Genomic DNA, 57,671 nt, shown 5'->3' on the forward strand with positions numbered 1-57,671 from the left:
GGAGCCTTTTTTACGCAACAGTTCGTTCCGGATTTCTTTAAAGTTGGAAGACTTAAAATTCGATCCGTCGCTTTGCAACTGCCCTTCGTAATAGTATACGTGGTTGCTCTTACTCAGCAACACCGTAAAGGCGCCTGAAGCTTTTGCCTGGGTCTGCTCTTCATCTTTCGCACTATCATCAGGAACATTCAGCTTAAATGCTTTAGGGCTATTGATGGTCGTAGTAAAGATAAAGAACGTGATCAACAGGAACCCGAGATCAACCATGGGCGTCATATCTACACGGGCATCTTTCCGAGCCTGCTTCTTGACCCCCGGGCCTTTCTTATGGCCACCTCCGCCGGAGTCTTGTGCTATCTCTGCCATTGTTCAGTTTTTAATGTTATAAATTATTTTGCTTCACCGCCACCTTGTTCCTTCTGACGCTTATACAAAGGAGTACCAGAAGGTACACCTTCCATAGCTGTGATGAGCTTGAACGAGAAGATTCCGTTTTTCTTAAACGCTGCAAGAATGTTTTTGAAATACGGATAGGTTGTTCCGTTATCACCATTCAGCATAATATTGGCTGGCTTACGGCCTCCTGTACCGGTTAACAATGCATTGATATAATCATTTAACTGATTATTTAATGTATCGGAAACAGGAATACCAGGTTGCTTAAACGCTTTGTATTCTGCATCGCTTAAAGCCAAAAAGCTTTTCAGCTGACTAACAGGAACACCAATACCGCCACTGGAGAACTTGATAAAGTTTGAAATTTCTGCAGGAGTTAAACCCAAACCTTTCTGGCGGCTTAAAACATCAGCAGTTAACTGGGCCTTTTCTCTACCTTCTTTATCAGAGCTAAAGCTGATGAAAACACGACCCTCTTTATCAAATGAAACTTTGAACACATCCTTATCTTCCACCTTGTCGGATGAAACCGACTTAGGATTGTCGATATTTACCACTTCTGGTGGTTTGAACTTCGTTGCCAACATGAAGAAGGTAAGGATCAGAAACGACACATCCACGAAGGCTGTCATATCTACCCATGTACTCTTCCGGGCTATTTTATTAAGTTTTGACACTAGATTAAAGTTTTGAATTATGAAGATTCAGTTTCAGTAAAAATCCATACACAACAGCCAAACTATTTTGGCAGGGTAAGCTTATTTGTACTGAGTTGCAAAACTTTGAGTTAATGTGAAACTTGTTTCATCAATTCCGTAAGTAATTGAATCGATCTTTGTAGTAAACACGTTGTACATGATCATCGCAAAAGATGAAGTACCGATACCCAACGCTGTGTTATAGAGGGCTTCAGAGATACCTACCGCCAACGCACCAGCGTCGCCACCACCACCTTCTTTACCGAGGGCAGAGAATGAACGGATCATACCCAATACAGTACCCAACAGGGCAATCAACGTACCGAGAGATGTAATTGTTGATAAGAATACCAGGTTTTTAGAAAGCATTGGCAGTTCCAAAGCAGTGGCTTCTTCTACTTCTTTCTGAATTGCACCTACTTTCTGATCGTGATCAACACCTTCTGCAGTAGTCATTTCACGGTATTTTTTCAAACCTGCTTTCATAACGTTTGCAACAGAACCTTTTTGCTTGTCGCACTCAGCTAAAGCTGCATCGATATTTTTGTTAGCGAGGTGATACTGAACCTTGCGGATAAAATCGGTTGCATTGCCAGCACCCATTGCTTTTGTGATAGTGAGGAAACGCTCAATAGAAAACACGATTACCATGAGGAATAAGCCGATCAGGAAAGGTACGATGATACCACCTTCATAAATCGCATTGAGGGCTCCTTTTGGTTTGTGATGCTTAGGCCAGAACCAACCTTCTGTTGCTGGTTCTTCAAAACCACTTGGGTTACCTAAAATAAAACGCCAGATAGTGTAACCGGCAAGGATACACACAATTGGTGCAATCCATGAAATAACGTTTGTGCTCTGCTTTGCTTGCCCTGAAGTAGCGGCTTTTGCTGCCGTTGGTTTTGTTTCAGCCATGACAATTGATTTTTTGGTTTTTTAATTAAGTAAGTTTTACGTCTTAAATAGTGGTACAATTCTATGAAATTTCTTTTTCAAAAAATCAAACCAATTTCCCCTTAACAGGGTGGCACAAGTTAGGGAAATATTTATTTTCTGCAACTTCCGTTCATTTTAATTTTTTGAGTAGTTACAACAATCGTTTGCAGCCGTTTATCATTTTTCGCCGCTTGTCATTAACAATTTCCATTCGTTTTTGTACTCAATCGGTTTCATTGTTTAACCACTATCTTCAATCGTTTTTTAAACCCAACAAAGTATGAAGAAAAATCTGATGCTATTTTCCCTGCTGATGGCAGGTAGTTTAGGCGCTGCTGTTGCGCAAAACCGGCCGGGCAATCCAACCACCGGCGGGGCGCCAACACAAATGCCAACCGGTATGCCCGGCGGTGGAGCCCCTGCGCAGCGTACCGCTCCAAAACCTTACAAAGATGTAATTACAGACAAGGCAAAAACAGACGAAGGCCTGTTTAAAGTGCATTTCCTCGACGATAAGTACTTCTTTGAACTGCCAGACTCTTTACTCAACAGAGACATCCTTGTAGTTACCCGTATTTCTAAATCTGCTGCAGGTTTAAGCAATGGCTTTTCCGGTTATGCAGGCGATATCGTTAACAATAACGTTATCCGCTTTGAAAGAGGCCCCAACAATAAAATCTTTTTAAAACGTGTATCCTTCGACCAGCGTGGTACCGACGAGAATGGTATGTACAAATCGGTTGTTAATTCCAATACACAGCCCATTATGCAGGCTTTTGACGTGAAAGCTTACAACAGAGATTCTGTAACCAATACCCGTTTTACGGTAATTGAAATGACCGATTTTATTGCGGGCGATAACGATGTGTTGTTTTTTAACACCGGCTCAAAAAGCAGCCTACAATTAGGTATGATTCAGGCCGACAAATCGTACACACAAACGATCAAATCATACCCCATTAATATTGAAATTAAAACGGTAAAAACATATGGCCGTGCTGTAACACCAGCAACTGCCCAAGCCGGAGGTTTTGGTGGCGGTAACCGTGCAAGCACATTTACATTAGAGTTAAACAGCTCGATGTTACTGCTTCCAAAAACGCCTGCAAAAGCAAGATACTTCGACCCCCGTGTTGGCTTCTTTACACGTCGTGTAACCGACTTTGATGCCAATCCGCAAGGTGTTAAGGAAATCCAGATGGCTGTACGCTGGAAACTGGAGCCTAAAGAGGAAGATGTAGAGAAATATCTCCGTGGCGAATTGGTAGAGCCTAAAAACCCCATCATCTATTACATCGATCCCGCAACGCCTAAAAAGTGGGTGCCTTACTTAATACAAGGTGTAAGCGATTGGCAGGCTGCTTTTGAAAAAGCCGGTTTCAAAAATGCGATTATCGGCAAAATGGCTCCTACAGCAAAAGAAGACAGTACATGGAGTTTGGAAGATGCCCGTTTCAGTGCAATTGTATACAAGCCTAGCGAAGTTGCAAACGCAAGTGGACCTAACGTACACGATCCACGCAGCGGACAAATTCTGGAAAGCCATATTAACTGGTACCACAATGTAATGAGCTTATTGCGTAACTGGTATTTTGTACAAACAGCTGCAGTTGATGCAGGTGCCCGTACAATGGTATTTGATGATGCATTAATGGGCGAACTGATTCGTTTTGTATCATCACACGAAGTTGGTCACACGCTTGGTCTGCGTCACAACTATGGTTCGTCATCAACAGTTCCTGTTGACAGTTTGCGCAACAAGGCATGGGTAGAAGCAAATGGCCACACCCCTTCTATTATGGATTATGCACGCTTCAACTATGTAGCACAACCGGAAGATAATATTTCACGTTCAGGATTATTCCCTCGCATTGGCGATTACGATAAATGGGCTATTGAATGGGGTTACCGCTGGATGCCCGAATACAAAACTGCAGAAGCTGAAGTTCCTGTACTGCAAAAACTCACTACAGAACGTTTAAAGAATAAGCGTTTGTGGTTTGGTACAGAAACAAACCCCGATGATCCCCGTTCGCAAAACGAAGACCTTGGTAACGATGCCATGAAAGCAAGCGCTTATGGTATCAAGAACCTGCAACGCATTGTACCCAACCTCATCAACTGGACCAAACAGCCAAACGAAAGCTATGATGGTTTAAATGAAATGTACAACCAGGTACAAACACAGTTTGGCCGTTATATGGGTCATGTTGCAAAGTGGGTTGGTGGTATTTACGAAACACCGAAAATGGTTGAACAGGAAGGACCGGTTTACGAATTTGTTGCAAAAGCAAAACAAAAAGAAGCTGTTGCCTTCTTAAATCAGCAGTTGTTTACCACACCAACATGGTTAATTAACAACGATATTTTCGGACGCACAGGTATTAATCCACAAGAGATCATCGGTAACAGACAGGAAGCTGTGATTAATCGTTTGATCTCTGTTTCTACCATGAGCAAATTATTTGCTGCAGAAGCAGAATTGGGCAACAATGCTTACAAAGCAACGGAGTTAATGGATGATCTGCGCCGTTCAATCTTCAGCGAAGTGTACACACGTAAAGCAACAGATATCTATCGCCGTAATTTGCAGAAGATGTTTGTAGAGCGTGTTATTTCATTGCTCCCGGGCGCACCGTCTTCAAACACTGGTGGACTTTCCATTACATTCCAGATTACACCATCTGTGAATGTAAAGAATACAGATGCTTATTCTATTCTTAAAGGAACATTACGCCAGCTGAGCAACGATATTAAAGCTGCATTGCCTTTAACAACAGATAACATTACAAAACTGCATCTGCAGGATTTAAACGACCGTATTACAGATATTCTCAACAAGAAATAATCCTACACGGTTACACATAAAAAGACCCCGAAAAAATCGGGGTCTTTTTATTTTACTGAAGAAAGTTTTAATTATCGTTTCCTTGCTCTTTCTTTTTATCAGCATCCATCATTTCCATCAGCTTCAAACCAAGTAATCCGCTGATTGGGCCGTCGGATCCATTGTTGCCACCAATTAATACATCTGGGATAATTTTGATCTGGCCTTTACTGATCTCTTCGGTAATCTTGTAACGGGTAAAGTTATCGCCACCCATTGCCTTCACCTGCAATTCGTATGCTTCTGCAGTTGATTTACCGATAGCCATAATTTTTTCCGCTTCAGCTAAACCGGTTTTCGAAATACGTTCTGCATCAGCAGCAGCATTCAACTTTGTTGATTCGGCTTGTGCGGCAGCTTTCATTTTTATTGCTTCCGATTCAGCATTTGCACGCATCTTGGTTGCTTCAGCTTCTGCATTTACATTCAGCTTTAAACTGGTAGCATCACCTTCTGCTTTCTTCACTGTTGCATCTGCAGTGCGTTGCGCAATTTCTACACTTTGCTGTGCTTTTACAATCTCCTTCTGCATATCGGCAATGGCTGTTTCTTTTTCTACACCCTGCCGTTTCTCTTGTGCCATACGTTGTGTTTCATACGTCTTCTCCTCTTCCTGTGCTATCTTACGATCGGTTAATGTTTTCATCAACGCTTCAGGAGGTACAATGTCACCAATCAATGTATCAACAGCATTTACGTTGTACTCTTCCAGCACATCTTTGATGTGTTCTTTCGCTGCGTTCTGCCGTTCTTTACGGGTGCTTAAGAAAGAAATTACATCACTGTCCTGCGCACTGTTACGGAAATAGTTACCAATAGTTGGTTCCAGTACCTGACTTACAAGATTGTTCATACTGCCGAAGCGTGCAATTACTTTTGGCGCTTCGGTAGCAGGTATGTGAATGATTTGTGCAACATCAAGGTTAAAAGGGAAACCGTCTTTCGAACGCACTGTAATTGTTGATAGATTCTTGTCTAACGAGTGTGCTTCGCTTCTTGCATTTGCCCAGTTTAAAACGAGATTGGTTGTTGGCACTAATTCCACTTTTGTCGTGTACTTATTAACGGGATATTTACCCGGACCAAGCGGTTCCATCCACACACCACGATAACCTTTTTCAACAATGTTACCATGTTTAAAAGTTTCACCGGTTAAGTCTTTACCTACTTCACCAATGTAAGAGATCACCACACCTACATGACCAATCGGAATATCCGTCATGGGTGTTTCTTCAATCTGCAATGCCCATGGGTTGATGTAGTATGAACCGGCAAGTATTACCTGCGGCTGCAAACCACGGTTACCGCCATTGGTAAGAAATGCATCAAAATTCTGGAAGTTGTTATGCCCTTCTACAAACTTACCGGCAATGGAACCAATCGGAATCGGTTCACCATCCAGGGCGGTTACAATACCCACCATGTTTTCGTTAATGGTTACCTGGTCTACCACACTCACATCAAACAAATGACGGTTGATACGATACGAACCTGCTGTGATATACGCTGTTTGACGACCACGTTGGCCACCTCTTTCCAGGAAAGCCTGCGCATCCTGAAAGTTATCACAATCAACCCTGCGTGCAAGAATGTGACCTGTTGGTATTTCAGCACCGTCTTTACTCAATACCAGTGCAATTTTACCTTCGGGTACAACTGTAAACGGAATCATATCTACTCCGTATTGCCAGGGCCACATAAACCAGTATAAGCCCGGTGCTAATGTTTTTGCCTGAAAACCGGCTTCGCCTTTGGTAGCAATAATGCGACCATCGGGTAACTCACGGTTGGCACCAATGAGTACGAACTTTTTAGTTACAAGACCAATTTTGTCTTCGGGTACGATGACCATACCAAAGAAAACACGTAGTACGAATTTGTAGAAGATGAGTGAAAAGAATAAAACTAACACCCACCAATAGGCGAAAAATAAGGATGCAATGTCCATAGTTGATAAAATGGTTTAAGAATGAAAAATAATTGTTGTTGCGCAGTATTTACAGCGTTACGCAGCTATGCAGGAGCATTGTTAGTAAGTAGGTGCACCTTTGTTTAAAACTTACGGGAGATGACTGAGGAAGCAGTTGGCGCTGGAAACAAAAAATGTACGTTCTACATTGGAGTAATTTCCTTTAAAAGGAAGAGCAAAGATATTTTACCGTTTACACATGTGGAATAAAATCCGGTGAGAACGGGAAGTACACTTTCACCATCGGTAAAGTATGTATGATGGATGGTAAGGAAAGAAAAGCTTGCTGTTAACAACTATTACTCGTAGCGTAAAGCAGTGATCGGATCGAGTTTAGCGGCTTTCCGTGCCGGGTATAGGCCTGCGATTAAACCGGTTGTAAAACAAATGGCAACACCGATAGCGGCCCACATCCAGGGAACGACAAAGCCTGTTTTGAAGAAGACGGCTGCAAGATTACCCACCAGTATACCCAGTACAATACCAAAGAAAGCACCGAGCAGACTGATCAAAATACTTTCCCATAAAAACTGTTTGCGTATGTTGGAGCTTTTAGCACCGATTGATTTCGCAAGTCCGATTTCACGTGTGCGTTCGCTTACTGCTACCAGCATAATATTGGTTAAGCCGATGGCTGCGCCTAACAATGTTATGGCACCAATAATAATGGCTGCTATTTGTACATAGCTGAGTGTTTTCTTTAACGATTCAACAATACTGTCGCTGCGGTCTACGTAAAAGTTATCAGCTTCTTTGGTTGATAATTTTCTTGCCTGGCGAAATACACCTGTTGCTTCACCAACAGCTGCATCCATTTGGGCAAAATCATTTGCCCGGATGGTAATGTTGTAACTTCCGCTGCCGTTAAACACCCTGCGAACGTTATTGTACGTAATTAAGCCAATATTATCGAGCGAAAGAAAAGAGCTGGCGCCCCTTGCCTTCAATACCCCAATTACCCGGTAGCGGTTTGAACCAATGCGGATGATTTTCCCAATAGCATAAGCCGATTTGCCCTTGAACAGTTTCTGTACCAAATCGCTGCCGAGGATAACCACATTGCGGCCACTCTCAACATCAAGCTTATTAAAATCACGCCCCTGCTCCAGCGTATAACCACTGTTCAGTAAATAATTTTCATCACCGCCAATTACACGCACATTGGGATTGGTTTTCTGCTCTTCAAAAAAAACGGTTGCGTTACCGCTTGCAAATTTTGAAATACTTACAGTTGCGGGAAAAGAAAACTGCTCTTTAAATCTTCTAGCTTCGTCAAAGGTGATAAAGCGATCGAGGTTGGAGCTCCGTTGCTTCGTACCGGCTTTTTTTGTCCGGGTTAAATCACTTCTTGGTCCTCCACCAAAACGGATATTCCGCTCTTTATAACGTAAGCTGAAAGAATTAGCGCCAAGTATGGAGAAGTTCTCGTACAAACTCTGGTTCATTGCCTCAATGGCGGTAATGATTCCGATTAATGCCATGATACCAAAAGCAATAATGGATACAGTAATACCCGTACGTAATTTGTTGGAACGAATGGTTCGCCAGGCTAATGATAAGATGTCGGAGAATGTCATATGCGCATTTGAATCAAAACCGGTTAACGGCTTCATTATTCATCCCGAAATTAAGAAAGCTGCACCGAATTGCAAGTTGTTTCTATAAACGGTAAAGCCTCCGTTTTGACGGAGGCTTTGCAAAATCGCTTTGTAAGCTTATTTAAAAGAAAAAGAGCATGTTTGTTAACAACGAAGGATAAACACCCAACACAACTACTACTGCCGCTACAACCACCAGCAACGCTTTAAAAGGAGCTGTAATTTCAAGTTCCTGAGCCTCTCCATCTTTAAAATACATAGCTTGAATAACACGGAAATAATAATACACACTCACTGCCGCCATTAACACCGCAAAGATGACCAACCACAGGTATGTTCCCGTTTTAACAGCCGCTGCCAGCACATAGTACTTTGCAAAGAAGCCTGCAGTTAAAGGGATACCAGCCAACGACAAAAAACAAACAGTTAATACAAACGCTACAAGCGGTTGTCTTTTTGCAAGACCGTTAAAGCCTTCAAATGTATAATCCTTCATTTTTACCAGCACAGCAAAGATGCCGATGGTGGCAAAGCAATAGGCAGCTGCATACAGCAACAAGCCCTGCTTCGATAAATCGTTTACAGCAAAAACAGCAAACAGCATAAAACCTGCCTGTGCAATACTTGAGTAAGCCAGCATCCGCTTTACGCTTTGCTGGTATACAGCAGTGATGTTACCAATGAACAATGTAAGTGCTGTGATAACCGCAACCGTTAACTTCCATGTATCGGCTTTGCCGGCAAATGCATTTGTAAAGAGGTTAAGGAAGCCGATGAAGATGGCGGCCTTCACAATGGTTGCCATGAACGAAGTAAAAACTGTTGGAGCACCGTCGTATACATCAGGAGTCCAGAAATGAAAAGGGGCAGCAGAAACCTTAAAGGCCAAAGCAACCATCACCATTACAATACCAACAGTGGTAAAGGCTGTAAAGTTATCAGATGTAATTGCCGCCAAACGTTCTACCTGGAACGAACCTGCAGCACCATACAGAAATGCAATACCCATTAACAGAATACCGGTTGAAAAAGATCCCATGAGGAAGTATTTCAACGCAGCCTCGTTTCCTTTAAGATTTCGCTTATCTGAACCCGTTAAGATGTAAAGAGGAATCGAAACAATTTCAATACCGATGAAAAGAATAAGCAGGTTGTTGAATAAAGCAACCAGTCCTGCACCACTCATGACAAAAAAGATCAACGCAAAATATTCGAACGAGTGCTTACCTACCGCTTCTACATCTTTTCCGCTGAGTAAAATGTAAATGAGTAAGGCAAGGATTAACACTGTAAGAAACAGCAAACCAAAACGCTCATAGTGCAACATACCTTTAAAGTCGCTGTTAATGATCATTTTTCCACTGAGATCAAATAGGTTTCCGATCAATAATGCAACCGCACCCACAAGGGCTACAGTTTTAGCCGCCGATTTGCTGTTCAGGAACAAACCGCTGAACATCATCACCACACCCCAAATCGCCGAAAGTAAAATCAGGTTCATCGTTCTTCGTTAAAGAGTTTATTTAAAGATTCCCAGTATAAAACTTGCAGTATCCTTGGTTAAATTAAACACAGGCGAAGGATACACACCCATTACAAAAATGGCCACCACAATTACAGCCAACGCTGCTTTTTCAATAAAGCTGATGTCTGTATTGTTGGCGGTTAATGCATTTTCATTACCATAAAATACTTTCTGGATCATGCGCAATGTGTAGATGGCACTGAGGATGATGCTTAACCCACCAACAGCGGCATACCATACATTGAATTTGAACAGACCATTGAACATGAGGAATTCACCAATGAATGCATTGGTCAATGGCAACGCTACGTTGGCCAAGGCAACAATCACCAGCAGAATAGTTAATGCAGGTGCCTTTTGTGCAAGACCACCCAGCTCACTCATTTTGCGTGTGCCGAATTTGCGTTCAATCAGTTCTACCACGATCCACATACCGAGTACGTTTACACCGTGACTGAAGAACTGAATGATTGCTCCCTGTAAACCACTTTCATTGTTTACAAACAAGGCCGCACTCATTAAACCAATATGCGCAATGGATGAATAAGCGATTAAACGTTTCAGATCGTCTTGCTGCATGGCAACAATACTTGCGTATACCATACCGATTACGCTTAACCCAATCACCACGTTATCGAACTGTACAGCTGCATCGGGGAACAAAGGCAATAACCAACGAACCACTGCAAACAAACCCATCTTCACCATCAATGCACTCAATACCATGGTTACTGCAGTTGGAGATTGTTCGTATGCATCGGGCTGCCAGGTATGGAAAGGAAACACCGGCATCTTGATGGCAAATGCAATAAAGAATAACCAGAATAACCAGGTTTGCTGATCGCCTGACAACTTCACAGCATACAACGAATCCATTGCAAAAGATCCGTCGGCTGTTTGGAAATACATATACAATAAACCAACCAGCATCAGCAACGAACCGATGAATGTATAAATGAAAAACTTAAATGTAACTGCAATGCGTTTTTCGCCACCCCATTTACTGCAGAGGAAATAAACAGGAATAAGCGCCAACTCCCAGAAGAAATAAAACAGCAAACCATCAGCTGCCAAAAACACACCCACAATACCGGCCTGTGCCAATAACATCAGTCCATAAAAGCTGTTGGGCGAAGCGTATGTCGACTTCCAGGTAGAAGCAAAAATAACCGGATAAGCAAGTGCGGACAGCAAACAGAGCAATGTACTGGCTCCATCCATTTTTAAAGCAAAGCTTGCGCCCAATTGCGGCAACCATTCTGCAGAAAAACTTCTGCCTGCTTCGTTACCTGTTACGAGACTGTACGAAATCGCTGCCAGGGAAACGAGCGACACAACAAAACTCCATAGCTTGGCCTTGTTTTCCTGCTTTAAAAAGAAGGACACCAATCCACCAATCAACGGAACCAATATCATCAATAATGCTATCATAATACAGCTATGCCTGGTTAATTAAAGAAATTTGATAGTAATAACAAACAAAAGCAGGATACCAATCACCATCCACAACACATAAGAGCCTACCTGTCCGCTCTGTAACAAACGCAACTGGCGACCGCCCCACTGTACTCCTTTTCCTACACCATTTACAATACCGTCGATACCACTCTTCTCCACAAAGCGGTTAAAGAAAACGCCTAAGCCGTTGAGTGGTTTTGTAATGATGTTATTGTACAACTCATCTACATACCATTTATTCGCCAGCACTTTTCCAAAGCCTTCGGGTTCGCCTGTTTCTGGATTTTTGCTGAAACGGTTCAACGCAAAGAAGATGGAACCTGCAATAAGCGTTAAGCTTACAGCCAATAAAATATATTCAGTTGAATGTTCGACATGATGTACTTCAGCAGCTTCCGTTGAAAGCTTAAACACAGGTGCTAAATAATGTTCCAGACGATGTGCATCAGCTGCAAATAATTCCGGAATACCAACAAAACCTGCAACTACAGCAAGAAAAGCAAGAATAACCAACGGCACCGTCATTTGCCAAGGGCTTTCGTGCAAGTGGTGTTCCTGTTCGTGTGTACCACGGAACGTTCCTTTAAACGTCATGGCATATAAACGGAACATGTAGAAAGCAGTCATTAATGCACCGGCTAAACCAATGATGTAAAACACAGGATTCGCAGCAAATGCATGTACCAAAATTTCATCTTTAGAAAAGAAACCGCTGAACGGAGGAATACCGGCAATGGCAATACAACCTAATAAGAAAGTAATATGTGTGATGGGCAATTTCTTTGAAAGTCCACCCATTTTACGAATGTCCTGTTCGTGATGCATGGCATGGATAACACTACCAGCGCCAAGGAACAACAATGCTTTGAAGAAAGCGTGTGTCATTACATGAAACACAGCTCCGGTGTAAGCACCAACGCCCAAACCAAGGAACATATAACCTAACTGACTAACTGTTGAGTAAGCCAGTACCTTTTTAATATCGTTTTGTTTGATGGCGATTGTTGCAGCGAGGATAGCTGTTGCCAAACCAACCACGGCTACCACTACCTGCGTTGCAGGTGCAAGCGTATATAAAATGTTGCTGCGTGCAATCATGTAAATACCTGCGGTAACCATTGTTGCTGCGTGGATAAGTGCTGATACTGGTGTTGGACCAGCCATCGCATCGGGTAACCAGGTATACAAAGGAATTTGTGCACTTTTACCTGTTGCACCAACAAAGAGCAATAATGTAATGACAACAAGGATACTATCGCCTTTAAACATACCCGAAGCCTGTGTAAACACTTCGGTATACGTTAACGATCCAAACTGTTGAATAATGAAGAACAAGCCGAGCAGGAAACCAAGGTCGCCAATACGGTTCATCACAAAGGCTTTGCGCGCCGCATTGCCGTATTCGTTATTCTTAAACCAGTAACCAATCAGTAAGTAAGAACAAAGACCTACACCTTCCCAACCAATGAACATGATGAGGTAATTGGCACCTAACACCAGCAACAACATGCTGAACACGAACAGGTTTAAATAAGCGAAGTAGCGTGCAAAGTGATGACTGGCTTCTTCGTGCATGTAGGAAGTTGAATACAGGTGAATTAAAAAACCAACACCTGTAATTACCAGCAGGAACAAGGCCGACAATTGATCTACCTGGAAAGCAAACGGAATATTGAGGCCAGCAACATTGATAAACTCAAACAGGTTCACAGTTGTTGCTGTAAATGCTTCCGCTCTTGTTTCGTTAAAAATGAGTACACTCACAATAAACGAAGCAAGCACTGCCGCACTGCCAATGATTCCGCTGAGCGATTTGCTGATGTAATTTCTTCCAAGTCCATTGATGAGAAAGCCGATCAACGGAAACAACGGAACCAGATAAACCAAGTCGATAATACTCTTCATAATAGTTAAGTACGAGGTACGAAGTTGGAAGTACGTAACTCGTACTTCGTCATTCGTAATTCGGTATTAATGTTTAAGTCTGTTCAAAAAGTTTACATCCACACTATGAATGTTACGGTACATCATTACAATAATGGCCAAACCAACACTTACCTCAGCTGCTGCTACCACCATAATAAAAAACACAAATAACTGCGCCTCAACCCCTGCTACTGCAGCCGGATCGATGGCAATTGCATTTTGTGCATGCATTTTAGAAAATGCAACCAGCAACAGGTTTACTGCATTCAGCATCAGTTCCACACACATGAAAATGATGATGGCATTGCGGCGAGTTAATACACCTGCCACACCAATACTGAACAAGGCAACTGCTAAAAAGATATAATATGTAATCGGCATAAATAAGATTTGAAAACTTTTCAATTTGAAAATTTGAAAATTGGCATCTGTCTGTCTGATCGTATCATTTTCAAATTCGCAAATTTTCAAATTAATAATTTAATCTCCTTTCTTTCCTATCACCACTGCGCCAACCATGGCACTTAAAAACAACACACTGCTTATTTCAAAAGGCAATACATAATCGGTAAACAATGTTTTGCCCAATGTCTTAATCAAACCCGTTTCGCCACCCATACTTACCGGCGCTTTCAACAACTCATCGCTCTGGCGTAGAGCAGCTACAAATACCAGCATTAAACTACAACCGGCAACAACCCCTGCTATCTTCAGCCATTTGTTTTTCTGTGGCTCGGTTTCTGCATTCAGGTTCATTAACATGATCACAAACAGGAACAACACCATAATGGCACCGGCGTACACGATAATGTTTACAATAGCAAGGAACTGTGCATTCAATAAAATGTAATGACCGGAAATGGCAAAGAATACCACAATTAACCACAGTACGCTGTATACCGGGTTTTTACTGGTAACCATCATTAAGGCTCCAAACACTGCAAGAACAGAAAGGAACCAGAATAGAATTTGAGTAATCTCCATAAACTGTTAAGTAAGAAGTAGCAAAGTTTAAAGTGCGTGTTGTACTTTTTAGTTTGTACTTCTGTATTTGTTTTTATTGCTGTTGACTGGCTTTCGCCTTGCGTTCATCGATTAATCCTTTCGCTTTGGTAAATGCTTCAGGGTTTTCTTTTGGATGCGGGATAACCATGTTCTCCTTTCCATAAATAAAACTCTGGCGGCTGTAATTTGCCGGAGCGAATGTTTCGGTTAAATAGATCGCATCTTTCGGGCAAGCCTCTTCGCACAAACCACAGAAAATGCAACGCAGCATGTTAATCTCGTACTTTGCTGCATACTTTTCTTCACGGTATAAATGCTCTTCGCCGGGCAAACGTTCTGCAGCATCCATGGTAATCGCTTCTGCAGGACAAGCAACTGCACACAAGCCACAGGCTGTGCAATTTTCTCTGCCCTCTTCATCACGGTTTAAAATATGCAGACCACGGAAAACAGGACTGAATGGTCTTGTTTCTTCGGGGAACTTAATCGTAGCTTTCTTTTTAAAAATGTGCGAAAAGGTAATACCCATACCTTTTAACACTGCGGGGAGATAAATTTTCTCCGCAAAGTTCAGTGGCCGGCGGTCTACCTGTTTTGCTCTGTTAGTTAATTGCATCAACGTTATTTAAAAAGTTTGCAAATGTATTTTTTATTATCAACTTCTGCTCTTTTATCAGTAGCTGTTGCGTCGCACTCTTGTACTGCAACAATTCTATTCATCTTTAGCGAAGTCGAAAGACCCTCCTCTTTCAATCACTCATCACTGCTCATTCATCACTCATCTTTTTACTTCTTCAAAAACAAAATCACTGCAGCTGTTACCAGCATATTGAACAAGGCCAGCGGAATTAATTTTTTCCAGCCCAGATTCATCAGCTGATCGTAACGGAAACGTGGAATCGTCCATCGCACCCACATGAAAATGAAAATGAAGACCAATATTTTTACAAAGAGTGCAGCTGCACCCAGTAATGCCATCAGGTTTGCAGATAAACCCCACGCAGTTTCATCGTAGAAAGGAAGGATATCATATCCGCCGAAATACAATGTTGCCATCACCGCACTGCTGATGAACATATTGATGTACTCTGCAAAAAGATAAAAGCCAAGTTTCAAACTTGAATACTCGGAGTGGTAACCCCCAATCAATTCGTTTTCTGCTTCAGCAAGATCGAACGGTGTACGGTTACATTCTGCAAATGCACACACGAGGAAAATAAAAAAGCCTAAAGGTTGTAAAAAGAAATTCCACCAACCTTCCTGTTGCTGTTTTACCATTTCGCCTAAGCTCAACGAACCGGTAATCATCAACAGAGCAATCAAAGAAAGCCCCATTGCCAATTCGTACGAAATAATTTGTGAAGCAGCACGTAAACCACCCATGAGCGAAAACTTATTGTTACTTGCCCATGAACCGATCATGATACCGTATACACCTAAGCTTACAACACCAAACACGTAAAGGATGCCAATATTTACATCCGCAATCTGCAATGTAATGGTACGGCCGAATAACTCTGCTTTATCACCCCATGGAATTACTGCACTGGTAAGCATGGCGGTGATCATTGCCAGCGAAGGACCAAGAATAAATAATACTTTGTTAGAAGAGGTAGGAATGATTTCTTCTTTAAAGAACATTTTTACACCATCGGCCAAGGGTTGCAGTAAGCCCAACGGACCTGCACGGTTTGGACCGATACGATCCTGAATCCAGGCCGCTACTTTACGTTCGCCAAAGGTCATGTACAGGGCTACTACTAACGAAATAGTAATAATCACGGCAATGAAGATGAGTTTCTCCAGTACCAATGCCCAATCGACTGCTAATAAAATCATATCCATTAATTTCCTTTCTTCAGTTGTTTAAATACCTGCGATGTTGCCGGCCCTTTGATTTCGCTTAACTCCACTTGGTTTACTTCACTTACATCTTTAATGTTCATGAGTAACTTCGGATCTCTGCCGCCCATTACTTTCGCTACCGTTTCGTTTGGCTTTTTCATGCCTACATAATGGCCTTGCGAAATCACTGAGTGACGGCTCACCTGCGATGGTCCTTCAATTACCCAGTCGCTGATTTTCTTCCGCTCAAAACGACAGGTATTACAGATCCAGCCGGGTTCGCCTTTGGTGGTATCTTTTACTTCGCCCCACTCATCTTTACGAGCAGTTACACGCAACACTTCATCGCCACGCATCCACAACTGTACTTCGCCACTGCACTTATCGCAATTGCAATGTGCATCTACAGGCTTGGTAAACCATACACGGTTTTTGAAGCGGAAGGTTTTATCGGTTAAAGCGCCCACCGGACAAACATCAATCACGTTACCGATGAAATCATTATCTAAACTCTTTTCAATGTAGGTTGCAATTTCTGCATGATCGCCACGGCTTAATACACCATGACGGCGTTCTTTACTTACCTGGTCTGCAGTGTATACGCAACGGTAGCAAAGAATACAACGGGTCATGTGCAACTGAATGTACGGACCCAGGTCGTGCTTATCGAATGTTCTGCGTTTGAACTCGTAACGGCTTGCACCTTTACCGTGTTCGTAGCTGAGATCCTGTAAATGACATTCACCTGCCTGGTCGCAGATAGGGCAATCCAACGGATGATTGATCAATAAAAATTCAACCACACCGTTTCTTGCATCGGTTACACGATCGCTGGTAATATTTTTCACCACCATACCGTCCATTACTGTGGTACGGCAGCTTGCAACAAGCTTTGGCATCGGGCGGGGATCGGCTGTAGAACCTGCTGCCACTTCTACCAAACAAGTACGGCACTTACCACCACTATCTTTAAGCTTGCTGTAATAGCACATTGCAGGCGGAGTAACATCGCCACCAATTTTTCGTGCAGCATTCAGAATGGTTGTTCCCGGCTCCACTTCAACGGTGATGTTATCGATGGTTACTTTAAAAAGTTGTTTTTGCTCAGACATATTGTTGAATACGTTCTTTCAAATTTGTTATGCAGTTGGTGCTGCTATTTCCAATGGTTTTGCATAATTGGCCAAACCATAATTTCTTACCAATGCTTCGCTCGGGTTGGTCACATGCCATTCAAACTCATCACGGAAATGACGGATGGCTGCTGCTACAGGCCATGCTGCTGCGTCGCCCAACGGACAAATGGTATTTCCTTCGATCTTGCGTTGAATATCCCACAACAAATCAATATCACTCATGCTGCCTTTACCCTGATCGATCTTCAGCAGAATTTTTTCCATCCAGCCTGTTCCTTCACGGCAGGGCGAACATTGTCCGCAACTTTCATGACGATAGAACCGTGCAAGCGTATACGTATGCTTCACCACACACTGGTCTTCATCCATTACAATAAAACCACCGCTACCCATCATGGTGCCTGTTGCAAAACCACCATCGCTCAAACTCTCATACGTCATCATGCGGGTTTCGCCCTTTGCTGTTTTCAGCAAAAGATTAGCCGGAAGAATAGGTACAGATGAACCACCGGGGATACATGCTTTCAGCTTTTTGCCATTGGCAATACCACCGCAGTATTCATCGCTGTAAATAAATTCTTCAACCGAAATATTCATTTCAATTTCATACACGCCTGGTTTGTTGATGTTACCGCATGCAGAAATGAGTTTTGTACCTGTAGATTTTCCTGTACCAAGCTTTGCATATTCCTCACCGCCTTCGTTCACGATGGGCACAACTGCTGCAATAGATTCCACATTGTTTACCACCGTTGGGCAACCCCACAAACCTTTTACCGCAGGGAACGGAGGTTTGATACGTGGATTACCACGCTTACCTTCCAGGCTTTCAATCAATGCTGTTTCTTCGCCGCAGATGTAGGCACCGGCGCCCGGCTGCACAAAAATGTCGCAATCGAAACCACTGCCTAAAATATTTTTACCAAGGAATCCTGCATTGCGGGCTTCCTGTACAGCTACTTCTAAAATTTCTTTTACCCACCAGTACTCACCACGGATGTAGATGTACGAACGGTTGCTTCCCAGTGCATACGAAGCACAGATCATTCCTTCAATCAACAAATGCGGAATGAACTCCATGAGATAACGGTCTTTAAACGTACCCGGCTCACTCTCATCGGCATTTACAACAAGGTAACGGGGAACACCTTCAGGTTTTGCAAGGAAGCTCCACTTCATACCGGTAGGGAAACCTGCACCACCACGGCCACGCAAGCCACTTTTCTTTACTTCTTCTACCACCGCTTCAGGGCTCATCGTCTTCAGTACTTTTTCCACGCTGCGGTAACCACCTTCACGGCGATACACATCGTAATGCCTGATGCCTTCTACATGTGCTTTTTCTAAAAGTAATTTTCTGCCCATATCATTTTCCTCTTTGTGAGGAGATCGTTTTACTCAATTAATTATTGCTTGTTGGTATCGCTGCTGTCGTTGTCTTTAAACCAATCGGGTTTAAAGCGCAATACATTCCGGAAAATCAGCGATACAAATGCCAGTCCGATGCCGATAAACAACAATGGCCGCATGGTTGCTTTGTCTTTCGACATTAAAAATGCAATCATCACAATCATTGCCGATGTAGAAAGTAAAAAGCCGATATACATTGCTGTTCTCTTCTTCATCTTAATTGGCTTTGGCTTTACCTTCTGCAATCAATGCATCAATTTTTTCTTTGGTCAGGTGCTCCCGATAATCAGGACCTAACTGCATCATCGGTGCATAACCGCATGCACCTAAACATTCAACTGTTTTTAATGTAAACAGTCCATCTTCAGTTGTTTGGCCGGGTTTAATGCCCAGCTTTTCGTAGATGTAGGCTACAATATCATCGCTGCCACGCAACATGCAAGGACCTGTCTGGCAAACCTCAAAAACCGTTTTACCAACAGGCTGTAAATTGTACATGCTGTAGAAGGTAGCCACTTCGTACACTTCAATAGAAGTAATCTTTAATAACTCCGCTACATAATCCATTGCCTCGGCACTTAACCAACCGCCATTCTGCTGCTGGGTATAATGCAACAAAGGAATTAAAGCACTCTTCTGCTTTCCTTCGGGGTAGTGCGAGATCATCTCTTCTACCTTCTTCAACTGTTCTTCAGAAAACTTCATTATTAATGTTCAATTAATCAATTATCAATTCGCTACGCATCCAGCTCGCCTGCAATCAAATTCAAACTACTCATTACCAGGATCGCATCACTCAACATACTGCCCTTCACCAGTTCTTCAAATGCCTGATAATAAATAAAGCAGGGACGACGGAAATGCAAACGGTACGGTGTACGTCCACCATCGCTGATGAAATAAAAACCTAACTCACCATTTGCACCTTCTACACTGTGGTACACTTCACCTTTTGGCATTTCAATTTCACCCATGATGATTTTAAAGTGCCAGATGAGTGCTTCCATGCTGGTATATACATCTTTCTTTTCGGGCAGATAGTAAGCAGGTACGTTGGCATGATATACTTCTGCCTCTGCACCTTTTATGTTTTGTATTTTTTGATAAGCCTGTTCGATGATGCTGAGACTCTGCCACATTTCCACATTACGCACCAGGAAGCGATCGTAGGTATCGCCGGTTGTACCAACCGGTACAATGAAATCAAAATCCTGGTAAGAAGAATAAGGGCTGTGTACACGCACATCATAATCTACACCGGCAGCACGCAGGTTGGGGCCTGTAAAACCGTAGTTCAAGGCACGTTCGGCAGAGATGGGTCCGCAACCAACTGTACGATCTACAAAAATGCGGTTACGTGTAAACAGGTTTTCGAACTCTTCTAGTGCCTTTGGATATTCTTTGAGGAAACGTTCCAGTTTTTCCCAAGCAGCAGGTGTAAAGTTGCGCTCGAAACCACCAATACGGCCAATGTTTGTGGTTAAACGGCTGCCGCAGATCTCTTCATAAATTTCATAAATCAACTCACGGTATTCCATCAGGTACACGAAACCGGAGAATGCACCGGCATCAACACCCAGAATGGAGTTACAAATGAGGTGATCGGCAATACGTGCCAACTCCATCAAAATAACACGGAGGTAATCCACTCTTTTTGGCGTTTCAATACCCAGCAGTTTTTCGCAGGTAAGATGCCAGCCGATATTATTGATGGGACTGCTGCAATAATTTAAACGATCGGTAATTGGGGTAACCTGGTACAGCGAACGACGCTCTGCCAGTTTTTCAAATGCACGATGAATATAGCCGACAGTAGATTCAGAACTCATTACACGCTCACCATCCATTTCCATGATGTTCTGAAACACACCATGTGTAGCAGGGTGTGTAGGACCTACGTTAAGGGTGATTGTTTTTTTCTCAATCGAACCTTCGGGTAATAATATATTTTGAACGTCGCTCATGATTAATTCTCCATTATTCAATTATCAATTAACAGAACCTCCTCTTCCAAACATCTCATCATCCTTATCAATACGTGTTTGGTCTTCTAACGGAAACTCTTTACGCAGCGGGAAGTAATCCATTTCATCCACATTTAAAATGCGTTTGAGATTGGGATGACCCACGAAGTTTACCCCAAAGAAATCGTAGGTTTCACGCTCCATCCAGTTGGCGGTTGCATATAACTGCGTAGCCGTGTAAACATCAGGCTTATTAATATCGGTAAACACTTTAAAGCGGATGCGTACATTATCAACCAGGTTGTGGAGATGATAAACCACCGCCAGTTCTCTGCCTTTATCGTTCGGGTAATGTACAGCCTGCAAATCGGTGAGGAAACGGAATTTCAACGTTTCATCATCAAATAAAAACTGGAGTACTTTGAGGTTTAACTCTTTGGGAGCTTCGAATGTAAGCATACCATAAGGCTCGGTAAAGTTTGTTACCGCTTCCCCAAATTTCTCTACCAGCTTGTTTTGTATCTGTTCGTTGGTTAAACTCATATCGCTTCACGCTTTTCGCTGCTTGCTGCACGCCTAAGCCATTCGCTTTTAGCGTGAAGCCTGCGGCTTCTTATTGTATTCCGTAGCTTTCTAATAATTTTTGATAATGCTCGCTGTTGCGGCGACGCAGGCTTTCCTGTCCTACAAGATCCTGGATGCGCATTAAGCCATCCAGAATTGCTTCGGGACGGGGAGGACAACCGGGCACATACACATCTACCGGTACTACCTGATCAATTCCCTGCAAGACACTGTAGGTATCGAAAATACCACCACTGCTTGCACAGGCACCTACTGCCATTACCCAGCGGGGCTCGGCCATTTGCAGGTACACCTGTTTTACCACAGGTGCCATTTTTTTAGAAATGGTTCCCATTACCATCATCAAATCGCACTGGCGTGGAGTAAACGCCATACGCTCCGAACCAAAACGGGCCAGATCGTAATGCGCCGCTGCTGTAGCCATAAATTCAATACCGCAGCAGGAAGTTGCAAAAGGCAAAGGCCAGATTGAATTTTTACGGGCCAAGCCAACCACCTCACTCAGCTTTGTTGCAAAAAAACCTTCGCCCATATGACCATCAGGCATATCAACCATACTGATATGACCATTATAATCTGCAGGCTTCGGGTTAATGTTATATTGTACCGGACGTGCCATAGTTTTATTGTTTAAAGTAAGTTTCCCGGAATTAATCTTCCCAGGTTAACGCACCTTTCTTAATAATGTAATAGAAACCGCAAAGGAAAAAGCCGACAAACATCAATACCGCCACAAATCCACTCCATCCAAGCTCTTTGAAATTAACAGCGTAAGGGTAGAAAAAGATTACTTCCACATCAAATAAAACAAACAAAATTGCTACCAGAAAGTACTTTACAGCCATTGGCTGGCGGGCGTTACCGTGAATTTCGATACCACTCTCAAAGTTTTCGAGCTTTTGAGCCGTTGGACGTTTGGGGCCTAACAGGTGCGTAAGCACCATCATTACTGCCACAAAGCCTACAGCAAACAGAATTTGTATACCAATTGGGAAATAGTTACTGGAATCGTTTACAGCTTTTGCAACTGTAGAAGCAGGATTGGACTGTAAAAAGAAAAGCTCTAGCATCAGAGACGGTTTTGAATGCCGCAAAAATAAGGCAGGGTAATCGAAATTCCCTGTAATAAAAAAAAATCCCTTCGCTGATGCGAAGGGATTGTATACCAGATAAACTTAACTGCTAACTTTTTGACGAAGAACTGCCGGCAGAATTCGATGTTACACCACCGGGTTTAGTGGTTGTTGTACTACCGGTTGTTTGTGATTTACCACCTGTAAGCTGACGTTTGTACTCAGTAGCTTCTTTATCAGTTGGGTCTATTGCCAGGATTTTATCGCAGAACTCAATCGCTACTTTATAATCTTTCTTCACAAAAATGTTGTACCCGATAAAATACTTGTATGCCAATTTAATTTGCGGACGGAAAGAAACAGAGTCTTTACTTGCCGATGCAACCTGTACAAATTTTTCGAAATGCGGGTTGGCCATTCCGTTTACCATGCTGGTATCGATGCTCCAGTTTGCACGGGCACGCCAGTAGTAACCATAAGCCTGATCAGGATACTTTTCTGTATACACGGCAAATACGCTATCGGACTTTGTATAGAAAGAAAAATCGCCACCGGAGCCTGCATCAAAAAATGCACGGCCGAGATTGTACATATCAACGTTGCTCGGAGATTTCTTGGCTTTGTATTGCTTATCTAACCAATAAGCAGTTGCAGGCTTGTCGCCTTGCTTTTTGGCTAACGCAACAGCTTTATCTAAATAAGATGCTTTGTTATCCTGCACAGTATCTGCGTCCATTGCCTTTTCGTAGTAAGCATAAGATTGCGCCTCACTTCCTTTTGTGGCAGCTAAAATATCGCCTAACAATTCATAATCCTTCGGTACAATTTCCTCAGGCTTTGATTTTTTAAAGAACTCATCAATGCTGGCTTTGGCATTTGCCATATCGCCACCTTTAAAATAGCTGTATGCTTTTAAACGGTAGATACGAGGCTTGATGACGTTTACACCAACTTTCGTAATTAAGGCATCTGCCAACGTAATCGCTTCGCTGTATTTACCGGCAGCATATTTCAAATCAATTGTATAGTAATCGTTTTGCGGATCGCTGTCAATTGCGGCAATGTACTTGTGCAAATAATCTTCAGCCTTCGCTACATCCCTGAAATACCAATAAACATATAAAGAATACAACGCAGGACCGTAAGCGGGATCCATTGCTACAGCCTCTTCATAAGCAGGCAGGAAGTAGTCTTTATTTTTTTGACTTTCGTAGATCAATCCTTCTTTGTGCTTTGCAGCAGCGTATTTAGGATTTAAGTTCAAGGCATTTTTAAAAGCCAATACCGCATTACCGCCATCAACCAGCTTGCGGTAAGCATCGCCAATTGTTACATAAACCGAAGGATCGTTGAACTTTTTGGTAGTTGTAATTTTCTGCAGGTGCGTAATACCATAGTTGGCATCGCCAGCTTTGGTATAAGCATTGGCACGGCCTACAGCATGCAACACCTCGTTATCTTTCGATTTGCTGTTGTTAACAGCCATATCGAAATGGTTACGGGCATCTGTGGTTTTGTTTTCCAGCAATTCTACGTGTCCCATACCCGCCATCAGTAAAGGCGAAGTTGCACTTGCCTGCAATGCGGCCTGGTAGGTTTCCTTTGCTTTTGCTACATCTTCCAGGCCAATATATGCCTGACCTAACCAATAAGCAGCCTCTTCATTTTTAGGATTGGCTGCTACCAATTTTTCAAAAACTTCTTTCGCACTTTTGAAGCGTTCGTAATACATGAACTTTTTGCCATCTTCGATTGATTGCGCAAACAGCTGCTGCACAAATACAATTGCCACAAATGCTAAACTGAGTGATCGTTTCATTGTTTCTTTCTTCTTTGGTTTAAGTAATCTGGTTGCTCACAGGGTCGGTAAAAATATTGAATTTATTGCGTTACCGGTTTTACTAATTTCAGTTGCGTTTCCCGCATAATATAAATTCTTCTGCCGGGAACCAGGTAGCCTCGTCTGAAAATCAGCTGCCCACGGTCACTATTCATAAAATTCACAAACGCTTTTCCCAATCCTGCGTGATTTTCTTTCAAGACGTAATAAATTTCACGGGAGTAAGGATAACGTTTTGTTAAAATTTCTTCCTGCCAGGGTTTGGTAAATGTTCCAGCCTCATCGCAACTATCGCATGGTAACCAGGCAATACGCACTTTTTTCAGCATTTCCAGCTGGTTTACATCTTCCGGATTACCAATCCAGCTTACACCCACAAACCCTACGTAGCCGGGGTTTCGGGAAATATAATCAACCACATCGCTGCTGTTTTTAGCTGCAGTAATAACGGAGGTATTAAACATTTTACCTTTTAAAATACTATCGATGGCATAACGTACCGAACTGGTTGCTTTCACCCCGTCAAAAACCGGTTTGTAAGGCAGTTTGCTGGTGCCCAGCAACAGCTCCTGCACATCTTCTTTGGTAAAAACAGAATCAGCAGCACTTCTGTTTACAACAAGTGCTACTGCATCTCTCGCCAACAACTCACTTTTGGGATACAACCCCAGCGAGTCGGAATAATAACGGGCTTCGGCAGCAGTGAGTTTGCGGGTAACAATTACCATACGGGTACTGTCGTTGAGCAAATCGTCCCAACACTCCGCTTCCGGTTTATACTCTGCAATAATCTTTGCCTTTGGGTAAGCCGATTCAAATACTTTTACCTGTTCCTCAATAATAGGTTTGAAAGCCTCATCTACACTTATATAAATAGTTCCAGACGTACCGGTATCTGCAGGCTGTGGCTTTTTTGTTTTGCAAGAAACAAAAACAACAAAAAGAAGACTTAAGAAAGCAGCAAAACGCTTAACCATACTCAGGAAGGATTTTTATACGATTTAACGCCTCTGAAAATGCGAAATGCGCCGTATACAAAAGCTCCGATACCAAACACCGTAATAATATCGGGCGGAGGAAAGGCAATTTCCAGGCCAATAAATTTTGAAACGGCCAACACTGCCCCTACAATGGCATAAATCAACCCCATCACCAAGTCGAACAACGCTCGTACGTTTACGGGTTTATTTTTCTTTCTAAAGTCTTCCTGTATTGACATGTAAGCTTTTTAGGGAGCGGGCAAGTTAACCAATTTTTACTCTTCGGGAGCGGTAAAAGTAACCGGTTGTGTAAAATATACAGCTACTGCTTTGCCGTTCTGTTTGCCGGGTTTCCATTTGGGCATGCGGCCAATAACCCGCAACACTTCCCGGTCGAATTGCGAACCACCGCTTGCTACAATTACAGCATCTGTAACATCGCCATTGGAATTGACTACAAACTTTACCCGTACAGTTTTCCGATCGCCCGCCTCCAGGTCATCGGGTACCCGCAGCATTTTTTGCAAATAGCTGATCCATGCCTGCATACCGCCGGGAAATTCGGGCGCTATCTCGGACACTTCGAGAATTTGCGGAGCTTCCGGCTGTGTTTCTTTGGGAGGATCGGGAGTGATGATCGTTTCGTCTCCTCTATTTGCCTGGATATAACCTTCGCCGCCAGGTGTTCCCGGATCATCAGTTGGACCTGGATTGTATGGCTGAGGATCTGTTCTGTCGGGCGGTAAATTCCTTGCTTCATCATCGGGAACAATTACCGGATCCGTATCAATTTTTGTAGGCGGCTGCTCGGCCACTGTACGTTCTTTTGGTTGCGGTTGTTCTTTCGGCTGTTCCGGTTCAACATACTTGTCTAAAACAATCTCCGTTATTTTTTCTCTTGCCAAAGATCCGGAGTCTGCTTTCCTGGGTTGACTCATTACAATTACAAACCCGGCACCTACCAATACCAACATGGTTGCCATTGCTTTTTTAAGATGTGATGGATAAGCTTTGCGGATGGAATAAGCACCGTACGCTTTGTTACGGTTTTCGAATAAAATGTCTAATAAATCGGCTTTGAGAATTTCTTCGCTTTTCATGTTATTACAGTTTGGTTGTGAACAATAAACAGTATGCTGCACAGTTGCAGTGCTGTTCCGTTTTCTACTTCATGAAAAACAAAAGTTCATTGATCTGTGTCGGCCGACTTGATAGTGAAACGTTTGTTTATAAACCAGTAATTAAAAAGTACTGTTTGCTATTTAGATGCGTTGCAGAAATAAATCCACAAACATAGTCACCGCTTGATTTAGGAAGAACCTGCAAGCGGAAACATTCAACCCAAAACTTGTTACACTCATTTATCTTTGCGGCCATGCGTATTTTGATGGTTTGTTTGGGAAATATTTGTCGCAGTCCGTTGGCAGAAGGAATACTGCAGCAGAAAGCGGGAACAGCAGGTTTGGAATGGCGTGTGGAAAGTGCCGGAACCGGTGGTTGGCATACCGGAGAACCTCCGCATCATTTAAGTACCAAAGTGGCAAAACTGAATGGTGTTGACATCAGCAACCAACGTGCACGACAATTTGTAAAAGAAGATTTTCTAAACTACGATTTCATTTATGTAATGGACAGCAGCAACTATGTTGATGTAAAACACATGAGCGGAACGTTATGGAACGAAGCAAAAATAGATCTGCTGTTAAACGAATTATACCCGGGTGAAAACAGAGCCGTTCCCGATCCCTGGTATGGAAAAGAAGATGGCTATCATCAAGTGTACGAACTAATCGATGCAGCATGCGACAGGATCATACAGAAGCATACACAGGAAGTACGAGCTACGAAGTAAGGAAAACAAGAAACGATAAACAATAAACTATAAACTGAGCAATGGCGAAGGTGAACGTATCATTACCACAGGGAACAAGAGATTTTGGAGCAGAAGTTGTACGCAAACGCAACTATATTTTTTCAACCATTAAATCGGTATTTGAAGTATACGGGTTTGAGCCATTGGAAACACCTGCCATGGAAAACCTTGATACGTTGATGGGCAAGTATGGCGAAGAAGGTGATAAGCTGATTTTTAAAATACTGAATAACGGAGAGTATTTGAACGGACTGAGGCCTGAAGACTTTTTTGGGATCGCCTTAGGTAGTTTGAAAAATATTCCAACAACCGAAGAAGTATATTTATCAACTGAAGATTTTAAGAAAAAGTATTCCAGAATTACAAATCACGTTTCAAGCCGTGCATTAAAATACGATCTTACTATTCCGTTTGCACGTTATGTAGCCATGAACCATCATCAACTCACCATGCCATTCAAACGCTACCAGGTGCAGCCGGTTTGGAGAGCAGATCGTCCGCAAAAAGGACGTTACCGTGAATTTTACCAATGCGATGCAGATGTGGTGGGCAGCAAATCGTTGTTGAACGAAGTGGAACTCACGAATATTTATGCAACTGTATTCAGCAAGCTGGGCGTAAGTGTAGATATTAAAATCAACAGTCGTAAAATTTTGGCTGCATTGGCCGAAATATGTGGCGGTGCCGATAAGATGGTAGATATCACCATTGCTATTGACAAACTGGATAAGATCGGCATTGAAAAAGTAAAAGAAGAACTGGCGCAGCGTGGATTAAATACTGAGCAGATCAGCATCATCGAAAACTATCTCAACATTACCGGCAGCAACGAAGAAAAGCTTGCAGCCATTAAACAACTGTTGAGCAGTAATGAAACAGGTGCCAAAGGAATTGAAGAAATTGAAACTGTTTATCGCCAATCGGGCATCAGTAATTTACAATTCGACTTTACGCTGGCACGTGGTCTCAACTATTATACAGGCGTTATTTTCGAGGTAAAAGCCAACAATGTACAAATGGGAAGCATCGGAGGCGGTGGCCGCTACGATGATCTGACCGGTTTATTTGGTGTTCCGAATATTCCCGGAGTTGGCATTTCGTTTGGTGTAGACCGTATTTACGATGTAATGGAAGAGTTACAACTTTTTCCGGCAAGCGTACATACAGGTACCAAAATATTATTCTTCAACTTAGGTGATGCAGAAAGCAAAAAAGCATTTGAGCTGATGCAGGCGTTACGCAGCAAAGGAGTGGCAGCAGAACTTTACCACGAAAACAGCAAATTCGACAAACAATTTAAATACGCAGAAAAAAAACAGATACCGTTTATTGTTATCATCGGCACCAAGGAACTCGAAAGCAGTAGCTGCAATGTAAAAGAACTGGCAACTGGCCAACAGGAAACCTGCAACTTCGATGACCTGCTGAAAAAATTCATCAGCTGAAGTATTTTAAACTAATCTGTAAAACCTTTCATTCTTTTTTGGGTTGTATGGGTGCTTCTCTTTATTTTTGCCACCCTTAAAATTTCAGTCGGTGAGGTGGATGAGTGGCTGAAATCAGTAGTTTGCTAAACTGCCGTACGGGTAACTCTGTACCGCGGGTTCGAATCCCGCCCTCACCGCACTACTACAAGAGCAATTAACTGCAAATCAGTTAGTTGCTTTCTTGTTTTTATGAGGTGGTGCATTTCGTGGTGCAGTTCCAGCCCTTTACTTTCTATTTTGTACAGTTTTTAAATGAATTACTTTTATCCTGCCATATCAACTATGGCGCTTTTAACTTACCGGCTCCCGTTTATACGGGGGCTTTTTGTTACATTTCTGTAATCGACGAAAGCAGTTACAACCAGTACAACAGCCCAGACCACATCAACAACATTCCAAAGGGTTCGGCCTAATGCCAACTTGATAAATGGGTTAATCAACAAAGCTGACGAACCCCATAGGACGGCAAGCCCGGTAATTTTGCGATCTTGAAAAGCAAGCACAGCAAAACCCACCATACCCAAAAATCGAACTAGTTCGTAATAGCCGTAAGGCATGTTTAACAGGCATACAGCAAACAATACGGCTAGGGCTATTTTAATTAGTGTCTTCATCTTTCTTAAATAGGCGTTGTGGCACAACGCAATTACTGATACCAAAAACAAACCCAGTCATTACCAATAATTCAATTATTATCCATAGGTTATAACGTTCGGGTGTTGTCCAAATGATGTAAGTTAAAAATGCAGAGTTTATAAATGCTAATATCGAAGAACCTATGTAAGTAACAGGATTAACAGGCACTTTCCTGAATACTATCGATATAACCAATAGTATAATCGACTTAATCAGATTTAAAATGAATGAGAAAAAAGCTAATCCACCTAATAATAACAGTAATAGTTTCCAGATCAATTTCAGACTATTGAACCAATTAAAAACATCACTGGCAAAAGCATCCCAAAAGTAAAATATCAAATTATTAAGAAGGGCTAAAATTAAGGCGGCTAATACAAGATAGCCCCATGAGTACAAAGGATTGCTTTGTGTTTCCTGAAATGACTGATTAGGCATGTGGTGCAGTTTTTGGGTTGCCCTAACAAGATATAAAATTCATCCAGTCTTGCAACACCCACAACAAAAAACCCGACCTGTTAAGTCGGGCTGTGTGTGAATGTAGCGGGCTATTATACGCTTCAGTGCTGGGTTGCTATACTTGCTCAGGTGATTTCTCGAATAAAGGCTGACAAATCTGGTCAATCGTCTTTAATCGAGATGAAGCGATTAGAAAAATCAGTGAAAGACTATGAGTCTTTTTTGTGATTGCTAATTGTGCTTTTTTCTTGTAGCGAGTGTTCTTTTTCATAACTGGTATTGATAGTTAAACAATGTTTTCGACTGCTTTTTAGTTTGATCTCTCATCTGTCATTTGTAAACTCCTTTGCATCATAATTTTTGAATACGCAAGCGCACCGTTTAAAACTTCCTCATCCGTTCTTAACTCTACATCATGTTTACTCACATGTTCAACACGCTTGTTTATTAAAACAAGCTGCTGCAGCATTTCTACATTGAAATAAAGCCCGTTTTGTATCTCATTTCTTATTCCGGCATTGTATCGCTCTTCGGGCAACTGATCCGCAATTGCACGGATCTGGCTTATAAAGTGGTTAACAATCTCTGTGATCGGGTACATGTCAAACAAACTTTGTGATGCCTCGTAATTGTTGACTAATGCAGTAAGTAAGTCTTGATCTTCCTGGCTTCTTGTCTTTGCAAATTCTTGTAACAGTTGATTAATTCGTGTCATAGTGTTTTATTTATTTGAGGCCTAACTTATAGTAAATGCCCTGCTCCTGCAATAGCGAATCAAATTGACTCCACGTACAAACGGGGTAACCCTGTACCCTTTATGACACTTTATTTGTAATGTGATAAATACTCGGATATTTTTTACTGATTATCAACCCTCTCATTTTTGCAACATCATTGTAAAAATACTTTCATCTTTTTTCGAGGGGAGTTAAAATGACTCCCTGTTTTTGGCCTGTTTGCACATGAAAAAAATGGTACTTCGCTATACAGAGGGGGTCTATCATCCACAGTACCGGGTTAATTTTTGAGGGGAACGGGCTTTTTTGAAACCGGGCGGGTCGGCTTTCGTTTAGATTGCTTTTTCAATTTCGTTTTACCTACTGCCTTGTCAATTTCTGTTAGCAGATTAAAGCCGCTGATCGTCGGCCGGTACTTCTTTGTTTTACCGAATTGCTCCACGAAAACAAGTTCATGCTTTAGCAGGGAATCAATGTTTTTCCTCAGCTGCGTTCTGCTGTTTGTGTTGCCCATTGCCTCCGCTATCATAGTTGCAGTGCAGCCAAAGTGCGACTGTCTTTCGCTTATTACAAGTAGGATCTTTACTGCTGACAGGTTAAACGTTAAGTCGTCACGCTCCTTTATCTGTTTGAAAGCCTGTGTTAAGTTCAAGGCTCTTTTTAAGTGTATGTATTGCATTTGCTGAATTGCTTTGTGCAAGGTTTTCCGATTATAATTAGATAGGAAAACCGTGCATTTGTAATTTATGAGCAGGCCAACTGTTGAAGCGCTTGCCCTGCAAGATTTACTATTTGTTCCTTATGCTTATTCGTTCCGTACTGGTTTACTATACGTTCAAACTCTCTCTCCTTTCTATAGTCTGTTGATGTTTTACAATTCCTGTACACCCATACATTCGGATTCTGCATTATCTCAAACAATCTCTTTTCCTTCTCGGTCATGCTTTCTATGCTGATTGTATGATCTGTAAAAACTAAATCTGTTGCATCTTGCACGGTTTTCCGACCTAATGTAAACAGCACCTTATCGCAGGTTAAATCAAACAGGCTTTTTGCTCCTTGTACTATCAATTCCCTTGATCGCATGTACTTCGTTTCAAATCTCAGCGTGTTTGTAGTGCTGTATTGCCTGCCTTTGTCATACAACTTGATAAACTTGTCACCACTTGCAAACTCAATGAAATAAAATGCCTCATTTTCTTTCTCATAAGGCCATGCGGGTCTTGTGTTGCGATAGCAGATACACTGATCTATTATTTCACTGGCTGCAAGCGCCGGGTGAATATTAAAACCAACCTCCAGGTTCTTAATGAGTGCAAGCATTGGGTTTAATCTTAGCAGGCTGCACATGTGCCTAATAGCATCCTGCACATCGGAGAAAGTAAACTGTTTGTGGTTAGTGCCTTGCCAATACTTATGCAGTGAACCTGCAATTTGTAAGCGTGTCTTAGAAAACTGAGTTAGTTGAAACACACCCCATTCACAAACCATTTTATCAACGTGCAGCACTTCCCCCGTTTTTGGGTCATGTTCTTGCCTCCATTGCAGGAAAGGAAGTGCTGTCGTTGTTTCGATTTGCGCCCGATCTTCTACCCATAATTTCATGTAGTCGATCATGTGTACTATTGAGCAAATAAAACTGATTGAGTAAGCGCCGGGAATAATCCGGGATCTGTTGTAAACTCGGTTGCTGTTTTCTTTGTGATTTTACATTCACGCTTATTGAGTGCAGCAATCAGTTTTGCTTTTCGTAATGTGGCAACATACCTGCAAATATTCGCTCTATCAATGCCTGTTCTTACCTCAATTTCTTTCATTGTTGCAGGCTCAATCTGCCATGCTTCAAAAACCTTTTGCAACTGTACTTTGTATTTTGGCTCGCCGTCATAATTGGCGAGTAATTCGGTAATTTCGCTCATCTTATTCTCTTTACATTTTACTAATAGGCAAGCATTACGGGCTTGCCTGTTTTATTTCCTGCCTGTGTTATGGCCTGCCGTAAATCGTGGGCGTGTAGTTCGCCTGTGGGGGCGTAAACCAACTAACAGACGGAGAGAAACGGCGGCCGTAAATATTGCCCGTTCCTTGTGGTGCCGTGTTCAATGGTGAACCAATGTTTGCAGGATTAAAGCTGCTCATTGGATTAGCTGATACCGGCTGCAAAGTCTGTTGTGGTTGCTTATTAAAACCGCCATTGCCCGCAAACTGCAGAACTGTATTTGCAATTGATGTAACGCCGTTGCTAATGCTCTCTGAAACGTTCGCCCTGTTTTGCTCTGCTGAATTTAGCAGCCCCTGTTTGTAGTTAAAGTCACGGTCAAACTTTCTCAATTGATCACCGTAAATTTTATCGTTTTCGCCTGTCATTACTTGCAATGCGTTGTTCAAATTGCCCAACATGCTTGTGCGATATTGAGCCTCCTGCACGGCAAGGTTGTTCAGTGCATTCTCTGTATTGTTTTGCACTGCACCGGCGGCGGCTATCAACTGCTGAGGATTTGCAGCCCTTGCAAGATTCATCATTGAGTTTGCTTGACTGCGGTATAGGTTATTCTCCTGTGTCGCTGCTCCTGGCATCCTTGCATTTAAACTTTGTCTTGCTGTATCAAGTTGCTCCTGTGCAAACGGGCTTGTTTGGTACGTCGGATCAATTGGATTGATTGCGTTCGCTTGTTCCTGTTGATTTTTGGATAAAGCGTTTTGTCTTATTGCACTTGCTGCGTGCTTACCCCACACCGGAAAAAACGAAACGTAGTTCGCCCAGCGGTTGGCGTTGCGTGTTCTTAAATCTCCCATTACGCTACCCTCCTGTTTTCAAGTGAAGAAACAACAGAGTGCCAATTGTAACGAACGTTTGAACCGATACGAAAACAAGGTATAGCACCTTTCTTTTCCCATCGAATTGCTGTTGGTTCGGTAATTGCTAAACGTTTGCATAATTCTGCACGATCAATAATCTCAACTTGTGCAGCGGTGGGAAGCGTTGGAGTTTCTTTAAGGATGGCTTTTACTTCGCCAATCTCTGAAAGTATCGCTTCAAATGGATTGTTCATAAAATTCATTTTTGTTATTGCACTATTGCAGAACAAAAATGAATCTGGTTTTAGGTCATACTGGGGTGCACTGGGGGTGCACAATTTTTTTTACTATAAGTCAGGGAAGCTGTTGTTAAGTCTTGTGTATTCAAGTTCAACAGCTTTAAATGCAATTAAATTACTATCTCTGAACTCTTCAAGTAATAATTCATAGACTTTTTTAAATTCTAACACTTGAAGTTCATACTCAGGATCGTATAAATATCCTCGATTTTTCAATTTTGAATGATAGTTCCGTATTGTGGTTTGCGATATTTCATACTTTCTTGCAATTCCCTGCACTTGTTTTGGGTTAAGTGCTTCACACCCACCCTCGTAGAATTTTTTAAGCAGCCAGTATAACTTTGTTTTACCGCCGGTAGCTTCGAAAGATACAGTTTCCTCTTTCCCATACTTTTTTAAATATTCAAACAACATTGCAAAATTTCCACCTTCCACAACATAACTAAGCGCTTCAAACGTTTTCTCGTCTTCGTCCTTCAATTCGCACATTCTTAAACCTTGATAGCTACTGCTCACATCTGATAAGTATTTTGCATTTCTAATTGAAGCAGCAAGGTTAAACCTTGCATTTTTAAATTCCGGATTATTGATAAGGTCGTAAATGCGTGTTTCAGGGTGCCCAATTTGTAAATGAAATCCTATTCTTAACAAGTCTGCCACTTCGCCCATTTTCGCAAACATTCCCGTGGCTTTTCCTTCCAAAAAAAACAAATTAAACTCTTGAATTTTAGCTGTTATGTAATGTTCTTTCAGCGGCGCCCGTCCTATTTGTTTTTGGAACTGAATTTTGTATAAACTCAGAGTGAAGCCCCACTGCTTAACAATATCACAAAACAAATCTTTTTTACTTATGCCGCTTCTTTTTAATAACTCCAACAGATTCATCTTATACGGCTTTAAGTTTAAACTCACTCAAATCTGCATCCCATGCTTTCAGCATCACCGTCTTTTTTAGCTGGCTTGTTACATTCACGTATCTTTTAAAACTCTTGTAATCCTTCCAGCCTCCAATAGCCATGACCTGTTCAGCACTCATTCCCTTTTCAAGTGATAATGTTGCAAACGTCTTTCTTCCGGTATGGCTTCCCACTAAATCATATTTGGGATAAATATTAACTATGCGCTTTGCTCCTTGAAACCTTACAATTTCAATAGGCTCAGCAATTCCTGCACGTTTGCATAGTTGCTTTACATACTCATTCATCTTTTGGTTACTGATAACAGGCAATGGCTTTAGCTGCTGTTCATACTTGGCTAAAATTACCCGTGAATAATTAGTAAGGGGAATGGTAAGGGGCTGTTTGGTTTTGGTTACTGTTAATCTTATTTCATCGTGCTTTATGTGTTCACGCTTCAATTGTGCAAGGTCGCTGTAACGTAACCCTGTTGTGCATCCAAAGCAAAAAACGTCACGAACCTGGGCTAACTTTTTGTTGTTGGAAAGGTCGAGTCGAAAGAGGGTTTCAAATTCATTGCTTGTTAATGCAATTACTTCCATAGGTTCACGCTTGATTGTGAAATCTTTGTACTTATCGCTTACCTGCACACCGTTCTTTTTGGCATAGTTCAAAAATGTTTTAATGGTGCTTAGCTGCTTTGAAGCTGTCGAATTTGTTAATGGAATGCGTTGCACGGTTTCCCCCTTTCTGTTCGTAGTTGTCCCTGTGGGTGAAATCAGAAAGGATTGAAAGGATTGAAAAAATGAATAATCAATTTTATCGAATGTAATTTTTCGCCTTGTATGCTTTTGAAAGTCCTGTAAATGCCTTTTTAACGATCTGTATGTTTGTAGGCTTCCTTCCTCTCTTGTGGTTGTATGCTCATTAATGTACTTGTCAATGAAATCAAAAAGGAATGTGCTGCTTTCGTCTTTTTTCGTTACAGGCTGTTTCAATTCTGTGTATTTGGCGGCAACCATGTCGGCCGAATACACAACCCCGTCAAATTCAAACCGCTGCTCAATTGCCTCCAAATCGCTTTTAATGGCTAAAAGTCGTTTGTTTATTTCTTTCGATTCCTTGTCGGTTAGAAACTGGTCGTACCCAATTAGGGGGGCGGCTTTCTTTGCTGCCTTTTTTTCAATGTAAATTGTTCGCTGCTCTTTACTATCCCAGCAATACGGCAGCACCATTATGCCGGTAGGAATGCTTTTGCGTTGCCCTTTGATTTGGTAGATTAAGCGAATAGGAGATTTACTATTGGTGTACTTCGCTTCTCTGCGAAGTTCAAAACGGATTGTACCCATATCATTTGCTTTTAACTTACCGTGAAGGTAATAAAAAACAATGCTGTGGTGCAGTTTGTGGTGCAGTTTTTTTAATAACCTGTTTTAGTTTCATTTTGCGTTAACTGATAAATCCCTTTGTTACCAGTCGTTTCCCATACCGAAAGCTAAATGCAATTTAATCAAATTTTCAAAGGTTCGAATCCCGCCCTCACCGCATAAAAACCATCGTTTAAAGCGATGGTTTTTTGTTTTTCTACCCTTGTGCCCTCCCCTTCCACAGGTTTTTATTCAGGCTTGTTTTTTTCTTAACTTACAGCATACCTTAATTTCTACTGTATGCGCACAAAATCGGCATTGGCTATTACGCTACTGGCACTAACATTTGGCTTTATTGGCTTTTATATTTTCAACCGATCAACTTCATTAGAAAAAAAATCAGCAACTGCTTTACGGTTGCAGCAAGAAGAAGATGAGCAGGAAGAAGGTGGCATTAAACGTCGTTTATACGAATGGAAAATGCTCCACGATCCGGCTACTGGTGAAATTCCACGTGATGCACAACGGAAAGATCTTGCACTGCTGGCGACAATCAAAGCCCGCCAGAGTAAACCTGGTTTCCGCCAAACCATTAACAACACGTACACTGCTGCCGGCCCTTCACAAAATGGAGGAAGAACCCGAACCGTTGCGTATGATATGCGCAACAATGGAGTAATGTTGGCGGCAGGTGTTACAGGAGGTATCTATCGCTCAACCGATGGCGGCAGCAGCTGGACCTATGTGAGTCCAGTTAGTGATGTGCGTATTGTAACATGTATGGCTCAGGACCCACGTCCTGGTTTTCAAGATACATGGTATGCCGGCACCGGCGAATTGTTAGGCGCTTCTGCTGCTTATCCCAATGCATTTGTTCCCGGTTACGGTATTTACAAATCAACTGATAACGGTTTAACATGGACAAAACTCAGCTCCACGATCATCAGCAGTGCCCGTGAAGGCTTCGATAGCATTTTTGATATGGTTTTTAATATACAGGTAGATGGCAGCGGTACGGTGTATGCCGCTATTCTTAATTATATCATTCGTTCCAGCAATGGTGGAACAAGCTGGGGATTGGTACTGAACGAAACGGGTGAATTGGAAAATCCCGACCAGCAGATTGAAAACATGATCACAGATATTGTGATATCCAAACCAGGCGTTGTACCGGTTCGCTATTATGCTTGTTTTTCGGGCAGAAACAGAGACAGAGATACGGCAGGTGTATGGACCTCTACTACCGGTGCATTTGGCACATGGACCAGAATCGGGCACAGTGACCAAGTTGCAGGCTGGCGTGCATACAGCAATACTACCGATGCAAATGGAGATTATACCGGCGGATGGGGTAAAACAGTGTTAGCAGTATCGCCGAGTAATTCAAATATTTTATATGTCATGTATCAGAATGCATTCAGCGCATCGCTGAGTGTACCGGAAGCTGATCTTTTCAGGGCAGATCTTACAAACTTTCCTACAGTTACCTGGAGTGCCAATCGTGGGCCTAACTTGCAGGCAACCCGCAATGTTCCCCTATCTTCCGGTGGGGGCACACAAACCAAGTATATGGAAACGCAGGGCGGGTACAATATGTTACTGGCAGTGCATCCTACAAATCCCAATATTGTGATAGCGGGAGGCGTTAACCTGTTTCGCTCCACAGATGGCTTTTCAACAACTGGAACGTTTATTGGCGGACTTACCGCCACCAACTATTCTGATCCTAACGAAGCTGTACATGTAGACTTTCATTCATTCGCATTTCATCCATCCATTACAAACCGTGTGGTTGTGGGAAGTGATGGTGGTTTAGCTGTTACCAATGATATTACTGCCGGCACTGTTTTATGGGGCGGCTTAGGCAACCAATACCAAACATTACAATACTATCATGTTGCCATCGACCCTGCTGCCGGTTCTCTTACGTTTGGTGGTGGTGCACAGGATAATTCAACTACCTACCGAGATTCAAAAGGTTTTTTAAACGGATCGGGATTACAGACACCTGTTGATGCCAACGATCATTATGTTTTGATTGGTGGCGATGGCGGCTCTGTTGCTTTAACTTCCGGCGCAGGCACGAACCAATATTTTTTTGGCAGCGTACAGGAAGGAAGTGTGTACAGGATTTTTGCAAATGGTGCTGCATCTGCATTATCAGGAGATCTTAAACCAACTGGTGCACAAAGCGAGTTCATTACCTATTTTCACCTTGACCCCGATAATACCAACGTGATGTATTATGCCGGTTTAAATTCGCTGTACCGCACAACCAATGCAACAACCGTATCAGCAAGTGGTTGGACACAGATGACAGGTGTTGCCAGTACCTTAACAGGCAATATTTTTTCTTTAGCTACCTCAAGAGGAACATACAACGGCAGCAGCAGCCATTTGTATATTGGTACAAGTAATGGCCGCATCTATCGGTTAACAGACCCTCGTGATGCTGCGCCGAGCGCAATACCGGTTAATATTACACCCTCTGCATTAGCATCGTCCACCAGTTCATTGGTGCGTGAAATTGCAGTGAATCCTCGTAATCCCGATACAGTGCTTGCTGTTGTTTCCAACTATGGCGTGGCGAGTGCATTCTGGACCGGCAATGCAACCTCAGCTTCACCTACATGGCAATTGGTTGAAGGGAATATTGCATCAGCATCTTTCAGAACCTGTGCAATTGTTGCCACAACAACCGGCGTGGAATACTATGTTGGTACGTCCATCGGCTTGTTCAGTACTACAACCATTAATGGTGCAAGTACCAACTGGACCATGGAAGGCCCGCCGGTCTTACAAGGCGCCATTGTCAACGACCTGGCACTCCGCACTTCAGATAACACCCTGCTTATTGGTACACATGGTAACGGCATGTTCTATACCACCATTGGCAATGTTCCTACTGCGGTACCAGACGTAATTGTAAATGATAAACGTTTTATCACTTCTGTCTTCCCTACTGTTATTACCAACGATATTAATTTCCGCACAGGTACTATTGCAGGTATTCGCAACATTCATCTACGTGTAATGAATATGAGTGGACAGATACTGTTGCAAAAAACACAAGGTTATCAGGCGGGTACTGTTCAGCTCGGCAACCTATCAACCGGCACCTACTTACTGGAAATATGGAGCGACGACAGAAAGTATAAACATCTGCAACAATTTGTGAAAGCGAAATAAAGAATGTGTAATCTCTAACAACCGTGCATCCAACATACAAATAACAAAACGTATGAAACTTATTTATAGCATACTGTTGTTGCTTGTTTGCAGTTCATTTGCAGGTACAATTAATTATCCGGTTGCAAAGCTGTATGCCTACAGGCAAAAAGTGATTGATGGCGCAAATACTACCTACGATAAAAAAACAAAGCAGACCAACAGGAATTATGTTTACCTGTTGATAAAGCAAAACAGAACAATACAAATTGAGCATGTTTGGATTGATGGGATTTCCGTTCATTTTACAACAAAGGAAGTAAACAGTCCTGTAACAATTGATGCGGGAGTAAGTCTTTCAGGCAAAGCTGCAACACAGCAACTCGTGCCTGCAACCACACATACTGTTCTGCAAATACTTACAGATAACAGCAACATTGAAGATTCAAAGGTTATACCTGCAAAGTATAAGAGATACAACGTCCTCATTCAATACAGAGAAGGTTCTTCTGTATTTTTTCTGGGCACACACAATCCAAAAACCGTTGCAGCTAAAGCAAACCAGTAAGTAAGTCTAAATCTTTAAAAAAAGCTGTTACGTACATAGCGTAACAGCTTTTTTTATTTTTACGTTTCAAAAATCTATTATCACATGAAAACAAACATGGCGTTGGCATTACTATTCATTTCGTTTGTCTTTACAGGTTGTAAAAAACTGGGGGTTAACTTCTCTATCAGCAACCAGGCAAATTTCAGGGTGGAAAGCTCCTCCCCCATCAACCTGCCCTTTGAAATGGGCACCCCCGATGTTACCACCAACTCTTCGCAACAGTTCAATAACAACAACACTGCCGCCAACCTTATCAAAGAAATTAAACTGGAGGAATTAAAACTCAGCATTACCAACCCTGCTTCAAAAACATTCAGCTTTTTAAAGTCGGTTGAAATTTATATTTCTACCAACAGCAACAACGAAATACTGCTTGCAAGCCTCAGCAATATTTCATCTACTGCACAAAGCATCAGTTTAACCACAACTGCACAGGATCTGAGCAACTATGTAAAAGCAAGCAGCTACAAACTGCGCACAAGCGTTGTTACCAAAGAAACAGTAACACAGGCCATCGATATCCGGGCCGATATTAAGTTTAAAGTAAAAGCCGGTTTGCTGTAAACAATAAGCTATTCATTTTGAAGCCTTCTTTAACCGGAAGGCTTTCTTTTTGGATGAGATCAATCGTTTTGTAACCGAATCCGTTTCTCCGTTGTACCTTTGCCGCTATGGCAGTAGCGAACGAGCGAAATATACGCCACTTAAGTCTTGAAGAAATCACCGATTTCTTCGAAAGCATTGGCGAAAAGAAATTCAGAGCAAAACAAGTGTACGAATGGCTTTGGCAAAAGCATGCGCACAGTTTTGCCGATATGACCAACCTGAGCAAAGAACTCCGTCAAAAACTGGGAGACGTATTCACTTTACCCGCATTAACTGTTGATGCAACACAATACTCCGCCGATGGAACGGTGAAATCGAGATTCCGCACACACGAAGGACATTTGGTTGAAGGCGTACTGATACCAACTGATGATCGAAAAACTGCCTGCGTATCATCGCAGATTGGTTGTTCACTTAGTTGTAAGTTTTGTGCCACCGGTTATATTGATCGTAAACGTAATCTCAACTACGATGAAATTTATGATGAGGTAGTCCTTATCAACCAACAGAGCGAACGGGTATATGAAAAGAAGCTCAGCAATATTGTATTTATGGGCATGGGCGAACCGTTGCTCAACTATAAAAACGTATTAAAAGCCATTGAAAAAATTACTTCACCCGATGGTTTAGGAATGAGCCCACGACGCATAACAGTATCAACTGCCGGTGTTGCCAAACAAATAAAACAACTGGGCGATGATGAAGTGCGGTTTAAACTGGCGCTGAGTTTACATGCAGCCAATGATGCGAAGCGCCATGAAATTATGCCCATCAACGACAGTAACGATATTAAATCGCTGATTGAAGCACTCAATTACTTCTACAAAAAAACCGGTAACGAGATAACATTTGAATACATTCTCTTCAAGGATTTCAACGATTCGCTGAAGGATGCGGATGAGCTGATCAAGATCTATCGACAGGTTCCTGCCGATCTCATCAATATTATTGAATACAATCCCATCGACATGGCTAAGTTTCAAAAACCCGATGAAGCCGTTACCGATAAGTTTATGGCTTACCTGGAGAAGAACAGGGTAAACGCACGTTTACGCAGAAGCCGTGGGAAAGATATTGATGCAGCTTGTGGTCAGTTAGCGAATAAAGAAGGACAACTCTAACACTGTTTAACAGGAATAGTACAAGAGCGTTGTTTGATTAATCAAACAACGCTCTTTTTTATTCAAGCAAATCACATCTTTAAAACACACGATTGTTCACATGTTCATTCTTTTTTATATAAGAGATGTAAAAGTTACTAAGTAATAAACCGGCGCTTTTGTTTCATAAAAAAATCCTTCCTTTGATACACATAAACCCAAAATTCACTACAATGAAACTACTACTGCTTTCATTCGTGTGCCTGCTTGCGTTACACTCACTCAATGCGCAATGCACCGGTACAGGAAGTATTAATTTTCAACAATGGAACAACATTACCGGAGGCAACGTCAGCAATCTTACCTCCAATGTTAATTACCCCAACAACCCTTCGGTTACAGGAACACTTACTCTTTTTGAAACAGCCAGTAATCTTGGCAGCAACCTTGGAGTAAGAATTTATGGCTATATCTGTCCGCCAACAACAGGTACTTATTATTTCTGGATTGCGGCAGACAATGCAGGTGAACTTTGGCTCAGCACCACATCGCTTGCAGCAAATAAAGTACGTGTTGCCTATACATCCAAAGCAACAAAACCCCGTCAATGGAATGTTTCCACTACACAAAAGTCTGTGGCCATTCAACTTGTTGCCGGAACAAAATACTATGTAGAAGCATTAATGAAAGAATCAACAGGCAGCGATAACCTGGCTGTTGGTTGGGCAAAACCCGGTCAAAGCTCTTCTGCTCCATCAGAAGTTATTCCCGGCACAAGTCTTTCAAAAGATCTGGTATCGGATGTGCAGGCACCAACAGTGCCTTCAAATCTTGCAGCAGCATTTATTACAAACACTTCATTTGTACTCAGCTGGTCGCCATCTACCGACAACATCGGAGTTACCGGCTATGATGTTTACAGGAACGGTGTTAAACTCAACAGCAGTACACTCATCGGTCCATCTTACAGCATCACAGGACTTGCTCCCAATACAACATATAACATGACAGTGCGTGCAAAAGATGCAGCCGGTAACGAATCTTCAAGTACAGTATTCCCTGTTACCACACTTTCTGCAACAGCTGCATCCGAATCGTTTAACGTACGTACAGTAATTGCACGCCAGCGTATGCCACACGATCTTGTTTACGGACCTGATGATAATCTCTGGTATACCGAACGTTTTGGAGGTACTGTAAGCTTTGTTAATCCTGCTACCGGTGTAAAACGTGTTGTACTTACCTTGGGTAGTAAAATGGTTTTAGCCGGCGGACAAGATGGTTTAATGGGTCTGGCTTTACATCCTGAATTTATGACGGGCAAACCATTTGTTTACATTGCCTATACCTATCAATCCTTAAGTGCAACGGTTAGAAGAATACGAGTAGAGCGATACAGCTATGATGCATTTACACAAACATTGATTGACCCTGTTACTATCCTCGAAAATATTCCCGGCAGTAACGATCATAACTCCTGCCGTTTGGCTATTGGACCCGATACCAAATTGTATTTTACAATTGGCGATATGGGTGCCGGACAATACGATAATGTTAGCCGTACAAACAATGCACAAAATCTTTCTATTTATGAAGGAAAGATTCTTCGTTTCAATACAGAGTTAGTGAGCGGCTCATGGATTCCTGCCGATAATCCGTTTACCAGCGGCGGACAACCAACGCCTGTTTATTCATTTGGTCATCGCAATGCACAAGGTTTGGTTTGGGGTAGCGTGAACGGTACTCCTATCCTCTACAGTTCAGAACACGGACCGTTCAGCGATGATGAAATTAACATCATTGAATCAGGTCGGAACTATGGCTGGCCACAAGTTTCAGGCTATTGCGATGGTAATTACAACGGTCGTGTAATCGGCGGCTTTACTGTTGTAAACGAACAGGCCAACTGCGTAACGCTTAATGCCAAAGAACCATTGCGTTCAATCTTCCCCTCATCAAATCCTCCAACAGGTGGTGATAATATGTTATGGCCTTCACTTGGTCCTTCCGGTACAGATTTTTATGGCAGCTCAGCTATTCCCGGTTGGCAAAACTCCTTATTGGTTGCAACATTAAAAGGTGGTGTAATTGCACGCTATCAATTAAGCAACGACGGCCAGCAGATTATTTCCGATACCATCAACTACTTCCGTGGTATGGGTCGCTACCGTGATGTTGTCGTTAGCCCCGATGGTTTAAAAATTTATGTAGCCTGCGATTCAAGCGGATCAACATCAGGACCAACAGGTAATGTAACAACTACACCGGCAAACCCAGGAAGTATTCTTGAGTTTACTTACGTACCAGGCTCAATGCGCCAGTATGTACAAATGGGATCAACAACAATTAAAAACACAATTCCGGCAGATAAAAAAGATAACAGCATTGATATTTATCCGAACCCTGCCACCAACTTTATTGTAGTGTATAACTATGCTGCCGAAGCAGGAAGAATGGCAACACTCTTCGATATGAATGGCAGAATGATTAAGCAACAGCTTACCAGCGGTACAGCTACAAGAATAGATACAAGAGCAGTTCCAAATGGTATGTATATCCTCCGCATCACCAATGCAACAGGATCGATACTGCACACAGAAAAACTTGTTATCAGAAAATAATAAAGGCGGTAATAATAAAAAAGCGGCTCCATACAGAGCCGCTTTTTTTATGTTGTATGTTCAACTTCTATCAACTTAAAACCTCGGTCTTCCGCCTTGCCCGCCAAAGTTTCCACCCGGAGTTCCTGTTGTTCCTCTGCGGCCACCGGCTTGTCGTCCACCAAAACTACGTGGGTAATAAGCAATGGTAAGCATGTAAAACTGTTGCAAGCCATTGGTAACAGTGGTGGTGATCGTGTTGTTGCTCGACCCGATTGAAATATTTTTATTCTGCCGAAGAATGTCCATAGCAGAAAATTTCGCTTCCAGCTGCTTACTTTTTAAGAAACGGTAGCTGAGAAATGCATTCCACAATGCAGAGGTTTGATTGGTGGTTGTATTTCGTACATAGTTGAGTGTATTACTCAACGTAAAATCTTTCGGGTATTGCAGGTTAATATTAGCGCTGGTAAAATAGTTCTTGTTTTTAAACGAACGGAGGTTGGCTCCTGTTTGTATACTGTTGCTCATATTAATACCCTGCGATACAGAGAAGTTAACAATTTCACCTACAGCAAAATAAATACGCAATGAGTTGTTTATATTTTGAATACGGGATGTTGAAAACACATTATCGATATAGTTGGGCGATTTGCTGTTGTTAAGAAACCCGTTATAGGAAAATTGTAACACATTTTTCTTTAACCGGAGCGACACATTGAAGTTGCCGCCAACATTCCAGTTACTTCTTCCATTAATATTGATGAGGTAAACATTTTTACGGCCAAGTGTATCGTAAAAACTGCTGTCTGCTATATCGTTTCGCACTGTAACATAGTTGCCATTGACACCAAAGTTGATATCGGCTTTTTTATTTCTGTTACCACCACGGCCATAATTAAGATTGAGGCCAAACGTATTAAGCTTCGACGGACTTAAATATGCATTTCCGTAATTGAATGAATAAAGATTAGCACTGTCGATGATCGGAAACAACTGATCGAGAACTGGAATAGAATAGTTGGTGTTATGCGTTAGTGCAGCGTTGATATTGTACCCATTCGTCTTCTGATAGAAATAGCTGATGTTGGTATTAGGTGTAAAGAAAAAAAACTCCCTTGTAAGATTGCGTTTGCTGAAGTTGGATTGATCTTTTTCACGCAGAAACTGGCCACCAATATTTGTGGAAACGGTAATACTTCTGAAATACCTGTTGGATAATCTTTTTGAAAATGATTTCGAAAGGTTAAGAGAAGGTTCGTCGCTTATGCGGTTATTCTGATGAATGTTGGTGATTTTTGCATTGCCAACATATATCTTACTTGTAGAATCGTAATCACTTACGTTGTATGTAAGATCGGATTGGCTGAAATTAAGATTATTGGTAAGGCGCATGTTAATGTTCCAGAGATTATTACTGCCGAACAGCAGGCGCTTTAATGCGTTATACGTAGCACTTACAGAACTGTTCCAGTTACTGGAGTTTGTATTGTAACGACGGTTGAACGAAGTATTCAGCATCGGATTTTCAAACGATTCAAGATCGCTCAGGCTTGTGCGGATGCTTTCATTTTGGTTATAGCTACCGTTGAAACGGAGCGAAAAACTTTTCAGGTTACGTTCATCACTGTCTTTATTTAAAAAATTTCCTCCAAAATTTAAGCTGCGGCTTTTTGTTTCCGATTCAGACGATTCATTGCTTTCGCTCACAATACCTTTTCCTTCACGTTCGGTAACTGTTGTTCCGGATGAGTTACCAAAACCAACATTGTCGATTACAGTGGCACGGATATTAAAATCTTTACCAATATCCCGTTTGTTATAGTTTACTGCAAATGTTTTGGTATCGTTCTCCTGTGTTGAATTACGGAGAGATGATTTGTAAAAGGAATTGCCCGCCGCACTTGTAATTGCATCAGATTGCGAATTCACATAGTTGATTGCTCCTCTACCGGTTAAATCAAAATTCAGTTCGTTGCTTCGCTGGTTATTGGTTGTTTCAATAAAACTATGCTGCAGGTTGGCACCCAGGAAATAAAATTTGTTTACACCACGGCCGGCAAAATTTGCTACATACCTGTTACGGGGGTTAAAACTGCGGAATGTGGTTTCACCCAGCAGCGATTGCAGATCATCAACGTTCTTATTAATATTATTGATGGCACCGCCAATACCCAATCTTGTTTTTTTATTGAAGGCCTGTAACCCCAAATCTGCTTCAAACCGTTGATCGGTACCCATACCTGCACTGCCCTTTCCGAAGTATCCTTTTTTCTTATCGGCTTTCAGTTTAATATTCATTGTGAGCAACGAGTCGGCAGCAGTTCGTTCTGCAGCACTTTTCGTTCGGTCTTCTTCTGTGTATACCTGAATTTTTTCAATTGCATTTTTCGGCAGGTTCTGGGTAGCAATTGCAGGATCGTTACCGAAAAACGGTTTCCCGTCAACATACACATTGGTCACCTTCTTACCGTTTACCGTTACCGTGCCATCGCCCCACAATGTAATACCTGGTACTTTCCGCAGCATATCTTCTACCACAGCATTTGAATCGAGTTTAAACGCAGCAGGATTTATTTCTAATGTATCGCCATTCATGCGAATAGGCACCACTGCTGTAACCACCACCTCATCCAAGGCTTTAAAGTTGGTATTCAGTTTTATGGTGTTGAAATTGTAAGATGGATGCAGCAGACTATCGAGCGTAATAATTTTCGAGTACGATTTAAACCCGGAAAAAGTAAGACTGACAATGATCGGCACATTCAATGGCACCTGTTGAAAATTAAATTCACCGGCAGTATTTGTAAGCTGGTAATTGAGCAACGATGAATCGCTTTTTTTATACAGCAAAACTGTTACAGCCTCTAACCCATAATCATTGGCTGAATCTTTTACAATACCGGTAACAGAACCGGCAGGTGTTTCAGTTTTTTGTTGAGCAAAAAGAAAAACAGGTAGCAACAGCAGCAGAAGGGTTATTGATCTCATTTGTTTTTGATGACAGGTTTCAGGATGATAATGACAGGATTTGAAGTTGATTTACTTTTATCGAAATAGTTTGTAAGCAATTCGCTGTACACTGGGTTACGATGCTTTTCTGCATCTCTTGAACGGAACATGGCATCAGAAGAAATACTACTGTACAGAGCAGTAGTATCGTAGTACTGAATACCCCAACCCATTACTGGCAGGTATGCATTGGTACTGTCGGCCGATATTTTGTTCACATTATAAAAACGATTGGTGCTTTTATCGAAAATGAATCGGCGATCTCTTTTCTGATAATCGAGCGAAAAAAATAAAAGATTATGAAAGGGTATGAGCCCATTTATGCGCCATGCATAAGCCGGATTGTTTTGCTTGTAATCTCTCAACTCGTTCCGTGAACTGAACTCTTTTGTAAAAAATGTTTTCGGCACCGTATTCTCGAACGGCAATACAAAATTGTAAAGCACTGTTACACTATCGGGAGTTAACTGGTAAACAGAGTTATAATAGGGTCGTGTAAAAAGCAATGTATTGGATTGGCTTGCAGCAAAGAACTCGATGTTTGCAGGATCACTTAAAAAAGTTGATCTGCGTTTTGTATAAGGGAAATACGCCTTAGTTATTTTTTGCCCGTTCGAAATCTTCAATTCAAAATCAACCGTGTCTTTTGCATCACTGTAACTTATTACCGAACTATATGCCCATTGCCCGGGAGCAAGTAAGGTTGGGTTAGCCATAAAAATTCCAAAATCCGGCATTTCACTTATCTGCTCTTTTTCAATATTATTGAGATTATACAAAACAGCTCTTCCATACTTCGATGTACTTTTCGTAAACGGTGTATGCAGCAGCTCGTCTCTTTCCTGATCTGTTAATCGATAAGATTTTGCCTGCAATATGTAAAGTGCATTTTCCTTCTGCATCCAGTATAAAGCTGCAATCGTATACTTATCATCTTTATATTTCTTTACAAACTTTCCGTTTTTATCAAAGAAGTAAAGCGCTTGTGTGTCGTAATCAAAAACAATAAAATACTGTGCTGTAACTACCAGGTGGCTTATTTGTCCAAATAAACTTTGCCTTGTTGTTTCCAATGGAATATATGTTACACTTTCAAACAAACGGGAAACAGGCGCACCGATTGCAGAAGCCGGGTCGAAATAAAGTGTTTGTGCAGGTTGAGCAATAGATAATTGCGCAACAAAAAAGAACAAGGCAGCAAAAACATTTCTCATAGCCGAGTTAGACGATTTGTTTGAAGAATACTTGCAAGATAATTTTCGTATTGCACCTGTGGTTGATTCAATGGTTGAGCGGTTGTGCAACCGTTTGACCTGTATCCTTTTTTTCAGCATTAGAAAAAGCAGACAGCTAACGAGTGGTATCATCTCTATCGTTTATCCTGCTTGATCATGGTTACATAGTCTGTTAAAAGACGATTTCCCACCCTTGGGCAATTAAGTTACCTTTGCAGCTCATCCTGTTGCAAAACAGCAAAACATACAAGCATGGCAAAAAGCAATTTTGGAAAGTTTACCGGGCGTAAAAGCAATGCCCAAATCAAAGAAGAATTCCGCCAGGAAAAGAAAAAGGCACGTGAAGAAAAAAATGCCTACTTCGAAAAGAAAAAAGCCGAAGAAAGAAGCCTGAGACCACAAGGCATAAAATTCAAGAAGCAAGAGCCAGAAGATAAGGCACAAGGGGCAAGACACAAGACACAAGGCACAAGATATAGTACGCAAGAACCCGGCAACAAAAAACAAGGACGTTTTGAAAAAGAAGCTCCGGGCAAACCCATCAAAAAAGTAGTAAAGGAAGATGCACGGTTTAAAATGGAGAAAGCTCCCGAACCCATCACCTTCCGAAAAGAAAAAAGTGATGCAGCAATGCCGCTGAACAAATACATTGCCCATTGCGGTGTTTGCAGCCGCAGAGATGCAGTTGAATTAATAAAAGCCGAAAAGGTAAAAATAAACGGAACGGTTGTTACCGAACCCGGGCATAAAATTGAAGAGGGCGACACAGTAATTGTGAATGGCAAAAAGATCGCTATTCAGAAAGAGCTGGTTTACATTTTACTCAACAAACCCAAAGATTATATTACAACATCAGACGATCCGCAAGGCAGAAGAACCATAATGGATCTGATGAAAGGAATACCAATGAGCCGCATTTATCCTGTTGGCCGGTTAGACAGAAACACAACAGGTGTACTCCTGCTCACCAACGATGGCGAGCTTACACAAAAATTATCGCACCCAAGTTACCAGGTAAAAAAAGTGTACGAAGTAACATTGGATCGTCCGCTTGAAAAAGGTGATTTTGAAAAGATGATGAACGGACTGACGTTGGAAGATGGCTTTATTGCACCGGATGCACTGGGTTATGCCGATCCGAAAAATAAAAAAATTATAGGTATCGAAATTCATAGCGGACGTAACCGCATTGTACGTCGCATGTTCGAGCATTTGGGTTACGATGTAAAAGGACTCGATCGTGTATTGTTCGCCAATCTTACCAAGAAAAATGTTGATCGTGGCAGATGGCGTTACCTCAACGAAAAAGAAGTGCGTTTGCTGAAGTTCCTGAACAAATCGTTTGTAAAAAAGAAAGAAGAAAAAAAAGGCAAGAACAGAGATGAAGAATAAAATTGAAATTATTGCCGAAACCGATCACTGGATTGCGTTGAACAAACCTTCAGGCTTGCTTTCTATTCCTGATCGTGAACAAAGCGAACCTTCATTGAAAGACTGGTTGAATGAACAATATGGCAAGGTATGGATTGTTCATCGCTTAGATAAATTTACCAGCGGCTTGATTGTTTTTGCAAAAGATGAAGCAACGCACAAACTTCTTTCAAAGCAATTTGAAGAACGTACCGTAGAAAAGTTTTACCTCGGACTTGTACACGGTACACCTGTGCAGGAAGAAGGCAGTGTTGATGCCGCCATCATGGAGCATCCCGTAAAAAAATCTACTTATGTAACGCATGCAAAAGGAAAACCATCGTTAACCGATTATAAAGTGCTGCATGAATATGGTGCTTACAGCTGGATGCAGTTCCAGATTCATACCGGCCGTACACACCAGATCCGTGTACACATGAAGCATATCGGCCACCCGATTGTGTGCGATGATATTTATGGTACTACAACACCTGTTTTATTATCATCGCTGAAACGCAAAAAATTCAAACTATCGAAGGCCGATGAAGAAGAACGACCGCTGTTGAACAGGTTGGCGTTGCATGCATGGAAGCTGAAGTTTACTGATGTTGATGGAGCAACAAAAGAACTGGAAGCACCGGTTTCGAAAGATCTGAAAGCCATGCTGCAACAGTTTGATAAATGGATAAAAAAATAAGCAGATTACTGTAAGTGAAAATAAAAAAGCCCCGTTAAGGGGCTTTTCGCATAGCAGAGTATAACCAATAGGAAACTTACTTACTTGTTTGGTTGGGGTGTGTAACGCAGGTAAGGCTTTACAATTTTCACACCCTTTGGAAACTTAGCAACTGCTGCTTCTGTTGTTACAGAGTTTGCAACAATTACATCATCCCCATCTTTCCAATCGGCAGGAGTAGCAACCGTATACTGCGCAGATAACTGCAAGGAGTCAATTACACGCAACACTTCGGTAAAGTTACGGCCGGTTGAAGCAGGATATGTGATGAACAGTTTTACTTTTTTATCGGGACCGATGATGAACAACGAACGTACCGTTAATGTTTCGTTTGCGTTCGGATGAATCATATCGTACAGGTTGGCAACAGTTCTGTCTTCATCTGCAATAATCGGGAACTCAACATTGGTATGTTGTGTTTCGTTAATGTCGTTAATCCAGCCTTTGTGGCTTTCTACACCATCCACACTCAGTGCCAATACTTTTACACCACGCTTTTCAAACTCACTTTTCAGCAGAGCGGTTTTACCAAGTTCGGTTGTACAAACCGGGGTATAATCGGCAGGGTGCGAAAACAACACGCCCCAGCTATCGCCCAGGTACTCATAAAAATCAATTTCACCAATGGAGGTCTTTGCTTTAAAATTTGGCGCAACATCGCCTAAACGTAAACTCATGTTAAACAGATTTAATAGTGAATAATTGTTGAGGCCGTAAAGATATATATTCCCTACTTATCAGATAGACTTTATCTGTAAAAAATTTTCCCTACAAACATCAGTTAGGAAACATCGGGCATTTCGTTGTCTTCGCCTTTACGTTTTGCATTGCGTGCTTTTGTAAGCAGGGCTTTACCAAAGCGCTCTTTTACCTGATCAATGGCTTTATACAATTCATTCTTCTTCTGTACATCCTGAAATAAATTGGTTTGCGAAGCTTCATCGGTTAATTCGCTCAGCTTTACACCCAGTAAACGTACGGGTTGTCCTTTTTTATAAAGCTGATGGAATAATTGCTTGGCATTATAGATCAACTCATCATCATAAAATGTATAAGGAATGGATGCCTGCCGTTGTTGTGTTTCGAAATTGGGATAACGGATCTTTACCGACACACAACCGGCCATTTTATTTTCCTGCCTTAACTCATGCGCAATTTTTTCCGTTAATCGAACAATCTCTGCTTCCAGAAAAGGAAGATCGCTCCTGTTTTCGTGAAATGTATTTTCGCTGGAAATAGATTTCGATTCGTGGTAAGCAGCTACTTCGCTGAAGCTGATACCGTGTGCCCGTTGCCACAAATCTCTTCCATGCTTACCCAATTGTTGCTCCAGCATAACCGGGTTTACATTTTGCAAATCGCCGATGGTTTCAATACCTAAGTCGAGCAACGTATGGTAAGCCTTTTCACCTATGCCCGGAATTTTATTTACACGCAACGGCGCCAGAAATTCTTTTTCCTTTCCGTGTTCAATAACGATATAGCTGTTGGGCTTTGCCAGATCTGTTCCAATCTTTGCTACCAGTTTGTTTGAGGCCATAGCAAAAGATATCGGTAGCTGTGTAGCATCAATAATTTCCTGCCGAAGATCAACCGTCCATTGTACGGGATCGAAAAAACGATCCATCCCCGTAAGATCGATATAAAATTCATCGATGGATGCTTTTTGAAACAGCGGTGCTTTTGCTGCAATAATATCCGTTACCCAGCGTGAGTAGCGGCTGTAATCGCCACGTGTTCCCTGCAACACAATTGCCTGGGGACAAAGTTTCATGGCCTGTGCCATGGGCATACCGCTGTGTACACCAAACACACGTGTTTCGTAACTGCAGGTACTTACCACTCCCCGCTCTCTTGTACCGCCAACAATAACAGGCTTGCCAACGAGTGAAGGATCGTTCAAACGTTCTACCGATACAAAGAAAGTATCCAGATCGAAATGTGCTATGATACGTTTATGAGCCAAATCAACACGCTTATGAAACAGCAAGGTACAACATTGAAAAAAATGAGTAGTATTGCTCAAACTTTTACTTCATGAAATTTCCTAAAATAGTTGCAACACTTTTCACCCTTGCAGTTACTGTTGCTTCCTGTTCGAAAGAAGAATCGTTTAGTGCAAATGGATCAGGCGGTTCCGGGTCTGGGTCTGGATCTGGTTCAGGTACCGGCAGCATACAAGGTAACTGGAAATTGATTTCGAGCTCCGGCTCAACCACTGCATCCACCTCATTGAACCTTTTTGGTACAGATACAAAAATTGAAACTGAATTACGTTTTTCCAGCTCTAACCCGGTTGGCATGTACACAATCAGCAGTACTAATTTTACAGGCAAAGGAATCGGATACGATTACACAGGAAAATTAATCATCCGTTCGTTTGAAAATAATGTATTGCAGACCGAAGATTCGAGCGACATTACTACAACCATTCCACCATCAAACCCCGATAGTAAGTATAAACTGGTTGGTGCCGATTCTATTTACTTTGAAGGAACACCCGGTACTCCTTCGGCTCCCGGTACTTCGGGTGCAGTACAGCCAGGTGGCTGCAAATACAAACTGGAAGGGAAACGTTTAACCATGTACATGAAAACATTTTCATCGCAAATAAATAACTCCGGCGGAACGGTATCGAAAGACACGCAACGTGTGAATGCCACTATTGTTCTCGAAAAAATATAAACCCTGGTTTTTCTGTCTGTAAAGCTCCTTTGATCGGGAGCTTTTTTTATGCACTTAATTTGGGTTGCAGATTAAAGCATGAACCGTTATTTTTAATTTATGAATCTTGATTGGCTAAAAAGCGGCATTGCACCTCTCGATAACCTGATTTCGTTTTTGCATAAGCAAAGTAAAACAAACGATGTACTGAAGAAACAAGTATTGATGGAACTTCGGAACAACCTCAATATTTTTAAAAATGCATTCCGCAACAGTGTATCGCCCGATACGATTATTGATTTGTTGAGTAATGATGCCATACAGGAAGCCATTAAGCAAAATTTTACATTCAAGAAGTTAAAGGCCGGCACCATTGAACCCTACCATGTATACGATGACCGTAATAAAAAATACATTGGCTGGACAGCTGAACGTCTCATCGACAAGATTGATGAAAAAATTGTAGAGCTGAAAACACTCAAGAAGATGAATAAGGGAAGTGTAGAACAGGTAAAGAACAATGTGCAGCTGATGATCAGCAATCTTTACTTCCGTATGAAACTGCTGGCCGATTTTATTCAAAGCGATTTTAAATAAACAATCCCGGCACCAAGGCCGGGATTTGTTTCATAGTACAGATGTTTTCGACAGATGAACAACGGTGCTTACTTGGTATTCAGTTGTTGTATCAGAGCAAGCAATTGCGCTTCGGTTACTTCGGTAAGGTTAAATGTTACACCGTAATAAGTTTTACCACTTGCAGGCGCTCCCACTGTTACATCCTGCATTTCTGCGTAAATTTTATTGTCTTTAAAAGTAATGGCGAGGAATGTACCTTCAATACCAATCGGGAAACTGTTCTGGTAACTTAATAAACCTTCTTTACCTGCAGGTGCATTGATAATTTTATTGTACAATTTCACCAGCGTGTTTTGTTGTTTCACTTTAAAGAAGAGCATACTTGGTTCACCACCCATATAGTTGGTACTTGTTGCAGAGTTCCACTGGTTGCTGAAGTAACCCAATACTGTTGTTTTCGGACGTGGATCACCCATCAACGCATCACAGTTGCGCCATACACCTAAGCTATCAAGATTGAAAGTTGAAGTACCGTTGTTATTGTTTGTTGCGAAGTTGCCATTCTGTACCCAGTTAACACCACGTGGTACATAACCTGTTTGCGAAAGTGTTACCGGTAAGTTTTCATGATCGTTACCGTTGATCGTATAGGTTACTGCACTATCACCACGCCACATGGGTACTTCACGCAAGAACTGTCCGTTGGCACCTGCTTTTGGTGCGGCAGGCACTACTACCTGTGCTGGTGCATTCAATTGTAATTCATCAGCACCCTGGTTTGCTTTTACGGTCATCTCGCCATAAGAAATCAGCATTTGTCCTCCTGCTTCTGTTGGGCGATTACCTAACAGCATATCACTCGCCTGGTAAATATCTTTCACCTGAACGGTTACACTACCTGTTACAATTTGTCCGTTAGCTTTTTTAAATGCGTTGGCAGGAAAGTTAATTTTTGTGCCTTTGCTTGTTAACAGTAAGCCACCTGTTGTTGCATCGATGGTAAACGCTTCATACTTGGGAGCGTTGGCATCGAAAAAGGTTTTTACTTTTTGTTCGAACACATGTGGCTGCACATATGTTGCTTTGTCTTTTTTACAAGCAGTAAAACTGATGGCTGCTGCAATTGCTACGGTTGAAAGGATTGACTGTTTCATAATAAGAAGTTTTAATTGTTTTTGTTTGTTGTTTGGAAGTATATCCGCAGCAGTAAAAGATTGTTACCCTGCTTGGGAAAGAAATTTTTAAATAATTTCTAAATCGTTGATTATTAGATGGTTTGGTGGGAATATTTTTTTAACCAAGGTGTCACAAAGGGCACTAAGAATTCACGGAGGCACTAAGCGTTGTGCTCTTTGTGAAATCCTTTGTGTGCTTTGTGCTAGAGTGACTTAGCCTTTAAACTTTCGGAAGAAATAATAACCAATTGGCAGAAGTGCTAACAGTACCAACCAATACCAGTTAAAAGAAGATGTTTGTAATTGCAATTGCTGATCGATACCAATATAACTGAACCCACTCCATAACAGGGGATTCTTTTGTGCAAGACTTGTTGCGTTTTGCAGGTATTGCTTTCTTGCATCATGCAATGCAGTAACGGGTGAATGTTGTTCTTGTAACGAAGTATAAAACGATTGTACAAATAACGGTGCCACGGCATCATCAACCGGCCAGCGGCTTGCAACAACGCCTTTAACACCTTTGCTGATGAATGCACGACCAATACTTGCAACGCCTTCGCCCTGCTGTACTTTTCCTGCAGCCGTTTCGCAGGCGGTTAATACAACCAACGGTGCAGCTGTAACCACATACTGCAACTGCCCGAGATAAAATTTTTGTTTCAGTACAAGAAAAGGTTGTTGTGAGCTGTCGGCCACCGCATGTGCGGCTATATGTAACACTGCTCCCGATTGCATGGATGCAACAAATTTATTCGGATCAGTTGTTGTGGCTTCGTAAGTTGTTGTGTTGAGTTTTTTGCGCAACTGTTTTGCTTCAACGATAGAGTTGGGCAAAGCAGCAAATCCATTTTGGTGCTGATTGAATGTATAAACGGTGACCGGTATTTTTTCTGTTGACTGCTTTGCTGCCCGTACATATTGCAGCAACGAGTACACATAACTTACTGTGGTTTTTTCTGCAATAAACTGTTGCTTAGCATCGGTACACAATGCTTCGAAAGGAAGGTTATGCAGCCATCCATCAGCAGATATAATGAGCGATTGAGTTTTCAGTTCAACAGGAAGTACTTGCTTTCGTAATTCATTTGCCGATTGAAAATAAGCAGTCGGGTTATTATTATAAGCAGATGATGTTGGCGAAAAATAGATTTGAAGCAACGAATCTGTTTGTTGTTTTACAGTTACCGGTAACAGCTTGCAGTTAACCTTTCCGTCTGTTACATGCAATAAATAAACTCGGTTGCTTACAAGTGTATAGCTGATAAAATCTGCCTTTGCCGTTACTTCTTTTAACTTCTGCTGAAACTGTTGCAACGAAGGTTGCTCCAGCAATTGTGCAAACCGGTTTTCCTGTAAGCCAAGTTCTAATTCCTGTTTGCGTATCCGTTCGCTGATGAATGCTTTCTTTGCTGCATCATTTGTTTCGGCTAATAATAAATAATCGTTGCGTAACTCTGCAAATAATTGCGGCCGTAATAAATCAGTACCGTCGGTTTGCCATTGCCTGCTTCTGTTTTGTTCGTTTAACAGCTTACGACCTTTTGATAATTCAACAAGCCATAACAGCTGCTGCAGCAATTCCTGCTTACCTGTTCGCCTGCACTGCTCTTCAAAAAAAACAATCGCTTCTTCGCTGATGGTATTACTGTTACTGCTTTGCAATGCATTGGATGAAACCGTGATCAACTGGTTACAGTAATAATCGTTGGCAACAGTAAGCTGATAGTAATAAGCTGCTGTATCGGGCTGTTGTTTTGCAAATGCTTTTGCTAACCCTGCATACAACGTGGTAACAGTATGATCGGGAAAATAACCAGTGTTGCTGATATTAAAATACAGCAGCCCGTCTTTGAAATTTTGAATGCTGCTGTCGGCCTGTTGCAATTGCAGAAACAGGTTCCCTTTTTCGGCTTTCAGTTTGGCTTTATCTCTTTGCCTGCTGTCGGGATAGGTTTGCTCCAGTATCTTTTCTGCATTCTGTAATTTCTGCAAGGCCTTATTCCATTGTTGCTGATCGTACAGCAGTTTGGCAGAGAGCTGCAACGCACTCACCATCCACGAAGCATCCGCATCAACCGCATCAGCAGAACGAAAGAAGGCCAATGCCTTTTCATTGTAATAAAATGCACTATCGTTTTGCTTTGCTGCATAAAATGCATCGGCTTTTACATTGTACAATAAACCGGTTACTGTTGGTTGCTCCGTTATAAACTGCAAGCCTTTGTTGCAGCTTATCTGTGTTGCAGCATAATCACCCAGCCAGTAATAGGTAATCGCTTTGTTACTGTAAAGCGACGGAAGCAGATTCAATTGCTGTTCAGCGGTTGCGTGTTCAATCGCAGATTGCTGCAAGGCAATGGCTTTATCATAATCTCCCAAACGAACATAATTATTGCCAAGGGGCTTAATGATAAACTCTTCGGCTTCATAAACAACTTTCTGTTGCTGCTGATAGTTCAATCCCTTTTCGTACCAACGTGTGCTGGCCTGTATTTGCCCTTGCTGTAATAAATGATAAGCGATGTTGAGTACAAAATCGAGATAGGCAGTTTGCTCTTTTTTCAGCTTTGGTTTGCGCCACAAGGTTTGCTCTAACGAATCGGCTTTGTTAGAAAGATAGAACGGCTGTTCATCAGTAAGATCATACAGCTTCTCCAAATAAGACTGCAACTGATCTTTTGGTTGATAGACTTCATTCCATTTTGCTTTTTGCTGTGGTTGATCATCACCCGAAAAAAACAGCAACAGAAAAGCGATACTGCTGAAGGGCAGCAAACGACGAAGGAAAGATTGATATGAAGGAATTACAGTCGCCAGGATGCATAAAAATAGAGATAAGATTTGTTTGTTCCGCCATAATAAAAACGGGTACCTATCTGCGGACCAAGACGAACCTTTCCGAACTGTGCATCTACAAACGGAAGAAACTGTGCATTGGAGAATATTTTGATCGAACTGTTTTTTGTAAGATCGTATGGAACATTCAATT

Annotated in this window: 53 protein-coding genes and 1 tRNA gene (2 of these 54 running past the window's edge); 13 read left to right on the forward strand and 41 right to left on the reverse strand. The window is 41.9% G+C overall.

All coding sequences use genetic code 11. The annotated features are described in order from the left end of the window. From IQ13_RS10635 to IQ13_RS10645, 3 genes are all read right to left on the reverse strand, one after another. Positions 1–366: the 5' portion of an ExbD/TolR family protein gene (locus IQ13_RS10635; RefSeq protein WP_144886359.1), read on the reverse strand. The gene continues 198 nt to the left of window position 1, outside the view; 366 of the gene's 564 nt are visible here — the first part of the coding sequence; its start codon is at positions 364–366; the stop codon falls past the left edge of the window. A gap of 23 nt (positions 367–389) precedes the next feature. Continuing rightward, on the reverse strand, positions 390–1,073 hold the full coding sequence (locus tag IQ13_RS10640; protein ID WP_144886360.1) for an ExbD/TolR family protein: 684 nt from the start codon (positions 1,071–1,073) through the stop codon (positions 390–392). 81 nt (positions 1,074–1,154) lie between these two features. Continuing rightward, positions 1,155–2,009: a MotA/TolQ/ExbB proton channel family protein gene (locus IQ13_RS10645; protein WP_144886361.1), complete on the reverse strand. Its 855-nt coding sequence runs from the start codon at positions 2,007–2,009 to the stop codon at positions 1,155–1,157. A gap of 301 nt (positions 2,010–2,310) precedes the next feature. Between IQ13_RS10645 and IQ13_RS10650 the strand changes: the two genes are divergently transcribed. Continuing rightward, complete coding sequence (locus IQ13_RS10650; protein WP_144886362.1) at positions 2,311–4,878, forward strand: zinc-dependent metalloprotease; 2,568 nt, start codon at positions 2,311–2,313, stop codon at positions 4,876–4,878. A gap of 67 nt (positions 4,879–4,945) precedes the next feature. Here the strand turns inward: IQ13_RS10650 and IQ13_RS10655 are convergent, their stop codons facing one another. The 21 genes from IQ13_RS10655 to IQ13_RS10755 all read right to left on the reverse strand — a co-directional run bounded on the left by IQ13_RS10655 (position 4,946) and on the right by IQ13_RS10755 (position 26,331). Continuing rightward, positions 4,946–6,865: an SPFH domain-containing protein gene (locus tag IQ13_RS10655; protein WP_144886363.1), complete on the reverse strand. Its 1,920-nt coding sequence runs from the start codon at positions 6,863–6,865 to the stop codon at positions 4,946–4,948. 320 nt (positions 6,866–7,185) lie between these two features. Then, positions 7,186–8,463: an ABC transporter permease gene (locus IQ13_RS10660; protein ID WP_144886364.1), complete on the reverse strand. Its 1,278-nt coding sequence runs from the start codon at positions 8,461–8,463 to the stop codon at positions 7,186–7,188. 142 nt (positions 8,464–8,605) lie between these two features. Continuing rightward, positions 8,606–9,985 carry an NADH-quinone oxidoreductase subunit N gene (locus tag IQ13_RS10665; RefSeq protein WP_144886365.1) on the reverse strand — a complete coding sequence of 460 codons (1,380 nt, stop codon included), beginning with the start codon at positions 9,983–9,985 and terminating at the stop codon, positions 8,606–8,608. An 18-nt stretch (positions 9,986–10,003) separates the two neighbouring features. Continuing rightward, positions 10,004–11,440, reverse strand: a complete 1,437-nt coding sequence (locus tag IQ13_RS10670) for a complex I subunit 4 family protein (RefSeq protein ID WP_144886366.1) — start codon at positions 11,438–11,440, stop codon at positions 10,004–10,006. Between the two features lie 21 nt (positions 11,441–11,461). After that, the gene (gene nuoL / locus IQ13_RS10675) at positions 11,462–13,372 is read right to left on the reverse strand and encodes an NADH-quinone oxidoreductase subunit L (protein ID WP_199758238.1); all 1,911 of its coding nucleotides are present in this window, start codon (positions 13,370–13,372) and stop codon (positions 11,462–11,464) included. A 66-nt stretch (positions 13,373–13,438) separates the two neighbouring features. After that, positions 13,439–13,774 carry an NADH-quinone oxidoreductase subunit NuoK gene (gene nuoK, locus IQ13_RS10680; RefSeq protein ID WP_144886367.1) on the reverse strand — a complete coding sequence of 112 codons (336 nt, stop codon included), beginning with the start codon at positions 13,772–13,774 and terminating at the stop codon, positions 13,439–13,441. 99 nt (positions 13,775–13,873) lie between these two features. After that, the gene (locus IQ13_RS10685; protein ID WP_144886368.1) at positions 13,874–14,377 is read right to left on the reverse strand and encodes an NADH-quinone oxidoreductase subunit J family protein; all 504 of its coding nucleotides are present in this window, start codon (positions 14,375–14,377) and stop codon (positions 13,874–13,876) included. Between the two features lie 73 nt (positions 14,378–14,450). Continuing rightward, positions 14,451–15,014: an NADH-quinone oxidoreductase subunit NuoI gene (nuoI, locus tag IQ13_RS10690; RefSeq protein WP_144886369.1), complete on the reverse strand. Its 564-nt coding sequence runs from the start codon at positions 15,012–15,014 to the stop codon at positions 14,451–14,453. A gap of 170 nt (positions 15,015–15,184) precedes the next feature. Next, positions 15,185–16,237, reverse strand: a complete 1,053-nt coding sequence (gene nuoH / locus IQ13_RS10695) for an NADH-quinone oxidoreductase subunit NuoH (RefSeq protein WP_144886370.1) — start codon at positions 16,235–16,237, stop codon at positions 15,185–15,187. Positions 16,238–16,242: 5 nt separating this feature from the next. Further along, entirely contained in the window at positions 16,243–17,355 is a 1,113-nt protein-coding gene (locus tag IQ13_RS10700) for an NADH-quinone oxidoreductase subunit G (protein WP_144886371.1), read from the reverse strand. A 27-nt stretch (positions 17,356–17,382) separates the two neighbouring features. Then, complete coding sequence (gene nuoF, locus IQ13_RS10705; protein WP_144886372.1) at positions 17,383–18,744, reverse strand: NADH-quinone oxidoreductase subunit NuoF; 1,362 nt, start codon at positions 18,742–18,744, stop codon at positions 17,383–17,385. 41 nt (positions 18,745–18,785) lie between these two features. After that, complete coding sequence (locus IQ13_RS10710) at positions 18,786–19,004, reverse strand: hypothetical protein (protein ID WP_144886373.1); 219 nt, start codon at positions 19,002–19,004, stop codon at positions 18,786–18,788. A gap of 1 nt (position 19,005) precedes the next feature. Then, positions 19,006–19,494, reverse strand: a complete 489-nt coding sequence (nuoE, locus tag IQ13_RS10715; protein ID WP_144886374.1) for an NADH-quinone oxidoreductase subunit NuoE — start codon at positions 19,492–19,494, stop codon at positions 19,006–19,008. 32 nt (positions 19,495–19,526) lie between these two features. Further along, a complete protein-coding gene (locus tag IQ13_RS10720; protein WP_144886375.1) occupies positions 19,527–20,753 on the reverse strand; it encodes an NADH-quinone oxidoreductase subunit D in 1,227 nt (408 codons plus the stop codon). Between the two features lie 24 nt (positions 20,754–20,777). After that, positions 20,778–21,296: an NADH-quinone oxidoreductase subunit C gene (locus IQ13_RS10725; protein WP_144886376.1), complete on the reverse strand. Its 519-nt coding sequence runs from the start codon at positions 21,294–21,296 to the stop codon at positions 20,778–20,780. Between the two features lie 70 nt (positions 21,297–21,366). After that, positions 21,367–21,957, reverse strand: a complete 591-nt coding sequence (locus IQ13_RS10730; RefSeq protein ID WP_144886377.1) for an NADH-quinone oxidoreductase subunit B — start codon at positions 21,955–21,957, stop codon at positions 21,367–21,369. 31 nt (positions 21,958–21,988) lie between these two features. Continuing rightward, entirely contained in the window at positions 21,989–22,408 is a 420-nt protein-coding gene (locus IQ13_RS10735; RefSeq protein WP_144886378.1) for an NADH-quinone oxidoreductase subunit A, read from the reverse strand. Between the two features lie 112 nt (positions 22,409–22,520). Beyond that, positions 22,521–24,230 carry a tetratricopeptide repeat protein gene (locus IQ13_RS10740; RefSeq protein WP_144886379.1) on the reverse strand — a complete coding sequence of 570 codons (1,710 nt, stop codon included), beginning with the start codon at positions 24,228–24,230 and terminating at the stop codon, positions 22,521–22,523. Positions 24,231–24,292: 62 nt separating this feature from the next. Next, complete coding sequence (locus tag IQ13_RS10745; protein WP_144886380.1) at positions 24,293–25,228, reverse strand: PstS family phosphate ABC transporter substrate-binding protein; 936 nt, start codon at positions 25,226–25,228, stop codon at positions 24,293–24,295. Positions 25,229–25,230: 2 nt separating this feature from the next. Continuing rightward, on the reverse strand, positions 25,231–25,470 hold the full coding sequence (locus IQ13_RS10750; protein ID WP_144886381.1) for a hypothetical protein: 240 nt from the start codon (positions 25,468–25,470) through the stop codon (positions 25,231–25,233). 36 nt (positions 25,471–25,506) lie between these two features. After that, positions 25,507–26,331 (reverse strand): energy transducer TonB, encoded by an 825-nt coding sequence (locus tag IQ13_RS10755; RefSeq protein ID WP_144886382.1) that lies wholly within the window; start codon positions 26,329–26,331, stop codon positions 25,507–25,509. 248 nt (positions 26,332–26,579) lie between these two features. Here IQ13_RS10755 and IQ13_RS10760 point away from each other — a divergent pair, with 248 nt between their 5' ends. The 3 genes from IQ13_RS10760 to IQ13_RS10770 all read left to right on the forward strand — a co-directional run bounded on the left by IQ13_RS10760 (position 26,580) and on the right by IQ13_RS10770 (position 28,728). Further along, a complete protein-coding gene (locus tag IQ13_RS10760; protein WP_242009531.1) occupies positions 26,580–27,083 on the forward strand; it encodes a low molecular weight protein-tyrosine-phosphatase in 504 nt (167 codons plus the stop codon). 41 nt (positions 27,084–27,124) lie between these two features. After that, positions 27,125–28,549 carry a histidine--tRNA ligase gene (gene hisS / locus IQ13_RS10765; protein ID WP_144886383.1) on the forward strand — a complete coding sequence of 475 codons (1,425 nt, stop codon included), beginning with the start codon at positions 27,125–27,127 and terminating at the stop codon, positions 28,547–28,549. Between the two features lie 90 nt (positions 28,550–28,639). Beyond that, positions 28,640–28,728 (forward strand) — tRNA-Ser (locus tag IQ13_RS10770). 159 nt (positions 28,729–28,887) lie between these two features. Here the strand turns inward: IQ13_RS10770 and IQ13_RS10775 are convergent. The 10 genes from IQ13_RS10775 to IQ13_RS10820 all read right to left on the reverse strand — a co-directional run bounded on the left by IQ13_RS10775 (position 28,888) and on the right by IQ13_RS10820 (position 35,766). After that, complete coding sequence (locus IQ13_RS10775) at positions 28,888–29,205, reverse strand: DUF6804 family protein (protein WP_144886384.1); 318 nt, start codon at positions 29,203–29,205, stop codon at positions 28,888–28,890. Continuing rightward, a complete protein-coding gene (locus IQ13_RS10780) occupies positions 29,189–29,665 on the reverse strand; it encodes a hypothetical protein (protein WP_144886385.1) in 477 nt (158 codons plus the stop codon). Before IQ13_RS10780 ends, IQ13_RS10775 begins: the two co-directional genes overlap by 17 nt. A 331-nt stretch (positions 29,666–29,996) precedes the next feature. Continuing rightward, a complete protein-coding gene (locus IQ13_RS10785; protein WP_144886386.1) occupies positions 29,997–30,401 on the reverse strand; it encodes a hypothetical protein in 405 nt (134 codons plus the stop codon). 302 nt (positions 30,402–30,703) lie between these two features. Further along, positions 30,704–31,102, reverse strand: a complete 399-nt coding sequence (locus IQ13_RS10790) for a hypothetical protein (protein ID WP_144886387.1) — start codon at positions 31,100–31,102, stop codon at positions 30,704–30,706. Between the two features lie 65 nt (positions 31,103–31,167). Next, positions 31,168–32,040: a hypothetical protein gene (locus IQ13_RS10795; RefSeq protein ID WP_144886388.1), complete on the reverse strand. Its 873-nt coding sequence runs from the start codon at positions 32,038–32,040 to the stop codon at positions 31,168–31,170. A gap of 5 nt (positions 32,041–32,045) precedes the next feature. Beyond that, positions 32,046–32,342 (reverse strand): MarR family transcriptional regulator, encoded by a 297-nt coding sequence (locus IQ13_RS10800; RefSeq protein ID WP_144886389.1) that lies wholly within the window; start codon positions 32,340–32,342, stop codon positions 32,046–32,048. Between the two features lie 67 nt (positions 32,343–32,409). Continuing rightward, complete coding sequence (locus tag IQ13_RS10805) at positions 32,410–33,219, reverse strand: hypothetical protein (protein WP_144886390.1); 810 nt, start codon at positions 33,217–33,219, stop codon at positions 32,410–32,412. Next, positions 33,219–33,476, reverse strand: a complete 258-nt coding sequence (locus IQ13_RS10810) for a helix-turn-helix transcriptional regulator (RefSeq protein WP_144886391.1) — start codon at positions 33,474–33,476, stop codon at positions 33,219–33,221. Before IQ13_RS10810 ends, IQ13_RS10805 begins: the two co-directional genes overlap by 1 nt. 93 nt (positions 33,477–33,569) lie before the next feature. Further along, positions 33,570–34,406: a hypothetical protein gene (locus IQ13_RS10815; protein ID WP_144886392.1), complete on the reverse strand. Its 837-nt coding sequence runs from the start codon at positions 34,404–34,406 to the stop codon at positions 33,570–33,572. 1 nt (position 34,407) lies between these two features. Further along, entirely contained in the window at positions 34,408–35,766 is a 1,359-nt protein-coding gene (locus tag IQ13_RS10820) for a tyrosine-type recombinase/integrase (protein ID WP_144886393.1), read from the reverse strand. 318 nt (positions 35,767–36,084) lie between these two features. Between IQ13_RS10820 and IQ13_RS10825 the strand changes: the two genes are divergently transcribed. The 5 genes from IQ13_RS10825 to IQ13_RS21750 all read left to right on the forward strand — a co-directional run bounded on the left by IQ13_RS10825 (position 36,085) and on the right by IQ13_RS21750 (position 43,889). After that, positions 36,085–38,973, forward strand: coding sequence for a T9SS type A sorting domain-containing protein (locus IQ13_RS10825; protein WP_144886394.1), 2,889 nt, complete (start codon positions 36,085–36,087; stop codon positions 38,971–38,973). Positions 38,974–39,025: 52 nt separating this feature from the next. Further along, entirely contained in the window at positions 39,026–39,520 is a 495-nt protein-coding gene (locus IQ13_RS10830; RefSeq protein ID WP_144886395.1) for a hypothetical protein, read from the forward strand. Positions 39,521–39,604: 84 nt separating this feature from the next. After that, positions 39,605–40,126 carry a hypothetical protein gene (locus IQ13_RS10835; RefSeq protein ID WP_144886396.1) on the forward strand — a complete coding sequence of 174 codons (522 nt, stop codon included), beginning with the start codon at positions 39,605–39,607 and terminating at the stop codon, positions 40,124–40,126. Positions 40,127–40,233: 107 nt separating this feature from the next. Beyond that, entirely contained in the window at positions 40,234–41,289 is a 1,056-nt protein-coding gene (gene rlmN / locus IQ13_RS10840) for a dual-specificity RNA methyltransferase RlmN (protein WP_144886397.1), read from the forward strand. Positions 41,290–41,501: 212 nt separating this feature from the next. Beyond that, a complete protein-coding gene (locus tag IQ13_RS21750) occupies positions 41,502–43,889 on the forward strand; it encodes a PQQ-dependent sugar dehydrogenase (RefSeq protein ID WP_144886398.1) in 2,388 nt (795 codons plus the stop codon). Between the two features lie 75 nt (positions 43,890–43,964). On the opposite strand, the gene IQ13_RS10850 is transcribed toward IQ13_RS21750, so the two are convergent. Beyond that, a complete protein-coding gene (locus IQ13_RS10850) occupies positions 43,965–46,859 on the reverse strand; it encodes an outer membrane beta-barrel protein (RefSeq protein WP_144886399.1) in 2,895 nt (964 codons plus the stop codon). Next, positions 46,856–48,094 carry a 6-bladed beta-propeller gene (locus tag IQ13_RS10855; protein WP_158637372.1) on the reverse strand — a complete coding sequence of 413 codons (1,239 nt, stop codon included), beginning with the start codon at positions 48,092–48,094 and terminating at the stop codon, positions 46,856–46,858. The genes IQ13_RS10850 and IQ13_RS10855 overlap by 4 nt, the downstream gene beginning before the upstream one ends. 273 nt (positions 48,095–48,367) lie before the next feature. On the opposite strand from IQ13_RS10855, the gene IQ13_RS10860 reads away from it, so the two are divergent. Next, on the forward strand, positions 48,368–49,507 hold the full coding sequence (locus tag IQ13_RS10860) for a pseudouridine synthase (protein WP_144886401.1): 1,140 nt from the start codon (positions 48,368–48,370) through the stop codon (positions 49,505–49,507). After that, the gene (locus IQ13_RS10865; protein ID WP_144886402.1) at positions 49,497–50,222 is read left to right on the forward strand and encodes an RluA family pseudouridine synthase; all 726 of its coding nucleotides are present in this window, start codon (positions 49,497–49,499) and stop codon (positions 50,220–50,222) included. The genes IQ13_RS10860 and IQ13_RS10865 overlap by 11 nt, the downstream gene beginning before the upstream one ends. An 80-nt stretch (positions 50,223–50,302) precedes the next feature. Here the strand turns inward: IQ13_RS10865 and IQ13_RS10870 are convergent, their stop codons facing one another. Further along, on the reverse strand, positions 50,303–50,938 hold the full coding sequence (locus IQ13_RS10870) for a peroxiredoxin (RefSeq protein WP_144886403.1): 636 nt from the start codon (positions 50,936–50,938) through the stop codon (positions 50,303–50,305). Positions 50,939–51,042: 104 nt separating this feature from the next. Then, complete coding sequence (dinB, locus tag IQ13_RS10875) at positions 51,043–52,227, reverse strand: DNA polymerase IV (RefSeq protein ID WP_144886404.1); 1,185 nt, start codon at positions 52,225–52,227, stop codon at positions 51,043–51,045. Positions 52,228–52,298: 71 nt separating this feature from the next. Between dinB and IQ13_RS10880 the strand changes: the two genes are divergently transcribed. Both IQ13_RS10880 and IQ13_RS10885 read left to right on the forward strand, forming a co-directional pair. Further along, on the forward strand, positions 52,299–52,946 hold the full coding sequence (locus IQ13_RS10880) for a hypothetical protein (RefSeq protein WP_144886405.1): 648 nt from the start codon (positions 52,299–52,301) through the stop codon (positions 52,944–52,946). A gap of 99 nt (positions 52,947–53,045) precedes the next feature. After that, complete coding sequence (locus IQ13_RS10885) at positions 53,046–53,522, forward strand: hypothetical protein (protein ID WP_144886406.1); 477 nt, start codon at positions 53,046–53,048, stop codon at positions 53,520–53,522. Positions 53,523–53,590: 68 nt separating this feature from the next. Here IQ13_RS10885 and IQ13_RS10890 read toward each other — a convergent pair whose 3' ends face one another. The 3 genes from IQ13_RS10890 to IQ13_RS10900 all read right to left on the reverse strand — a co-directional run. Then, positions 53,591–54,658 carry a hypothetical protein gene (locus IQ13_RS10890; RefSeq protein ID WP_144886407.1) on the reverse strand — a complete coding sequence of 356 codons (1,068 nt, stop codon included), beginning with the start codon at positions 54,656–54,658 and terminating at the stop codon, positions 53,591–53,593. A gap of 234 nt (positions 54,659–54,892) precedes the next feature. Continuing rightward, entirely contained in the window at positions 54,893–57,457 is a 2,565-nt protein-coding gene (locus IQ13_RS10895) for a CHAT domain-containing protein (protein WP_144886408.1), read from the reverse strand. A 29-nt stretch (positions 57,458–57,486) separates the two neighbouring features. Beyond that, positions 57,487–57,671 carry the 3' portion of a DUF7849 domain-containing protein gene (locus IQ13_RS10900; RefSeq protein ID WP_144886409.1) on the reverse strand. Its footprint extends 1,750 nt past the window's final position, so only the last 185 of its 1,935 coding nucleotides appear in the window; the start codon falls outside the window, past its right edge — the gene reads right to left on this strand; it ends in the stop codon at positions 57,487–57,489.

It is taken from the genome of Lacibacter cauensis (assembly GCF_007830055.1).
Taxonomy (GTDB): Bacteria; Bacteroidota; Bacteroidia; order Chitinophagales; family Chitinophagaceae; genus Lacibacter; species Lacibacter cauensis.

Coding starts and splice junctions, on each gene's coding strand:
- IQ13_RS10645 (WP_144886361.1), bottom strand. CDS start 2,009: ATGGCTGAAACAAAACCAACGGCAGCAAAAGCCGCTACTTCAGGGCAA.
- IQ13_RS10650 (WP_144886362.1), top strand. CDS start 2,311: ATGAAGAAAAATCTGATGCTATTTTCCCTGCTGATGGCAGGTAGTTTA.
- IQ13_RS10655 (WP_144886363.1), bottom strand. CDS start 6,865: ATGGACATTGCATCCTTATTTTTCGCCTATTGGTGGGTGTTAGTTTTA.
- IQ13_RS10660 (WP_144886364.1), bottom strand. CDS start 8,463: ATGACATTCTCCGACATCTTATCATTAGCCTGGCGAACCATTCGTTCC.
- IQ13_RS10665 (WP_144886365.1), bottom strand. CDS start 9,985: ATGAACCTGATTTTACTTTCGGCGATTTGGGGTGTGGTGATGATGTTC.
- IQ13_RS10670 (WP_144886366.1), bottom strand. CDS start 11,440: ATGATAGCATTATTGATGATATTGGTTCCGTTGATTGGTGGATTGGTG.
- nuoL (WP_199758238.1), bottom strand. CDS start 13,372: ATGAAGAGTATTATCGACTTGGTTTATCTGGTTCCGTTGTTTCCGTTG.
- nuoK (WP_144886367.1), bottom strand. CDS start 13,774: ATGCCGATTACATATTATATCTTTTTAGCAGTTGCCTTGTTCAGTATT.
- IQ13_RS10685 (WP_144886368.1), bottom strand. CDS start 14,377: ATGGAGATTACTCAAATTCTATTCTGGTTCCTTTCTGTTCTTGCAGTG.
- nuoI (WP_144886369.1), bottom strand. CDS start 15,014: ATGCAATTAACTAACAGAGCAAAACAGGTAGACCGCCGGCCACTGAAC.
- nuoH (WP_144886370.1), bottom strand. CDS start 16,237: ATGATTTTATTAGCAGTCGATTGGGCATTGGTACTGGAGAAACTCATC.
- IQ13_RS10700 (WP_144886371.1), bottom strand. CDS start 17,355: ATGTCTGAGCAAAAACAACTTTTTAAAGTAACCATCGATAACATCACC.
- nuoF (WP_144886372.1), bottom strand. CDS start 18,744: ATGGGCAGAAAATTACTTTTAGAAAAAGCACATGTAGAAGGCATCAGG.
- IQ13_RS10710 (WP_144886373.1), bottom strand. CDS start 19,004: ATGAAGAAGAGAACAGCAATGTATATCGGCTTTTTACTTTCTACATCG.
- nuoE (WP_144886374.1), bottom strand. CDS start 19,494: ATGAAGTTTTCTGAAGAACAGTTGAAGAAGGTAGAAGAGATGATCTCG.
- IQ13_RS10720 (WP_144886375.1), bottom strand. CDS start 20,753: ATGAGCGACGTTCAAAATATATTATTACCCGAAGGTTCGATTGAGAAA.
- IQ13_RS10725 (WP_144886376.1), bottom strand. CDS start 21,296: ATGAGTTTAACCAACGAACAGATACAAAACAAGCTGGTAGAGAAATTT.
- IQ13_RS10730 (WP_144886377.1), bottom strand. CDS start 21,957: ATGGCACGTCCGGTACAATATAACATTAACCCGAAGCCTGCAGATTAT.
- IQ13_RS10735 (WP_144886378.1), bottom strand. CDS start 22,408: ATGCTAGAGCTTTTCTTTTTACAGTCCAATCCTGCTTCTACAGTTGCA.
- IQ13_RS10740 (WP_144886379.1), bottom strand. CDS start 24,230: ATGAAACGATCACTCAGTTTAGCATTTGTGGCAATTGTATTTGTGCAG.
- IQ13_RS10745 (WP_144886380.1), bottom strand. CDS start 25,228: ATGGTTAAGCGTTTTGCTGCTTTCTTAAGTCTTCTTTTTGTTGTTTTT.
- IQ13_RS10750 (WP_144886381.1), bottom strand. CDS start 25,470: ATGTCAATACAGGAAGACTTTAGAAAGAAAAATAAACCCGTAAACGTA.
- IQ13_RS10755 (WP_144886382.1), bottom strand. CDS start 26,331: ATGAAAAGCGAAGAAATTCTCAAAGCCGATTTATTAGACATTTTATTC.
- hisS (WP_144886383.1), top strand. CDS start 27,125: ATGGCGAAGGTGAACGTATCATTACCACAGGGAACAAGAGATTTTGGA.
- IQ13_RS10775 (WP_144886384.1), bottom strand. CDS start 29,205: ATGAAGACACTAATTAAAATAGCCCTAGCCGTATTGTTTGCTGTATGC.
- IQ13_RS10780 (WP_144886385.1), bottom strand. CDS start 29,665: ATGCCTAATCAGTCATTTCAGGAAACACAAAGCAATCCTTTGTACTCA.
- IQ13_RS10785 (WP_144886386.1), bottom strand. CDS start 30,401: ATGACACGAATTAATCAACTGTTACAAGAATTTGCAAAGACAAGAAGC.
- IQ13_RS10790 (WP_144886387.1), bottom strand. CDS start 31,102: ATGCAATACATACACTTAAAAAGAGCCTTGAACTTAACACAGGCTTTC.
- IQ13_RS10795 (WP_144886388.1), bottom strand. CDS start 32,040: ATGATCGACTACATGAAATTATGGGTAGAAGATCGGGCGCAAATCGAA.
- IQ13_RS10800 (WP_144886389.1), bottom strand. CDS start 32,342: ATGAGCGAAATTACCGAATTACTCGCCAATTATGACGGCGAGCCAAAA.
- IQ13_RS10805 (WP_144886390.1), bottom strand. CDS start 33,219: ATGGGAGATTTAAGAACACGCAACGCCAACCGCTGGGCGAACTACGTT.
- IQ13_RS10810 (WP_144886391.1), bottom strand. CDS start 33,476: ATGAACAATCCATTTGAAGCGATACTTTCAGAGATTGGCGAAGTAAAA.
- IQ13_RS10815 (WP_144886392.1), bottom strand. CDS start 34,406: ATGAATCTGTTGGAGTTATTAAAAAGAAGCGGCATAAGTAAAAAAGAT.
- IQ13_RS10820 (WP_144886393.1), bottom strand. CDS start 35,766: ATGGGTACAATCCGTTTTGAACTTCGCAGAGAAGCGAAGTACACCAAT.
- IQ13_RS10825 (WP_144886394.1), top strand. CDS start 36,085: ATGCGCACAAAATCGGCATTGGCTATTACGCTACTGGCACTAACATTT.
- IQ13_RS10830 (WP_144886395.1), top strand. CDS start 39,026: ATGAAACTTATTTATAGCATACTGTTGTTGCTTGTTTGCAGTTCATTT.
- IQ13_RS10835 (WP_144886396.1), top strand. CDS start 39,605: ATGAAAACAAACATGGCGTTGGCATTACTATTCATTTCGTTTGTCTTT.
- rlmN (WP_144886397.1), top strand. CDS start 40,234: ATGGCAGTAGCGAACGAGCGAAATATACGCCACTTAAGTCTTGAAGAA.
- IQ13_RS21750 (WP_144886398.1), top strand. CDS start 41,502: ATGAAACTACTACTGCTTTCATTCGTGTGCCTGCTTGCGTTACACTCA.
- IQ13_RS10850 (WP_144886399.1), bottom strand. CDS start 46,859: ATGAGATCAATAACCCTTCTGCTGCTGTTGCTACCTGTTTTTCTTTTT.
- IQ13_RS10855 (WP_158637372.1), bottom strand. CDS start 48,094: ATGAGAAATGTTTTTGCTGCCTTGTTCTTTTTTGTTGCGCAATTATCT.
- IQ13_RS10860 (WP_144886401.1), top strand. CDS start 48,368: ATGGCAAAAAGCAATTTTGGAAAGTTTACCGGGCGTAAAAGCAATGCC.
- IQ13_RS10865 (WP_144886402.1), top strand. CDS start 49,497: ATGAAGAATAAAATTGAAATTATTGCCGAAACCGATCACTGGATTGCG.
- IQ13_RS10870 (WP_144886403.1), bottom strand. CDS start 50,938: ATGAGTTTACGTTTAGGCGATGTTGCGCCAAATTTTAAAGCAAAGACC.
- IQ13_RS10880 (WP_144886405.1), top strand. CDS start 52,299: ATGAAATTTCCTAAAATAGTTGCAACACTTTTCACCCTTGCAGTTACT.
- IQ13_RS10885 (WP_144886406.1), top strand. CDS start 53,046: ATGAATCTTGATTGGCTAAAAAGCGGCATTGCACCTCTCGATAACCTG.
- IQ13_RS10890 (WP_144886407.1), bottom strand. CDS start 54,658: ATGAAACAGTCAATCCTTTCAACCGTAGCAATTGCAGCAGCCATCAGT.